The organism is Cypionkella aquatica, from assembly GCF_030161095.1.
Classification (GTDB): domain Bacteria; phylum Pseudomonadota; class Alphaproteobacteria; order Rhodobacterales; family Rhodobacteraceae; genus Cypionkella; species Cypionkella aquatica.
In genome coordinates this window covers 1-54902 of sequence record NZ_BSPP01000011.1, presented here as the reverse complement: position 1 = coordinate 54902, position 54902 = coordinate 1, and the positions used below count along the sequence as shown (strand labels likewise).

Genomic DNA, 54902 nt, shown 5'->3' with positions numbered 1-54902 from the left:
ACCCCCGGCAAGGGCGGATCCAGCCACCTGAACCTGCCGGTGTTCGATAGCGTCCACGAGGCCCGCGCGGTCACCGGTGCCAATGCGTCGGTGATCTATGTGCCACCGCCGTTCGCTGCAGATTCCATTCTGGAAGCCATCGACGCCGAGATGGAACTGATCGTCTGCATCACCGAAGGCATCCCGGTGCTGGACATGATGAAGGTCAAGCGCGCGCTGATCAATTCAAAGTCGCGCCTGATCGGGCCAAACTGCCCCGGCGTGATGACCCCCGGCGAATGTAAAATCGGCATCATGCCGGGCAGCATTTTCTCGCGCGGCTCTGTTGGCGTGGTCAGCCGTTCCGGCACGCTGACCTACGAGGCTGTGAAGCAAACCACCGACGTGGGCTTGGGCCAAACCTCGGCTGTCGGCATCGGCGGCGATCCGATCAAGGGCAGCGAGCATATTGATATCCTTGAGATGTTCCTGGCTGACCCCGACACCCATTCGATCATCATGATTGGGGAAATCGGCGGTTCCGCTGAAGAAGAAGCGGCACAATTCCTGGCCGATGAAAAGAAACGCGGCCGCTGGAAACCTACCGCAGGCTTCATCGCAGGCCGCACCGCCCCTCCGGGCCGCCGCATGGGTCATGCCGGCGCCATCGTGGCAGGCGGCAAAGGTGACGCGGAAAGCAAGATCGAGGCGATGAAAATGGCCGGAATCATCGTGGCCGACAGCCCGGCGACTTTGGGCGAAGCTGTGCTGAAAGCGATCAAAGGCTGATCATGGGACCGGCGCAGGCCATCGGGACTTGTTTGCGCAAGTCTTTCCAATACTCGGGGCGAGCCTCTCGCGCCGAGTATTGGTGCTTTCTGCCGGTCGGACTTATTCTCCCAATGGCAGCTTTGGCCATGCTGAACCAAGCCATGCCTGACTCTCCAACACTTTTGCGTGGTTTGGTGTTCTTTCTAACGCTGTCACCGCTAATGGCTGTTACAAGGCGTCGACTGACAGACACGGGTGAGGCATCATTTTGGTTTGAAACACCGCTGATGGCGTTGGTTTTTGCTCTTACCTCGGTTTGGGCGATTGTTGGTCTGACAAATTGGGCGCTCGATCCCCTGCGCGATGGCCCCGGCATGTTGGGCGTTCTGCTCATCTGGCTTACGGGTGTTTGTGTGCTTATCCCCGCCTTCCTTCACCAATTCTTCTTAGGTTTGATAACAGGCTCTGCTCTGTTTTCCCAAATGGCCGCGCCGTCCCGGCAGGTAAAATTCTCTCACCGCCCCAACCCCACGGAGGCATCCAAATGACCGAACAATCCCCCAATGCGCAATTCCACGCCTCCAGCTTTCTGCAGGGTGCTAATGCGGATTATGTTGACCAGCTTGCGGCCAACTATGCCGCCGATCCGGCCTCGGTCGATGCACAATGGGCGGATTTCTTCCGCTCTTTGAACGAGCCAGAGCTTGATGCCAAGCGGCAGGCCACTGGCCCGTCTTGGGGCCGCGCCGATTGGCCACCCACCCCTGCGGATGACATCACCGGGGCGATGACGGGCGAATGGCCAGTGGCTGCCGAACCCAAAGGCGCTGGCAAAAAGATCGTTGAGAAGGCCGCCGAAAAAGGCGTCTCGCTGAGCGATGCCCAAGTGCAGCGGGCGGTGCTGGACTCTATCCGCGCCATCATGATCATCCGCGCCTACCGCATCCGTGGCCATCTGGCCGCCGATCTGGACCCCTTGGGCATGACAGAGCGCGGCAACCACCCCGAGCTCGATCCCGCATCCTATGGCTTTGCCGAAGCCGATATGGATCGTCCGATCTTCATCGACAACGTGCTGGGTCTGGAAATGGCCTCGATGCGCCAGATCATCGACATCGTCAAACGCACCTATTGCGGCACGTTCGCGCTGCAATACATGCACATTTCTGATCCCGCCCAATCGGCTTGGCTGAAAGAGCGGATTGAGGGCTATGGCAAGGAAATCGCCTTCACCCGCGAGGGCCGCAAGGCAATCCTGAACAAACTGGTCGAGGCCGAGGGCTACGAAAAATTCCTGCATGTCAAATACATGGGCACCAAGCGTTTCGGTCTTGACGGTGCCGAGGCGCTGATCCCGGCGCTGGAAGCGATCATCAAACGCGGCGGCGCGATGGGCGTGCGCGAGGTTATTTTCGGCATGCCGCACCGTGGTCGTCTGAACGTGCTGGCCAATGTGCTGCAAAAACCCTACCGCGCGATTTTCAACGAATTTCAGGGCGGCAGCTACAAACCCGAGGATGTCGATGGCTCGGGCGATGTGAAATATCACCTTGGCGCGTCGTCGGACCGCACCTTTGACGGCAACACCGTCCACCTCTCACTCACCGCCAACCCCAGCCACCTAGAGGCCGTGAACCCCGTGGTGCTGGGCAAAGTGCGCGCCAAGCAGGATCAGTTTGGCGATACCGAGCGCAGCCAAGCCCTGCCCGTGTTGCTGCACGGCGATGCGGCTTTCGCGGGTCAAGGCGTGGTTGCCGAATGTTTCGGGCTGTCTGGCCTGAAGGGCCATCGCACCGGCGGCACCATCCATGTGGTGGTGAACAACCAGATCGGCTTTACCACAGCGCCCAGCTACTCGCGCTCCAGCCCCTATCCGACCGACATCGCCTTGATGGTCGAAGCGCCGATTTTCCATGTGAACGGCGACGATCCCGAAGCGGTGGTGCATGCTGCCAAAGTCGCCACCGAATTCCGCCAGACCTTCCACAAAGACGTGGTTCTGGACATCTTCTGCTACCGCCGCTTTGGTCACAACGAAGGCGACGAGCCGATGTTCACCAACCCGGCGATGTACACCACCATCCGCAAGCAAAAAACCACCTTGCAGCTTTACACCGATCGCTTGGTTGCCGACGGCCTGATCCCCGAAGGCGAGATCGAGGATATGAAGGCCACGTTCCAAGCCACGCTGAATGCTGAATTTGACGTGGGCAAAGACTACAAACCCAACAAGGCCGATTGGCTTGATGGGCGTTGGAAGTCGATGAAAACCAAAGACCTCGACAATTACCAGCGCGGCGACACGTTCATCAAACCTGAAACGCTGGCCGAAGTCGGCGCCGCCCTGACCCGTGTGCCCGACGGCTTTGACATCCACAAAACCGTGGCACGTCAGTTGGAAGCCAAGAAAAAGATGTTCGAGACCGGTGCCGGTTTCGACTGGGCCACGGCCGAGGCTTTGGCCTTTGGGTCGTTGCAAGTCGAAGGCTTCCCGGTGCGTCTGTCGGGGCAGGATTGCACCCGTGGCACCTTCAGCCAACGCCATTCGGCCTTTGTCGATCAGACGACAGAGGAACGTCACTACCCGCTCAACCACATCCGTCCGGGTCAGGCGCGGTATGAAGTCATCGACTCCATGTTGTCGGAATATGCGGTGCTGGGCTTTGAATACGGCTATTCGCTGTCCGAACCCAACGCTTTGACGATGTGGGAAGCGCAGTTTGGCGATTTCGCCAATGGCGCGCAGATCATGTTTGACCAGTTCATCAACTCGGGCGAGTCGAAATGGCTGCGGATGTCCGGCCTCGTGTGCCTGCTGCCGCATGGCTATGAAGGCCAAGGCCCGGAACACTCCTCGGCGCGTCTGGAACGCTTCTTGCAGATGTCGGCGCATGACAACTGGATCGTTGCCAACTGCACCACGCCGTCGAACTACTTCCACATCCTGCGCCGCCAGCTGCACCGCGATTACCGCAAGCCGCTGATCCTGATGACGCCGAAATCGCTGCTGCGCCACCCGATGGCCGTGTCAGATGCGGCTGATTTCACCGATGGCAGCTATTTCCATCGCGTGTTGTGGGATGATGCACAAAAGGGCCATTCGGAGACCAAACTGAACAGCGATGATCAGATCAAGCGCGTCGTGCTGTGTTCCGGCAAGGTCTATTACGACCTGCTGGCCGAACGCGATGCCCGTGGTCTGACCGACACCTATCTGTTGCGGGTCGAGCAGCTTTACCCGGTGCCGAAACAATCGCTGACCGCAGAATTGTCGCGCTTCAAGCAGGCCGAATGGATCTGGTGTCAGGAAGAACCCAAGAACATGGGCGCTTGGTTCCATATGGAACCAGAACTGGAAGCGCTTTTGACCGCGATTGGCGCAACCAACACCCGCGCGCGTTACGCAGGCCGCGCGGCCTCGGCATCGCCCGCGACGGGTCTGGCTTCTAAGCATAAATACGAACAGCAAACCTTGGTGAATGAAGCGCTCGGTGGCCCTGCCCCGACCCCAACCGCCCGCGCAGGAGAATGATATGACCGATGTAATGGTGCCCAGCTTGGGCGAAAGCGTCTCGGAAGCCACGGTTTCTACGTGGTTCAAGAAACCCGGCGATACCGTCAAGCAAGACGAGATGCTGTGTGAACTTGAAACCGATAAAGTCTCGGTCGAAGTCCCCTCGCCGGTGTCCGGCGTGCTGGCCGAAATCCTCGCCCCCGAAGGCACGACCGTGGCCGCCAACGCCCGTCTTGCCATCGTGACCGAAGGTGCGGCTGGCGCGGTTGCGGCCCCCAAAGCCGCTGCCCCGGCACCTGCACCTGCCGCAGCCCCGGCTCCGGTGGCTGCCAAAGACGTTGAAAACGCGCCCGCTGCCAAAAAAGCCATGGCAGAGGCCGGTTTGTCCGCCGATCAAGTCCAAGGCACGGGCCGCGATGGCCGCGTGATGAAGGAAGACGTGGCGCGCGCAAGCGCCGCCGCGCCGATTGCCGCAGCCCCCGCCCCCGCCGCCATCCCGCGCGCCCCGGTGCCTGCCGATGACGCCGCACGCGAAGAGCGCGTCAAGATGACCCGCCTGCGCGCCACCATCGCGCGCCGCTTGAAAGACGCGCAGAACACCGCTGCCATGCTGACCACCTACAACGAGGTGGACATGTCCGGCATCATGTCTTTGCGCAATGAATACAAAGACATCTTCGAGAAAAAGCACGGCGTCAAACTGGGCTTCATGTCGTTCTTCGTCAAAGCCTGCACCCATGCTTTGAAAGAAATCCCGGAAGTGAACGCCGAGATTGACGGTCAAGACGTGGTTTACAAAAACTACGTTCATATGGGCGTCGCCGTCGGCACGCCTTCGGGTCTTGTGGTGCCCGTGGTGCGCGATGCCGATCAGATGGGCTTTGCCGCGATTGAGAAGAAAATCTCGGAACTCGGTCTGCGCGCCCGCGATGGCAAGCTGTCGATGGCAGAAATGCAGGGCGGGTCTTTCACCATCTCGAACGGTGGCGTCTACGGCTCGCTGATGTCCTCGCCGATCCTGAACCCGCCACAATCGGGCATCTTGGGTATGCACAAAATCCAAGACCGCCCGGTGGTGGTCAACGGCCAAATCGTCATCCGCCCGATGATGTATCTGGCGTTGTCCTACGATCACCGCGTTGTGGATGGCAAAGGCGCTGTGACCTTCCTGGTGCGCGTCAAAGAAGCACTGGAAGATCCCCGCCGTTTGTTGATGGATTTGTAATCACCCAGCGCCGCCCCCATTTCGTGTGGGGGCGGTCTGCCAGATGACCGCGATATAAAACGCAGGAGCGGCACGATGCAGATGATCTACCAGATCGACACTTCCGACTATGCGACTTGGAAATCCGGTTTTGACGCCGATAGCGAAAATCGTGGGGCTGCGGGCCTAAGCGTTCTGCAAATCTGGCGCGATGCGGATTCCGCCAGCAAAATTGCCGTGCTGTTTGAGGTCAACGACCGCAAGCGCGCGCAGGATTGGGTGAAAACCGAAGCAGGCTTCGGGCGCAGCGGCACCGCGCAATTCCTGAAAACCGCTTGAAGAGGCCGCAATGACCCCTGAACTCACCACCCTCGCCCTCGTGGGTCTGCTGCAAGCGGTGCAATTCGTGCTGTTCGCCATCCCCGCCAATCTGCAGCTTGGCACGGGCTACACCTCCAGCCCGCGCGACCGGCCGCCATCGCGGCAATTGTCGGTGGTGGCAGCCCGGATGCAGCGCGCGCTGAACAACCATTTTGAAGGGCTGATCCTGTTCACCCTCGCCGTTGTCGTCGTCACTCTTGGCAACCAATCCAGCAGCGTGACCCAATACGCAGCCTACGCCTATCTCGCCGCCCGCGTGCTCTACATCCCCGCCTATGCGTTCGGCCTGCGCCCGTGGCGCTCGGCGATCTGGGCGGTCGGATTTTTCGCCACAGTGACCATGATCGTCGCCGCTTTGATCTAACGCCGCCCCCCGGAAATCGTATGGCCGCTATATGGGCCAAATCCATACGGTTTCCATACTGTTAAGCTCTTGTTAATCGACATCCAAAAACCCAAGGAAATCAAACCCATGGCAAGCTTTGACGCAATCATCATCGGTGCTGGCCCCGGCGGCTATGTTTGCGCCATCCGCGCCGCCCAACTCGGCCTGAACGTCGCCGTGGTTGAGGGGCGCGATACCCTTGGCGGCACCTGTTTGAACATCGGTTGCATCCCGTCGAAAGCCCTGCTGCACGCCACGCACTCTTTGCACGAAGTCCATGAAAACTTTGAGAAAATGGGTCTGATGGGCGGTGCGCCTACGGTTGATTGGGTCAAGATGCAGGCCTATAAAACAGATGTGGTGAACGGCAACACCAAGGGCATCGAGTTTCTGTTCAAGAAGAACAAAATCACTTGGCTGAAAGGCTGGGCGACAATCCCGGCCCCCGGCAAAGTGCAGATCGGTGACGAGGTGCACGAGGCGAAAAACATCGTGATTGCAACGGGTTCCGAGCCTTCAAGCCTCCCCGGCGTCACGGTCGACGAGACAATTGTGGTGACATCGACTGGCGCTTTGACCCTGCCTTCGATCCCGAAAACCATGGTGGTGATTGGTGCAGGCGTGATCGGGCTGGAAATGGGCTCGGTCTACGCCCGGCTTGGCACCGAGGTCACCGTGGTTGAATATCTGGACGCGATCACCCCCGGCATGGACGCCGAGGTGGCGAAGAGCTTCCAAAGAATCCTGACGAAACAAGGCCTTAAGTTTGTCTTGGGCGCGGCTGTGCAAGGGGTTGAAACCAAAGATGGTGCCGCCAAAGTCAGCTATAAGCTGCGCAAGAACGACACCGAAGCCAGCCTTGAGGCAGAGGTTGTTCTTGTCGCCACCGGCCGCAAACCCTTTGTGAAAGGTTTGGGGCTAGAGGCTTTGGGCGTGGAGATGCTGCCCCGTGGTCAAGTCAAAACCGATGCCCATTTTGCAACCAATATCAGTGGCTTGTATGCCATTGGCGATGCGATTGTGGGCCCGATGCTGGCGCACAAAGCCGAAGACGAAGGCATGGCCTTGGCAGAGATCATGGCGGGCAAAGCGGGCCATGTTAACTACTCGGTAATCCCCGGTGTGGTATACACCAGCCCAGAAGTGGCATCCGTGGGGGCAACCGAAGAACAGCTGAAAGAACAAGGCCGCGCTTACAAGGTCGGAAAATTCCCGTTCATGGGAAACGCGCGGGCGAAAGCGGTGTTTCAGGCAGAGGGTTTCGTCAAAATGCTCGCCGATGCCAACACTGATCGGATTTTGGGCTGCCATATCATCGGGCCGGGTGCGGGCGATCTGATCCACGAGGTTTGCGTTGCCATGGAGTTTGGCGCATCAGCACAGGATCTGGCACTCACCTGCCACGCACACCCCACCTATAGCGAGGCTGTGCGCGAAGCCGCCCTTGCTTGCGGTGACGGCGCGATTCACGCCTAAAGCAATATTCCGGGCCTTGCGGGCTGCCCCTGGCAGACGAAAGACCCGGACAAACCAAGGCCTAGGCCTTCTTCCAAAGCCAATCCAGCACCCCCGATGACTCGCCCTCGGGGGTGACGCCCACCACCAAAGCTGCCTCCATCGCACCATCCGGTTCGGTCATCCGCACCCGCGCATAAGCACCTTGGCCCGCATCTGCGGCAATGCCATCATCGACATTCTTTACGCTGCGCGCAGTTGGACGCGCATAGGCCGGATGTTCGGCATAGATCTCGTCATTGAGCGTCTCATCAAAGAAAATCTGGCTGGTCAGCACCGTTTTCACATCCAGAAACACCTTGTAATGCAGATGCGTCGTGCGCCCCGGATACCAGCCGGGAAAAATGGTTTCAAACTGCACTACCCCTGCGAAATCAGTCAGTTGCGTGCCGCGCAAAAAGGTCTGCCCCTCGGTATCAGCGCCGCCACCAAGGTTTTTCACCCCCGAATATACCCCCAACGCATCGCAATGCCAGACATCGACCCGCGCACCCGCAATCGGCGTGCAATCCGCCGTCACCACCTGCAAACGCAGTTGCATCGGCAGGCCGGATTTGCCTTCGGTTATATCGGCGCGCAGCAATGGGGGTTCGATATAGAACGGGCCTTCGGTCACTTCGGCCTGCAGCAGACACACATCGGTCGAGATCAGCCCGGATTGCGCCACCCGCGCTTGCAGCAGCGCGGGCACAGTGGCCGCGATTGGGGCGAGGCTCAGTGCCTTCAGCAAAGTGCGGCGATCAAGGGTCGAAAGCGGGCGCATGGTGTCTCCTGTATCTGCCAGCATCAAACGCCCCGCCCAGAGATTTCCGTCGCAAAGTCTCGCTATTTAACTTGCGAGATGCCGCAGCCCTTGCGTCACATCCGTGCGCACCGCCAGACGCAACCCCGGCTCGTCGCCTGCCCTCAAGGCGGCAAGGATCATCCGGTGGTGCTGCGGCATGTCGCGCCTGCGCAATTTCTGGTATAGGGCGCGCATGGTTGGCCCCAGCTGTAGCCAAACCGTCTCACATAAAGCCAGCATAGCGGGGGTCTGCGCGCGCAGATACAGGGTGCGGTGAAACTCCAGATTGGTGCGGACATAGCCGACCGCATCTTGATTCATCACCGCCTCTTGGTTCAGCGCATTTATAGCAGCCAACCGATCAATCAGCGCGAAATGCGCCCTCGGCAGCGCACGCGAGGCCATTTCAGGCTCTAACATCGCGCGGATCGCGGCGAGTTCCTCGATACGTTCGGGCGTCAGCTCTGGCGTTGAAACCCGCCCCGAGGATGACATGGTAAAAGCCCCCTCTGCGATCAGACGCCGCACCGCTTCACGGGCCGGGGTCATTGAGACCCCGAATTGCTCGGCAATCCCGCGTAAAGTCAGCGCCTGCCCCGGCGAAAGCTCGCCATGCAGCACCTGCAAGCGCAGGCTGCGATAGACCCGTTCATGCGCTGCGGCATTGGGATCGGCCAAACGGGGCGAGATGGGGTGCGGCGGCATCGACATGGCGCTACCCAAGCACCCGCACGCAGAGGGCGTCAATCCCCAGCGACCTCATTCGACGGTATCATCAAGATCAAACCTCATCGCCTGCAAACTGCCACCTTCGCGCTTCAGCCAAGACCGCTCGGCCTGCCATCCGGGGAACAGCCGCTGCACAACCGCCCAGAATCGATCTGAATGGTTCATCTCAAGCATATGCGCGACCTCGTGTGCGGCGACATAATCCAGCACGCGCGGCGGGGCCATGATCAGCCGCCACGAATACATCAGCGCCCCATCCGAGGTGCACGACCCCCAGCGCGACCGTGTGTCGCGCAATGTCACCTGAGACACTTTGCGCCCGATCAGCCCAGCATAATGATCCGAGGCCGCAACCAGCCGATTGCGCGCCTGCACCTTCAAAAACGCCGAGATCCGCGCCGCAGCCCGCTGAGGATCGCCCGGCACCACCATCAAATCCCCCTCAACCCGGACCGAACGCCCGGGCCCGGCCTGCAGCCGCAAAATCTTGCCCTCAAACGGTAAATCACAGCCAATACCCACGCGAGACGCAACTGGCATCCGCGCCAAAGCAGCCCTGATCCAGCCCTCTTGCGCGCGCGCAAAGGCCATCGCCTCGGCCTCGCGGGCGCGGGTTGGCAGCGAGAGGGTCACGGCACCGGTCGCCTGCGACACCCGCAAGGAAAACCGGCGCGCGCGGGCGTTACGGCGCAGGGAAATTTCGATTGGTGGTGGGCCGGGCAGTTGAAACATTGCACCTCTGACACGGCGTCTTGAGCTGTGCATCTGGACAGGGGCGGCCAGCATACCTATCTGCACAGCAGCCGCAACTGCCGCAAAAGCTGCCGGCGCGACAAAAGCCTTTGACACTCCGCCGACCTTGTGGCAAGCGGCTATATTCCGAATTGACAGCCCCTTGGGGCCAGACTGAATAAAGGGAACACCATGCCATTGGCTGAATGGGGCACCAAGCGCGTTTGCCCGACCACCGGCAAGCGCTTTTATGACCTGAACCGCACGCCGATCGTCAGCCCCTACACGGGCGAGATCGTTGATATCGAATCGGCACGCCGCAAAATGGCAGCAGCCGTAATCGCGCGCGTTCAGCCTGAAAAAGATGATGATGCGGTTCTGGTCGATGATCTGGAAGCCGACGATGATCTGCTGGTTGCGGGCGTCGCTGACGATGCCGAGCTGGACGATGAACTGCTGGAGGATGATGCCGACGACACCGTGTCGCTGGATGATCTGACCGACGTGGCTGGCGACGAAGAAGACGTCTAAAGCCTTGATTTGGCCGTCTGGACAAGTGGTTCAGACGGGCTGTTTACGATGGGCGCGAAGGTTGCATTTTTCCTCTTGCACCCCTTCGCCCTGTCGCCTAAACAGCGCCCACGAAGACGACGCGACACGCCCAATGTCGTGATAAGGATGGGGTCATAGCTCAGATGGGAGAGCGCTTGAATGGCATTCAAGAGGTCGGGAGTTCGATCCTCCCTGGCTCCACCACCACCTTAATTTTTATACAATAAAATCAGATACTTACGGGAAACGCAAAAAGCGTTCCCATCATAAATACCATCGTCGGGATTGAGAAGAAACGGGATTTGCACGCCCGAATCCGCTTCACGGGCGAACCGATCATCCCCCACAAACCCGCAAGATTGACACCAGACACAGCGCAAGCGCGCCCGTCATGCGCGGGCAGGATCACCCACGCGCGCCACACAGGCACCACATGCGGGGAAGCGCCAACGGCGCAAGGCTGGATCGGCGGGGCGCTACGCGCTTGGGGCGAGACAAGGGCAGGATTCGCCACAGGCTCAAACGCGGCCCGCAGAGGCCCTTCGTGCTGGCGGGATAGGGATGAATAGCGGCGAAGGGTGAGACGGCCCTCTGGCGGCGCTCCTATGGAGTCCTTTGCGTGGCGGGGCGTTGCCCCTTGGGTCTTGCGGGGTAACGGCTGCGCCGCACTGGAAAGATACTGCCTGCAACGGTGCCGCAACCAAGGTCTTTAGACCTACGCCTTACCCTTGCTTCTGGAAAAATTGGCTTCTCGCCCGCACCTTCAGGTGCAACCTCTAATAAACCTGTAAGGTTTTTAGAAGGTGTATGTTCTAAATTAAAGGGTAACGCCATGTTACTAGCAAAACCTTCCAAATCATTGTTTTCGCATATCTTTCCGTTTTGAGAAAACACGTTTTTTACGTCACCGCCACACAGTGCCATGAAGGCTTCGCGCGCCTTTTCACTTCCCGTATCCTGCCACAAGGCTTGCGCCCGGATCAGGGTAGACCGCCGCTCCTTACATACCGCGATCTTGAGTTTCCGCGCGGCTGTCGATTCTGCTTTCCGTGCCCGGCAGGGGTCTTGGTCTGTTGCCATCGCCCGGACGTTTAGCCCGTAGGCCCATGTGTCACCTATCGGCACCCGGTAGATGAAGCCCTCATGCAGAAGAACCCTAAGGACTCTGATCACCGTTGGCCGCGAAAGCCCGGTGCCGTTGTAGTGCTTTGCCGCACCGGGTCTGGTTTTTGGAGTGACGCCATGAGTGAAGTGCGTCAATGTGATTATCTCTCGCCACTTGCCCCAGCAAATAGACCGCGCGGCTACGGCCATCACGATCTTAAATTCAGAGGAAGTCAGGACCGCTGCCCATTCATGGTTTATCCATTGAATGTAGAGGTGTTCTGTAAAAAGATCTAATTTTCGTGTGTATTTCTTTTTCGAGGCTTTTTTATTGCCATCCGAATCAGTTTTCACTATAGTTGGGTTGTTCATTGGGTATGAACTCCTTATCGAAACATTACCCCGCTCGGTATTCAGCCACCGGGCGGGTTCTTCTTTTTTCGATCAGTTCTGGCGTGTCCGCTTGCGCACCGAAGGCTTGCTTGAATCGGCAAACATCTCGCGCAGCTTCAGGTATTCATCCTCGGCACGAAGTTCCACGTTGTCCAAATCAACCTCGTAAACACAAGGGCTTGGCCCATAGTGGGGCTTGGATTTCAGCAACCCCAGTGCTGTGAGTTGCTTCAACGAAGCTGACACGGTTAGGCGGGAAAGCCCCGTCAACTCTGCAACGTCATACGTCGATATAGCCACCTCTGCGGTGTTCTGGCGGTAGGATTCCCGCATAAGGAAGAGCAGCACTACCAGATTTGGCCGTGGCATATAGAGCGCAAGCCGCTGCAATAGCCCCGCCGCGCGATCAATGGGAACTTGATAGCCCGCTTGATCAGAAGGTTGTTCGCAGGTGGTATTTTGATTGGTCATTTTTCTTCAACTCCTTTAGGGACAAAGGAGTAATAGCATGAAAAACAATACCGGCATAATTGAATAAACTAGCGTTCGGTTTATGCGACACCGCCTATTTTAAGCTGGTTTTATCTTGCGTTTACGGATTCTTACAGGCTGTCCACCAAACGAACCCGGTTCGGGAAGCAATTTAGCCTCCACCATTGCCGCATTTAGAACCAAGGCCAAAGGCAATCCGTAGCCCTCTGACAACTTCACCAAAAGGCTCACAGGTGGATTCCGCAGCCGGTCTGCATCGGTTGGATTCTCCAGCGTCTTTACGACTGTGCGGCTCGGCCCGCCCCGGCGCGCAACCTCGGTCTTGGACAGACCAGAGATTTCCCTTGAGCGGGACAGAAGACGCGACAGCGGCCAATCCTGTAACCTGCTATCGTGCCGGTCTTCCATCAGCGCCGCGACTTCCGGGCCGATGCCAAAGGCGGACGCTGCCCCAAGCATCATCTCGCGCATTTCGCCTTGTCGCTGGATGCCTATGGGCACTTCCCCCGCCCGGCTGAACCCTCCCATGATCAAGGTGCCGCGTTGCGGATGACCGGGGTGTGGTCGTCCACGCCCATTTCCCAGCGCCGAACGATGATCTTGTAGGACGCCCCAAGGGCATCAGCCCCAGCGCCTTCCACCACCCCCAGCCATTGCCCATCATCGGCAAGGATCAGATCAGGCAACACCGTGAAGTGCCCAAGCAGCGTCACCACGCCTTCCCGATAGTCAGGGCCTGCCAACTCGCGCCAATGCAGCGTGCCGCGCGCGGACTCCATGAAGTCGAACGTGTGGGCCAAGGGCCGGTTGTGCGGCCCGCCCGTCGCCAGCTTGAACAACTGAAAAGGCCGATACAGGGGGCTGACCTTTGCGGCCCGGCGGAACGCCGCCTTGATCTGATCGCTATTCATAGGTCCGCCCATCCGCTTTACCCCAGCCCACCAGTTGCAAGGCGTTCTCCAGCGTCATGCCAGCGCCCACCAGCGTTCCAACGGCGCGCGCGCGGCCTGCCACGTCTGCACTCATCATGGAACCCGTGGACAGGGACGTGACACCGATCTTGGCAAGTTCGGGCACCCGCGCCGAAGTAAACCGTAGATGCACCCTTGCCCGTAGCGTCCCGCGCCGCCCGTGCCGACACCTGCGAGGAAAACATGGGGGCGAAGCCAGCCGATTTCAGGCGGTCGAACTCGGAAACCGCCGTGCCAGCCAGCAAGGAATCCATGAGCGTTTGCATCAGGATCGGTGCCCCGGCGATACGAACCTGCGACGGGTCCGACAGCTTGGCCGTCTCCATGATCTCCACCGCCCGCAACAGCAGCGCAGAGAAAGACGCCTTGGCGGTCAGTGCAGCGGTGCGGCCTGCGGTCAGCAGGGTATTCAGGCCCGCCGGTTGTTCATCCGCCCCAGTGCCTTGGAACACAGCCAAGTCGATACCTTGCCGAAGCACTTCCGACAGATCACGGCGCAGCATGGCCCCAAGGGCGGAGTTTTGCCGGATGGCTTGGCGCGTGATCAGGTAACGCCCGGTTGCCGTCTTGATGGTCGGGGTCTTGGTGGTGGTGGCAATGGCCGAAGCATCCGCGCCCGCACCTTCAGCCACCCACGACAGGGCACCGCCCGCCGTGATTTCGGGGAACACCGGCGAACCGGAAACCTGCATCGCACGCACGCCGAAGCGTTCCGCCGCAGAGGATTCAAAGAAGCGTTCCAGCGCGTTCATGGTCGGACGGGATGCAAGGTTGCCACCAAGGCCCGGTTGCGTGTCCGTTGCCACGTCCGCGCGCTGTTCCAAGGCTTCCCAAGGAAAGCGGGTGCCCTTCTGGCCTGCGCCGTGGCGGGTTTCGAGTTCGGCGCTCACTTCGGCCTCACGGCCCGTCAGCGGCTTGCTTTCGGTCAGAGATGCCAAGACAGCCGACAGATCAAACGAACGGCACTCGCGGTCAAAGTCGGTGCCTGCCTTGTCGGGTTCGGCAATCTGGGCACGTTCGGCACCTTCCACCAGCAGCGCGGCGCGAATTTCCACCTCTGCCGCTTCATAAGCATCGGCAAGGCTGCGCAGTTCGGCGCGGCCTTCATCGGAAAGCGTCTCGGTCTTCTGGATTGCGGCCATGCGTTCGCGGCGCTTGGACTGCGCAAGGGTTACGGTTTGGGATTTCAGCATAGTCAGTTCCTTTCGGGGGCTGGGGTTAATCCGATTGCGTCAAGGAACTTGTCGCGTCCGGGGACGTGTGAGCGGTTGTGGCCTTTGGGTGGTTTCTTCTCGCGCCCCGCCGCCCGTTCCCGGTTCGACTTGGCGGAATGGCAAGAGATGCAAAGGTATTGCAGGTTGCTGGGGTCAAAGACGCTAATACCCAGCATCCCGATTTCAGAACGCGGCACGATGTGGTCCACCTGCCCGCACAGCCCTAGGAACTGAAAGCAATGTTCGCAGCGCAGGCTTGCCCGATGCGCGACGAAGGGCCGGACGGTGTAGCGCCAGTGCTGGGAATTGATCGGGCGGGTATCGGTGCGCATCAAAGAATCTCCACTTCGTAGGTCGGGCGGACTTCATCCCGCGCCCGCAACAGCGCGGAACAGGCTAAGACAAGGGACTGCGCCACGTCGATACGGGCGTGCGGGTGCGATTTGGAAAGCTGGCAAGCGCCCGTGGTGGACACCTTCACGTCCGCCTCTGCCATGCTGCCTTCCAGCAAGAGGCTGCGCCGCATCTGGATTGCCCCGGCGATGAACAGACGGCGGGTGCTGCGAATGTCCGCATCGCCGTCCTTTGGCCCGGTGCCGCGATAGATCACCGGCCAAGCAAGCCGGGCGCGTGCCATCGCCGTTTCAAACTCGGCTTGGCGGTATCTGTCACAAGACACCGAACGCACCGGGTGCGGCCCGATCATGGCAATCAGCGCGGGCAGGAACTCTGCCAAGTCCGACACGCTGCCAGAGGTTTCAATCAACTCCCCAGCATCGGCACAGCGCGCCCACAGATCGCCCACCAGATCGCGCTTGCCGCGTTCCAACAGGTTCAAATCCGCGCCGGGGAAAGCCCCCAGCACCTTCACCACGCCGGACTGTTCATAGGAAACCGTCGCAGCGGTCATAGACGCCGAACCGCCAAGGTCTATCCCGATATGAACAGGTTCGCCGGGGATGGTCTGGGGGTCATCGCGGTAAGACTTGCGCAGCGTGTCATAGTCGATCAGCAATTCACGGCCCGGTGCGAGGGGCTTGTTCAACTGCCAAGCCTCAAACTCTGCCAGCGAACCGCTTTGCTGCGCCTTCTCATAGGCGTCTTCTAGGAAGCGCAGCGGCTTGATCGCACCAAGCCCGGACCCTAGGCCGGGGTTCGCCTTAGCCCAGATTTCAGGGTCGGACGCATCATCGCCCTTGTCGGCTGCATACAGCGTGACGTGGGTGCGCTTGTCGGGGCGGTCAATCAGTTCGTTGTAGGCCGGGCTGTCCCCACGGGTGCCGGTCAAGATCAGTTGCCCGTTGCGTGCTGACAGGGCGTCAAAGAATCCGGTGATCAGGTCCGCTTGGTTGGAGGTGATCAAGCCGCACTCGTCAATCACGGCAAGGTCAAGGTCCGCCCCGTGCCCCTGCGCCCGCGTGCCGGTGGAAAGCGTGAGTGTGGCATCCCCGATGAACAGAATCCCCGGCTTGGGGTCATGCCGCCTGCGCAGTTCCTTTTCGCGCCCGGCGGTTTCCAGAAGCGATTTGAGGGCAGCAGCAATGTAGCCCGCGTGCTTTTCGGATGGTGCCGCAACATCCCCGGTGAATCCGGGCAAATAGATCGGGCTATCTTCGCACATGCGGCCCAGCAACAGCGCGCCTAGAAGCGTGGACTTGCCCAGTTTGCGGGGGGTGCTGAAAATGCAGGTCCGCCAGAGGGGGCCATCCACCTCCACAGCAAGATACTGGCGCAAAAATGCCATTTGAAACGGATGCAGCGCAAACGGCTCACCGGCACCCATGCCAGAAGGGATTTTGAAGGTATGCCGCAGCCAATGCGCAAACCGCACCTCCACGGCGGGGCGGGTCCGATGCCGCACCGGGTGCGCTATGTCGTGTCCGCCGCCGTCCATTCCGCCACCTGTAGGGGGCGAGCGAGAGACTCCTTAGCCCACACCAGCCCCGTAAGTATCCTCTCCCATAGCTGCCCGGCAGGGTTCCCTTAGGGTCTATGGTCATGGGGGAAGGTATCAGGTGCAGGGTGAGGCAGGCAGGCGGTGCTGGCTTATGCTACATTACGCTTTGATCAGGGATAGGAAGATGTTCACTTCACCACTCGCAGGCGTTCACGCGGGGGCAGTGTTCGCACAAGCGCCGCCTTGAACGCCAGATACTCGACGGGGTAGCGCTCTTGGTAGTAGCGCGGCCATTCGGTCAGATCGTTCAGGAAGCACAGAGCAATATCCTTGGTGAAGCCCGTCTCAAGCATATACTGGAAGTAGTCCGCCCCAACCAGATCAGTAGCAGTCCAGACAACCTGTCCATTTCCATCGCGCTTGATTCTCGGCTTCTTAGCAGCGCGTTCTTCGGCGCAGGCCAATCCGTAGAGAAGGCCGATAAACAGGTCGCCCATCGGCTTTGTAACGGTAGTGGCTTTCTCGGTCATTGCATGATCCTTTTGCGTTCGCGGGGTTGCAGCTTCACTTCGGGCGCAGACAGAGCCGCCGCCTTGTCGATGACTCTTGCAAGGTCAGACTCTCGCCACCTTGTCAGGCCACCGATGCGCAAGGGCTTGGCTATCGTGCCGTCCTTCACCCGCCGCCAGAAGGTTGCACGGGAACAGCCCAACAGCGCAGCCGCCTCTGTATCGCGTATCAGTCTCAAGCTGTTGTCCATCAAGCCGCCCTCATTCAGTTGAAGCAACATGTGTATAGATGATTCAGCATGAGATTGATATGTGTTTCTTTTCAGCCACTTACCGAACCGGGGTGCGCTGGATTAGGCTGGGAACGCAATCAGTTATCGGAAGCAACTTCTTTCTTTGTGCCCTTTGCATAGGTAGACCATTGCACCATGAGTTCCCGCCGCCGGTCAAACAGATCAGATCGGGCATAGGCGCGTTCCACCGCATTGCCGACACTGTGCGCAAGTGCTGCCTCTGCAACCTCCCTATCTGCCCGTGCGCTTTCCCCGCACCAATCGCGGAACGTGCTGCGGAACCCGTGCGTGGTGAACCCCTCCACCTCCATGCGTTTGTATAGGGCGATGAACACCATATCTGACTGTTCCTTGGCGCGGCCATCCTTGCCCTTCTGGGAACTCGGAAAGATCAGTTCATCATCCAGCCCCCGCACCCGATCCAGCACGGCCAAGGCTTCGGGGGTCAGGGGGACGCGATGCACTTCCCGCGCCTTCATCCGTTCGGCGGGGATAGTCCAGACATTGCCCTGTATCTCTGACCACCGCGCGCCCCGCGCTTCACCAGACCGCACACAGGTGAGAATGATGAACTCAAGGCAGCGGGCCGACATGCCGTCGCGCTGATGCAGCACCTTGAGGAACGCGGGTAGATCAGGCCACGGCATAGCATCATAGTGCGCACCCGTGGCCTTCATAGTCGGAAGCGCCTTTTTCAGACCCAGCACAGGGTTTTCCCCGGCGAAGTGCCCTGCCCCCTTGGCCCAGTCGAAAACTGCCGCGATGCGCTGTTTGATCTTTTTCGCCGTGTCAGCCTTCACCGTCCAAATCGGTTGCAGCACCGACAACAGGTCCGCCGTGGTGACGCTCTGCAACTGCCGCGAACCGATATGGGGGAACACGTCATTCTCAAGCGACGAAAGCCACGTCTTGCCAAAGTGGGCATTTGTCCAAGTCGGCAACAGGTTCGTGTGAACCCGCCGGGCAGCGACTTCAAAGGTGAGGGTCTGCCGCTTGCGTTCACGGGCGGGGTCGCCACCTTCCCGCGCAACCTTGCGCAACTTGCGCGCCGCCTCTCTGGCCTCTGCCAACGTCACCAGATCAGCGGACCCACACCCCAAGTCTCGGCGCTTGCCATGAATGACTGTGCGCAGAATCCATGACTTTGCCCCGGTCGGACTGACATGCAGATACAGCCCGCCGCCGTCCGCATACATGCCCGCCTCTTTCGCCGCCTTAACTTTTCTGGCATCAAGGAAGTTCGTGCCAGACCGCTTTTTCGCCCGGTCTGTAGGGGGTTCGATACCCGACTCTCCACTTGCCATCATGCTTCCCAACATTTTCCCAAGGTCCAGCGAACCGGGTGCGTGAACAAACCGGCAAGGGCTATCCCATCACCGTTCCCATCATAGGGATTGCGCAACAGCTATACGAAATGAGACATGGTGAGGCAACATGAAACTGTAACCCATTGGGGATACAAGATAAAAATAGACAAAGTGAGACAAGGTGAGGCAGGTAAAATGTGGACCCTGGCTCCATCAATCTTCAAAGGTGATTAGATCGCGTTTAGCAGGCCGTCCTTTAGGGCGGCTTTCGCGTTTCTGAGAGGTTTGCAACAGTCTTGCACCATTGATGATCGGCACGTTTAGACGCGCAGACACCCCGCTGAGTTGCATAGTTTGCGCCAAAGCCCTGTCACATAAGCGATTTGTGCTGAACGGGAACAAAGTGGGCTGCACTTTGGGCGTTCCGTTCGATTATCCGATCCACCGCGAGCATATCCAGCCGTCTTTCAATAAGGGCCAGTGGGTTGAGAAGCGCAAGGCGGGGTGCGAGGCGTGGGATCGGCTTACCTGAAACAACACTGCGGTGGATGCCGTCACCGACGCGCGCGTTCAGGAACAGGCGGGCGAAGAAGTTGTTCTTCCCGAAAGGCGTTGACGCATAGACAATTCGACAGTTCAGCAAAGCTGCCTTGCACGGGCGAGCCGCAGCCGTGGCGGCGCGTCACCTTTTACGCGTGCGCCGCAACCGCTGATATCCCAACAACAGAGCCGATAGAGCCACTGCCACCAAGACGGTCGCAAGCAAACCAATGTGGCGGCCAAAGAACGGCAGTATGTCAACCGAATGGCCAAAGTGATAGGCAATCGTGGTCCAGAACCCCACCCACAGCGCCGCGCCGATCAGATTTGACAGCAGAAACACCAGCCAATGCATATTGGCAGTGCCCGCAACCAAGCCATTCATCTGGCGCAGCAAAACCACGAATCGCGCGGCAATCACCATCAGCGGACCATAGCGCGCGAAGATTGCCTCGACCCGCGCATAGCGGCTGTCGCTGATGCCAAACCGTGCACCGTAGCGCGTCACCACCGCCCGGCCATACCGACGGCCAATGAAGTAAGCAATGTTGTCGCCAAGCACAGCGCCACACAATGCCGCAATCACCACCGTCCAAATGCTGATCTTGCCTGCTCCGGCAAGGGTTGATGCCACAATCAATGCGCTTTCGCCGGGCAAAGGCAGGCCCAACGTTTCCAGTGTCAATGAGACGAACAGCGCCACAGCGCCAAAGTGGTGGATCAGGTTCATCACATGCCCGGCGATCCAATCCACCTCAATCTCCCCTATCCCAGCAAAAATACATATAGCCAGAGCATCTTGCAGAGAAATGCCGCCTGCGCATCTGAAAACATTCCGCCCCATCGCGGCAAAAAAATGCCCCGGCCGTTTCCAGCCGGGGCGGGTCCATGGCGCTTGGGTTCGCCTTAGACCGTAACGGATTGCCGCGTGGCGCCGCGGCGCGAGAACAGCCGGTCAATCAGTACGAAGAACACTGGCACGAACAGGATCGTCAGTGCCGTGCCTGTGATGGTGCCAAACAGCGTCGCATAGCCAATGGCCGTCCGCGCGCCCGCGCCCGCGCCCGAAGAGAGCACCAGCGGCACCACCCCCAAACCAAACGCCAGCGAGGTCATCAGGATCGGGCGGAAGCGCAGCCGGCTGGCCTCGATCACCGCCTGCACCGCAGTCTCGCCCATGCTTGCCATGCGTTCACGCGCGAATTCCACGATCATAATGCCGTTTTTACCGGTCAGACCCACCACCGTCAGCAGCCCAACCTGGAAGTAAACCCCGTTCGACTGCCCACCAATCAACGCCCCCAGCAGCGCGCCAAGCACACCGACAGGCATCGCAAGCAGCACCACAATCGGGATCGACCAGCTTTCATAAAGCGCCGCAAGGCACAAGAACACCGCCGCAAGCGCCAGACCATACAGCGCCATCGCCCCTGCACCGGCTTCTTTTTCCTCCAGCGACATGCCTGTCCATTCCAGATTGAACCCCGGTGGCAGTTTGGTCGCCAGCTGCTCCATCTCAGCAATCGCTGCACCCGAGGTAAAGCCCGGTGCGGCCGTGCCATCAATCCCCATCGACGGCAGCGCGTTGTAGCGCGTCACCTGTTGTGGTCCGTAAACCCATTCCTGCGTTGCAAAGGTCGAGAAATCAACGAAATCGCCGTTCACGTTCTGCACGCGCCACAAGGACAGATCCTCGGGGGTTGATCGCGCTGCCGGTTCCCCCTGCACGAACACCCGCTTGACGCGACCTTGATAGAGGAAGTCGTTGACATAGGCGCTTGACCAGATCGTATTCAGAAAAGTGCCCACATCCGCCGCCGTAACCCCGACCGCGCCCGCTTTGGCCCAGTCGATGTTCAGCCGAAACTGCGGCGCATCTTCCACACCGCTGGGTCGAACGCCCGTCAGCACTGGGCTTTGCGCCGCCATGCCAAGCAGCATGTTGCGGGCATCCAGCAGTTCTTGGTGAGTTTTGCCGCTGGTTGCTTGCAGATATGCGCTGAAGCCGTTTGAGGTGCCAAGCTCTGGCACAGCGGGGGGCGCAAACGGCACCACCATCGCCTCGTTGATGCCAAAGAACAGCGGACCAAACGCGCGCCCGGCAATCGCCGAGATCGACGAGTCAGCAGTGGTGCGTTCGCTCCAATCCTTCAGCTTGGTGAACAATAGTCCCATGTTCTGACCTTGCCCACCAAACGAGAAGCCACGCACCGAGAACACGGCATCAGTATTCGCAGCTTCACCGTTCATGTAGTAGTTCTCAACCTTGCGCAGCACCTTCTCGGTAGCACCAGCGGTTGCGCCCGACGGCAACTGGACAATGGTGATCAACGCGCCCTGATCCTCGTCGGGCAGGAAGGAAGTTGGTGTGCGTAGATACAGCGCGCCCATAGCCACAACGATGGCCGCATAAATCACCATCATCATCAGAGGCCACCCGGTGGCAAGACGCACAAGCCCGGTATAGCCATTGGTCAGGCGGCCAAAGTTTCGCTCAAACCAGTTTGAAAAGCTGCTGCCCAGTTTTGACAACACGCCTTGCCGCTTTTCGCCATGCGCATGCGGTTTCAGCATCGTCGCACACAGCGCTGGCGTGAAGATCAACGCCACCACCACCGAAAGCCCCATCGCCGAGACAATCGTGACGGCGAATTGCTTGTACATCTCGCCAGTAGCTCCGCCAAAGAACGCCATCGGCACGAACACGGCAGACACCACCATCGCAATGCCGACGAGCGCGCCTTGGATTTCATCCATCGACTTCTCGGTGGCCTCTTTTGGCCCCAAGCCCTCTTCCTGCATCACCCGCTCGACGTTTTCCACGACAACAATCGCGTCATCAACCAGAAGGCCAATCGCAAGCACCATCGCCAACATGGTCAGCGTGTTGATGGTGAAGCCCAGACTTGCCATGATGCCGAATGTGCCAAGCAGAACGACGGGAACCGCCAGGGTCGGGATCAGCGTGGCGCGGAAGTTGTGCAAGAACACCAAGATCACCAAAACCACCAAAACCATGGCTTCGATCAGTGTCTCAATCACCGCTTCGATGGACAGCAACACAAAGGGCGTGGTCTCATAGGGAACCACATAGGTCGTGTCGGCAGGGAAACTTTTCGACAGTTCTTCAATCTTGGCTTTCACCAGATCGGCAGTCTCGATCGCATTGGCACCCGAGGCCAGCTGGATCGCCATAGCCGCCGCAGGCTTGCCGTCATAAAAGCCCGAGATTTCGTAAGTTTCGGCGCCAAGTTCGGCCCGCGCGACGTCGCGCAGCAACACCAAACCGCCATCCGTATCGGCACGCAGCACGATACGCTCAAAATCCTCGGGGGTTTTCAGCAAGGACTGTGCGGTGATCGTGGCATTCAGCATCTGGCCTTCAGGGGCTGGCATCGAGCCAAAGCTGCCTGCTGAAATCTGCGCATTCTGCGCACCGATGGCCGCGATGATCGTGGCTGGCGACAGATCGTAATACTTCAGCTTCAGCGGGTCCAACCAGATCCGCATCGCATATTCCGAACCGAACACCTGCACTTTACCCACGCCCTCAACGCGAGACACCGGCTCGACAATGTTCGAGGCCAGATAATCCGCAAGGTCGATCGCGTTCTTGGTCCCTCCCTCCGAGACAAGGCCGACGATCATCAGAAAGCCTGTCGCAGATTTCTCAACCACAACGCCCTGGCGTGTCACCGTCTCCGGCAACCCCGCCTGCGCCTGCGCCAGCTTGTTCTGCACCTGCACCTGCGCGATGTCTGGATCGGTGCCGATCAGGAAAGTCAACGTGATCGAGATTTGTCCGGTCGAGGTGGTGGACGAATTGATGTAGCGCAGCCCGTCCAGACCGGTCATCTCTTTCTCGATGATCTGCACCACCGTATCGGCCGCCGTTTCAGCCGAGGCCCCCGGATAGCTTGCGCTGATCACGATCGAAGGTCCGGCAATCGCAGGATATTGCGAGATCGGCAGTCGCATCACTGAAAGCACGCCCACCGCCATCACGATGATCGCCAAAACCCATGCAAAGATGGGTCTATTGATAAAAAAGCGTGACATGGATCAGTTCCCCTCGGTCGCAGCTGCGGGCGCTGCCGCAGGCGCTGCACCAGCCGCAGGTGCCGCACTCGCCACTGGTTCTGGCGGCAAAATGGTCACATCCGCACCCGGTCCTGCCTTCTGAAAGCCAGCGGTTACGATCTGATCGCCGTCTTTGAGCCCAGAGGTCACCACCCAATCGCCGCCCGACGCACCCAGGATCGTCACCGGGCGCACCGCAATCTTGCCGCCCTCAGCAGTGCCTTCCACGACCCAAACATTGGCACTGCCGTTTTGATCGCGCATCACAGCGCTTTGAGAGACAAGAATTGCATTCTTTTCAGTGGTTTGTGGCAGCTCTACTTCGACATAAAGCCCCGGCAGCAAAATGAAATCCGGGTTGGCAAAGCTGATGCGCAGGGTGATCATCCCGGTGGTCGGCTCTACTTGCGGCTCTGCTGCCTTCAGCTTGCCTTTGTGACCAAACGGCGCACCGTTCGGCATGTACAGCGTCGCTTCGGCGCTTTTGATGAAATCGCGCATCTCGCCGGGGCTGGTCCACCGCAGCAGATCGCTGGCCGATTGCGTCACATCGACATAAATCGGGTCCAGCGTGCGGATCGTGGCCATCGCCCCGGCCTGCTGTGCCGCCACAAGCGATCCGGTATTGACCTGCGACAGACCGATTACACCCGTGACCGGCGCGCGAATGGTGGTGTGATCCAGATCAATTTCGGCGCTCAGCTCTTGCGCTTTCGCGGCTTGCAGGGCTGCCGCGGCGGCATCCCGCGCCGCAATCGCCTTGTCACGGTTGGCAGCCGAGCCCGCATTGGACGACAGCAGTTCTTCGGCGCGGTTTCCGTCCGACAGTGCGAGATTGTAATTGGCCTGCGCCTGCGCGACTGCGGCTTTCGCTGCGGCAACGGTGGCCGCGTAGATTGCATCGTCGATCTTGTAAAGCGGCGTGCCTGCTTCGATCCAAGCACCCTCTTCAAACAATTGCTCGCGGATCAGGCCAGATACCTGCGGACGCACCTCGGCCACGGTCGAGGCTTTGATCCGCCCCGGCAGCCGGGTGGTCAGGGTATATTCGCCAACTTTTGCCGCCATCACCGCCACTGCGGGCGGCGGCGGAGCCTGCTGTGCAAGCGATGCAACCGGCACCAGCCCCAGCGTAAGTGCCAATAAAGATGCACGCAAAGGTGCATGTCGGATATGATTTTGCATGAATTTAGCCCGTTCGCGGTTGAGGAGGTATCGATATTGGTCAGGTGGCCTGTGTGCAGGTGGCGGGCCTGCGGAAGATCGCCATTTGCTTATTTAAAAATCGGGTTCCCAGATCAGAAACCGAAAAACATTTTCCCGAGCGCAACCATTCACTCAGCAGACCGTTCATCGTGGCCATCAAAATCCCCGCCGTTTCTTCTGGCGAGAAATCCGGTGAAAGGCTGCCTTGCGCTTGGGCCTGATTGGTCAGCGCGGCAATGGTCATGAACATCTCGGCGTTGGTCTCGTTCATCCAGGCAATACTTTCCGGATCACAAGAATACGAGTTCATGATGATAAAGATACGCTGTTGGCGCTCGTCCTGTTCGAACCCTATCAGAACTTCTGCGGCAGTCTGCTGCAGAAATCCCAGCGGATCGTCATGGCCTTCTTCCGCCACCTTGCGGATCAACAGTTTCTGCGGCGGCTCGCAGCGGCTGTGCAGCGCGCGCAGCAGGTCGATCTTATCCTTGAAATGCCAATAAAGTGCCCCTCGGGTCACCCCGGCCTTGCGCGATATTTTCTCCAAAGCCGAGTTAGACACGCCCTGTTCACAGAACATTTGCTCTGCTGCGTCAAGGATGGCACAGCGGGTCTGCTCGGCATCCTCTTTACTTCTACGCACCCGAGTCTCCGTCTGTTTCAAACGCCTTTTACAAACATTCATGGATGTATGTAAAGTATCGGCGCGAAGTATTTGTCGCGACGATGAACCGCTTTTGCGCCACTACCGCTTGGCGCTTTTCCCTGCCAGCGCCTTCTGCCACAATGACATCGGGGCAAAGGAGACCCAAACCCTGTGAGTTCTGCCCGCCTTACCCCGCCTGTTGTGCCCGCCACATTCCGCGCACGATTCTCCGCCCTGCGCAACATCTGGCCGTTCCTGCTGCTGGTCTGGCAGGCCAGCCCAATGCTGCTCCTGATCTCAATGGCGCTGCGTCTGATCCGAGCGGTGCTGCCTGTCACCGCCCTTTGGATCGGCAAGTTGATCATCGACGAGGTGGTGCGGCTGTCTGCCCTGCCCGACCGCCCCGTTGATTTACCCGGCTGGTGGCAAAGTGACCTGTTGGGCCTGCTGATCGGATATGTTGTGGCCGAATTTGCGCTGGCAATCCTGTCTGATGTTCTGGGGCGCGTGGTTGGATTGGTGGACACGCTGTTATCGGATCGTTTGACGATGTCTTCCTCGATCCGGCTGATGGAGCACGCAGCGACGCTTGACCTTGAAGATTTCGAGAACGCCGACTTTCAGGACAAGCTGGAGCGCGCGCGTGTGCAAGCCAGCGGACGGATGTCGCTGATGGGGCTTTTGTTCACCCAGATGCAGAACCTTGTTACGGTCTCGACCTTCGCGGCGGGTCTTGTATTGTTCAATCCGTGGCTGATCCTATTGCTGGCCTTGGCCCTGATCCCAGCGTTTATTGGCGAAGCGCATTTCAACGCCCAAAGCTATTCGCTGGATTTCGGTCGCACGCCACAGCGCCGGGAACTTGACTATGTGCGCCAAACCGCCGCCAGCGTCGAATCCGCGAAAGAGGTCAAGATCTTTGGGCTGAACAGCTTCCTGACCAACCGCTACCGTGAACTTTCCGAAAGCTTTTACACCGCCAGCCGGGCGATCGCGCAGCGCCGTGCGATCTGGGGCGGGGTGCTGACAGCGCTTGGCACGCTGGGATATTATGCCGCCTATGGCTGGATCATTGCCAGCACCTTGGCAGGGGATCTCAGCCTTGGAGATCTGACATTTCTGTCGGGGTCTTTCCTGCGGTTGCGCAGCTTGCTTGAAGGTCTGCTGACCACTTTTTCCTCGACTGCAGCGCAGGCGCTGTATCTCGACGATCTGTTCAGCTTTTTTCAGGTAAAGCCGGAAATTCTGACCCAAGCCAACGCCCTGCCGTTTCCCAAACCGATCCGAACGGGCTTTGTGTTCGAGAATGTAGGCTTTCGCTATCCGGGCGCTGAACGCTGGGCAGTGCGCGGCATGAATTTCAGCCTGCATGCTGGCGAGACTTTGGCGCTTGTCGGCGAAAACGGTGCGGGCAAGACCACCTTGGTCAAACTGCTGGCACGGCTTTACGACCCGGATGAGGGCCGTATCACCTTGGATGGCCACGACCTGCGCAGCTATGATCTGGACGCCTTGCGTGGCGAGATGGGCGTGATCTTTCAGGACTTCATGCGCTACAATCTAAGTGCCGCCGACAATATCGCGGTGGGGCGCATTGAGGAACGCAACAACCGCCCCCGCATTATCGTCGCCGCCCAGCGCAGTATGGCCGATCAGGTGATCGAGCATCTGCCAGATCGCTATGATCAGATGATCGGCAAGCGCTTTCGCAATGGTGTCGAATTGTCAGGCGGTGAGTGGCAAAAGCTGGCGATAGCCCGCGCCTATATGCGCGGCGCAGAGGTGCTGATCCTAGACGAGCCGACAGCAGCGCTTGATGCGCGATCCGAGTTTGAAGTGTTTCAGCGTTTCAAGGAACTCAGCGCCGGGAAAACCGCCGTGCTGATTTCGCACCGGTTCAGCTCGGTGCGGATGGCTGACCGGATTCTGGTGCTGGCCGAGGGGCGGGTGGAATCCTCTGGCACCCATGATGAACTGCTGGCGCTGTCGGGCCGCTATGCCGAGCTGTTTGAACTGCAAGCCGCAGGCTATCGCTGACGCTAGGGATCAGCGGCAAACCACACAGGATTGCAGCTGATTCTGCACAAACCGCGCCGATGCAATCTTGATCAAAGCCCCAAAATCCGCGCTATTTGATCCAGAAACGGCAAAAAAGTATCATCGCATTGGCGAGGCTGTAGTAGCCTGCACGCATCCCCAGCGCTACCTTCAGCTATAGCCTCGGGAAAATAACCCATGGCGATGCGACGCAACCACCAAGGCCCAGAGTTTTGGATTTGCGCAGGGAGGAGACGCGGATGAAACCGGATCTAGAGGTCGTCCAGATTGGGCGCTCGGAATCTTTCAAGGCTTGGGCGCATGGCTATCCGTATCACACGGTGCGCTGGCATTTTCACCCGGAATACGAGATCCATCATGTGGTGGCGACCTCGGGCCATTACTTTGTCGGCGATTTCATTGGCAATTTTGAACCCGGCAATCTGGTGCTGACCGGGCCGAACCTGCCGCACAATTGGGTCAGCAATGTTGAACCCGGCGTGACCATTCCACTGCGCTGCCGTATCCTGCAATTCAGCGCCGAGTTTATCAGCGATGCGATGGCATTGCTGCCCGAACTGTCTGCCTGTGCCGATCTGCTAGAATCCAGCCGTCGCGGCGCGTTGTTCAGCCCCGCCACCGCAGAGCTGGCAGCCCCCCTGCTCGCCGAATTGGTGACAGCCCAAGGCATCCGCCGGATCGAGGTTTTCCTTGGCTTGCTGGGCGTGCTGTCGCGCGCCGAAGTCACCACTTTGACATCGACCAACTACCTGCCCGACCCTTCCGGCTTTATGTCCACTGGCATCAACGAGGCTTTGGCCTATATCAATGCCAACCTGACCGAGCCTTTCACCGAGGCAGATCTGGCAGAAATCGCGGGCCTCAGCGCCTCGGCTTTCTCGCGCAGCTTCAGGCGGCATACCGGGCAGGTCTTGGTGAAATACGTCAACCGCCTGCGGATCAATCTGGCCTGTCAGTTGCTGATGGGCAAGGACGAGATGAAGATCACCGATGTGTGCTTTTCGTCTGGTTTCAACAACATATCAAACTTTAACCGCCAGTTTCAGGCGCAAAAGGGCATGACGCCCTCGCGCTTCCGCGATCTGCTGGCGCAGAACCAACAAACGGCCCTCGCGGCCTAGACCATTCGGCCACAGATCAAACCCACGGGCAGGAGGAACCCCAAGGGAACGGTTTTTGGCGAAGACCCGGCTTGATCAGCAAAGCACAACGGCGGCAGATCCTACTGCCCTCGCATGATCTTTCTTTGCCTGATTTCAAACCGACCAACTCCGGCGGCTCTGACCAGTGCCGTCGCGATTTTTGATAAACGGTCAACATGGAGGACGACCAATGACACTTTCTGCATCGCGCGTAATGGGCGCTTTGGCGCTGTCTACCGCCTTGATTTCAGGCGCAGCTTTCGCGCAAACCGCGGGCACCGTGGCATTTCTGATGCCCGACCAAGCCTCGACCCGCTATGAACAGCACGACTTCCCCGGCTTTCAGGCCGAGATGACCAAGCTGTGCGCCGATTGCACCGTGATCTACCAAAACGCAACGGGCGACGCGAACCTGCAACAGCAGCAGTTCAACTCGGTGATCACCCAAGGCGCGAAAGTCATCGTGCTGGATCCGGTGGACAGCAGTGCAGCGGCCTCAATGGTCAGCCTTGCGCAAAGCCAAGGTATCAAAGTGATCGCATATGACCGTCCGATCCCGGACAAGCCCGCAGATTACTATGTGTCGTTTGATAACAAGGGCATCGGCAAGGCGATTGCAGAATCGTTGATGACGCATCTGAAAGATCTTGGCCTGCCCACCGACAAGGGCGGCGTGTTGCAGATCAACGGCTCGCCCACCGATGCGGCAGCCGGGCTGATCAAGGACGGCATTCATGAGGGTATTGCGGCTTCGGGCTACAAGACTTTGGCCGAGTTCGACACACCGGAATGGGCGCCGCCGAAAGCGCAGGAATGGGCAGCGGGACAAGTCACCCGTTTTGGCACAGATATCATCGGCGTCGTCGCGGCCAATGACGGCACGGGTGGCGGTGCAGTTGCGGCGTTCAAAGCAGCGGGCGTTGATCCGGTGCCGCCGGTGACCGGCAACGATGCGACCATCGCGGCGTTGCAGCTGATCATCGCGGGGGATCAATACAACACCATCTCGAAACCCTCTGAAATCGTCGCAGCGGCTGCGGCGCAAATCGCGGTGCAGTTCCTGAATGGCGAGACCCCGAAGGCCGAGATGAGCCTGTATGACACTCCGTCGCAACTGTTCGTCCCGGCGGTTGTCACCCGCGAAAACCTGAAGGCTGAAATCATCGACAAGGGCATCAACACCGCAGCCGAGCTGTGCGTTGATCGCTATGCCGCTGGTTGCGCGGAGCTTGGCATCAAGTAACGCGCCCTGCCGTCTGGGCCGCCCTCCCCGGCCCAGACGGTTTTTCTCGAACTTACAGGAGCCGCCATGTCGGACCGATCCCAAACCCGCAAAGCCCCCGGAGAGTTGTTGCTTTCCCTGCGTGGCATTTCCAAGAACTTCGGCGCGGTTTCAGCGCTGACGGATATTGATTTAGACATTCACGCGGGCGAGGTCGTGGCCTTGGTTGGCGATAACGGCGCGGGCAAATCAACCTTGGTCAAGGTGCTGGCCGGGGTGCATCAGGCGTCCTCTGGCAGCATTGAATTTCAGGGCAAGCCTGTGACAATGGCCAGCCCTGCGGCGGCGCTGCAACTGGGCATTGCCACTGTGTTCCAAGATTTGGCTTTGTGCGAAAATCTGGACGTGGTGGCGAACATCTTCTTAGGGCAGGAATTGAACCCGCTTCGCTTGGACGAAGTGGCGATGGAAGTGCGGGCCTGGACCCTGCTCAACGAACTCGCCGCGCGCATCCCTTCGGTGCGCGAACCGATTGCCTCATTGTCTGGCGGTCAGCGGCAGACCGTGGCGATTGCGCGGTCTTTGCTGTTGAACCCCAAGATCATCATGCTGGACGAACCCACCGCCGCCTTGGGCGTGGCGCAGACGGCCGAGGTGCTGAACCTTGTCGAACGGGTGCGCGACAAGGGTCTGGGCGTCATCATGATCAGCCACAATATGGAAGACGTGCGCGCTGTCGCTGACCGCATCGTGGTGCTGCGTCTGGGCCGCAACAATGGCGTGTTCACGCCGGATGCCAGCAATCAAGAACTTGTGGGCGCCATTACCGGGGCCACCGATAACGCCGTCTCGCGCCGGGCTGATCGCTTGCGTGAAGCCGCAGGAGAAGCGATATGAGCCAGCAATTAGATCGCGCCGACGCGCGCGTAAGCCATGCCACCGGGCTGTCCGGCACCATCAAAGCCTTTCTTGATCGCGTGAAATCCGGAGATCTGGGGTCGTTGCCCGTGGTCGTAGGTTTGGCGATCATCTGGACAGTCTTCACCGTGCTGAACCCGATCTTTCTGTCGCCAAACAACCTCGTGAACCTGCTGTTTGATTGCTCGACCACCGGAGTCATCGCCCTTGGCATCGTTTGCGTGCTGATGCTGGGCGAGATTGACCTGTCGGTCGGCTCGATGAGCGGCGTAGGCTCGGCCATGATCGGGGTGCTCTGGGTCAACCAAGGCGTGCCTTTGCCAGTCGCCATCGGCACCGCCGTGGCTTTGGGCGCACTGATTGGCGCCGTCTATGCCACATTGCGCAACCGCCTTGGCATGCCGAGTTTCGTGTCCACCCTGTCGGGCCTGCTCGCCCTGCTTGGCTTGCAGCTTTACATGCTGGGTGCGACAGGGTCGATCAACCTGCCCTATGGCTCGAAAATGGTCGAGTTCGGTCAGTTGATGATCCTGCCCGCTTGGATGTCTTACACTTTGGCATTGATCCCCGGTATTGTGATGCTGGTGGTGGGGCGTTCGACCAATGCGCGCCGCCGTGCCGCAAACCTATCGGCAGGTTCGTCCACGGGGTTGATCCTGAAGGCCGTTTTTACCACCATCGCTTTGCTGGCCATCGTGTTCTACCTGTCGCTTGGTCGCGGCGTGCCGTGGATGTTTGCGTTGTTCGTCGCGCTGGTTCTGGCGATGAATTACGCATTGACCCGCACCCAATGGGGCCGATCAATGAAAGCCGTGGGCGGCAATGCCGAAGCGGCACGGCGCGCGGGCATCAATGTGCGCGGCATTTATATCAGCGCGTTCATGCTATGCTCGGCTCTGGCCGCGTTGGGCGGGGTTTTGTCCGCCGCACGGCTTGCCTCATCCAGCCAACAAGCTGGCACCGGGGACGTCAACCTGAACGCCATCGCGGCGGCAGTGATCGGTGGCACCAGCCTGTTCGGGGGCCGTGGCACCGCGTTCTCGGCACTGCTGGGCATCATCGTCATCCAGTCGATTGCCAACGGGCTGACGCTTTTGAACCTGAACTCCAGCTTGCGCTACATGATCACCGGGGCGGTTCTGGCCATCGCCGTGATCGTTGACAGCCTTGCCCGCCAAAGCCGCGCTTCGCATGGTCGCGGCTAAATCTAGGGCCAAGCCTGTCGCGCAGCAGTCAAGGCGCAGAAAATTGGGCCGGGCATTTGTCCGGCCCGACATCCTCAAGGAATAGAATGATGTCCAGTGAATTGAACGGAAAAGTCGCAGCCGTTACCGGGGCCGCTTCGGGGATCGGGTTGGAATGTGCCAAATCGATGCTGATCGCCGGCGCAAAAGTGGTTCTGATCGACCGGGCCGAGGATAAGCTGGCCGCCCTGTGTGCCGAGCTTGGCCCCAACGCCATCCCTTTGGTGATTGATCTGACCAGCCCAGCCAGTGTGGCCAAGATGATGCCGCAAATCCTGAGCAAAGCCGGGCAGTTGGACATCTTCCACGCCAATGCCGGGTCTTATGTCGGCGGCGATGTGGTGACGGGCGATCCTGATGTCTGGGACCGCATGCTGAACCTGAATATCAACGCCTCGTTCCGTGCCATTCAAGCCGTGTTGCCGCATATGGTCGAACGTCAGACGGGCGATATCATCATGACCTCATCCATCGCGGGCATCGTCCCGGTGGTGTGGGAGCCGATCTACACCGCGTCAAAATTCGCGGTTCAAGCCTTTGTGCATACCGTGCGGCGGCAAATCGCCAAGCACGGCATCCGCATCGGCGCGGTTTGCCCCGGCCCGGTTGTTACCGCCTTGCTGGATGATTGGCCGAAGGCGAAAATGGATGAGGCCCTCGCCAACGGAAGCCTGATGATGCCGAAAGAAGTCGCCGATGCGGTCTTGTTCATGCTGACGCGACCGCGCAATGTGACGATCCGGGATCTGGTGATCCTGCCCAATTCGGTGGACCTGTAGCATGTATCTGATCGGCATTGACGTAGGCACGGGCAGCGCACGCGCCGGAGTATTCGACGGCGCGGGCGTGATGCTGGCCTCGGCCAAAGCCGATGTAACGATGTGGCGCGAGGCAGGCGCGATTGTCGAGCAATCTTCAGATCAGATCTGGCAGGCCGTCTGTCAATCAGTCCGCGCGGCAGTGCTGGCCGCGGGCGTTGATCCTGCCGATGTAGCTGGCATCGGTTTTGACGCCACTTGCTCGCTGGTGGTTCTGGGTGCAGGGGGCAAACCGCTGGCAGTTGGGCCATCGGAAGACCCTGCACGCAACATCATCGTCTGGATGGATCACCGCGCGGTGGACCAGGCCGAGCGGATCAACGCGACGGGCCACGACGTGCTGAAATACGTCGGCGGCGTGATCTCACCCGAGATGGAGACGCCCAAGCTGTTATGGCTGCGCGAAAACCGCCCTCAAGTGTTCGATCAAGCCGAGGCGTTCTTTGATCTGGCCGATTATCTGACATGGCGTGCCTCGGGCAGTCTTGCGCGCTCCACCTGCACCGTCACTTGCAAATGGACCTACCTCGCGCATGAGGCACGCTGGGATGCCAGCTATTTCCATCAAATCGGCCTTGGCATTCTGGCAGATCAAGGCTTCTCCCGCATCGGCACTGACATGGTCGAACCCGGCACGGCCTTGGCGAATGGCCTGACCGCCGCCGCAGCCGCCGACCTTGGCCTGCGCCCCGGCACGCCCGTAGCCGCAGGTCTGATCGACGCCCATGCAGGCGGCATCGGCACCGTCGGCGCGATGGGCGATGATGCGACCCAGAATATGGCCTATGTCTTTGGCACCTCATCCTGCACCATGACCACCACCGCGCAGCCGCAATTCGTGCCCGGCGTCTGGGGGCCGTATTTCTCGGCGATGCTGCCGAACATGTGGTTGAACGAGGGCGGCCAATCCGCCGCAGGAGCTGCCATCGACCATCTGCTGAAACTGCACCCCGCGCATCACGAGGCCAAAGCCGCCGCCGACGCCGCGGGCCTGCCGCTGCCAGTATGGCTGGCCAATCTTGCCGCAGATAAATCGCCCGACGTTTCTGATGCCATAGATCTTGCGGAAGGCCTGCATGTCGTGCCCGAATTCCTCGGCAACCGTGCGCCCTTCGCCGACCCCCACGCCCGCGCGCTCATCGCAGGCTTGGGGATGGAGACTGATCTTGCCAGCCTGCTTGCCCTCTACATCGCGGGCCTCAGTGGCATCGGCTATGGACTTCGCCAGATCATCGACACCCAAGCCGCCAACGGCGCGCCGATCCAACGCCTTGCGATCAGCGGCGGCGCCGGGCAGCACGATCTTGTCCGGCAAATTCTGGCCGATGCAACGGGCGTGCCGGTGATCACGACCGAAGCCGAAGAGCCTGTGCTGCTTGGCTCTGCAATCCTCGCGGCTGTTGCAGCGGCGCAATACCCCGACATCGCGCGGGCGATGGCCGCGATGTCCCGCCCAAGCCGCAGCTTCCTCCCCGCAACGGCATCCCATTCCGAAACCCATGCGGACAGATATGCGGCCTTCCAAGCCTTGCAACACGCCGCGCGGCAAATCCGCCAAAAGGCGCGCTGATTTAGATGTAAGGGGCGCAGGTTTTGGGGCCTAAGCTGGCAGCACCCGGCCAAAGCCTGCCCCAACCACCCCTTCTGCAACTCTGCCCAGCCCGCAATCGCCGACCATCCACAGCGCCCCGCAAAAGCGCCGGGTAGGTCGTGGCGTCGCACCACTCGTCAAATTGACGAAAATCGTGCCCAAATCGCGGATTTCTTTGCAGATAGGGTTGAACCCCCCCACGTTTCCGCTTCATTTAACGCATCGGTTCCCATACCAAACCAACATGCCATCGCCGCCCCAATCGCAGGGTGACCGGGGTATGATGTTTTGCGACTGCGGACCACGGCCTCATAAAGAGAGAGACGCACGCCCGGCATGTTACAGCAAAACCTGATCTTGTTTCTTATTTTTCTGCCTTTTGCTGGGGCAATTGCTGCCGCAACCCTCTCTGTTCATGCCCATAATGCTGCCGCTTGGCTGTCCGGCGCGGTGCTGATCGCAGGCCTGATGATCCTGGCCGTGCTCTACCCCGAGATCGAGCAAGGTCGCGTGCTGCGCAGCGTTGTGACATGGGTGCCATCGCTGCGCTTGAACCTGAACTTCCGCATCGACGGATTTGCTTGGCTTTTTGTGACGCTGGTACTGGGCATCGGCGTGCTTGTGGTGATTTACGCCCGCTATTACCTGTCGAAAAATGATCCGGTGCCACGGTTTTACTGCTTTTTGCTGGCCTTCACCGGCGCGATGGTCGGCATGCTGGTGTCAGGCAACATCATCATGCTGGTGGTGTTCTGGGAGCTGACGAGCGTGATCTCCTTCATGCTGATCGGCTATTGGAACCACAATCCGGCCGCCCGCGACGGCGCCCGCATGGCGCTGATTGTCACCGCAACGGGCGGCATCTGTCTGTTGGCTTCGATGCTGTTGCTGGGGCAAATCGTCGGCAGTTACGATCTGGACCGCGTGCTATCGTCGGGTGAGATGATCCGCGCACATCCGCTGTATCTGCCGGTCCTCGCCCTGTTCCTGATCGGAGCCTTTACCAAATCCGCGCAGTTTCCGTTCCATTTCTGGCTGCCAAACGCCATGGCCGCCCCCACTCCGGTCTCGGCCTTTCTTCATTCTGCCACGATGGTCAAGGCTGGCGTGTTCCTGCTTGTGCGCTTCTCGCCTGCGCTGGGTGGCACCGAAGCATGGTTTTTCGCCGTCACCGGCACTGGCATGGCCACCCTGATCATTGGGGCTGTGATCGCGCTGTTCCGCCATGATCTGAAGGGCTTGCTTGCCTATTCCACCATCAGCCATCTTGGCCTTATCACCGCCCTTGCGGGCATCGGCAGCACCGGGGCGATCGTCGCCGCAATCTTCCACATCGCCAATCACGCGGTATTCAAAGCCTCTTTGTTCATGGCCGCTGGGATCATCGACCACGAAAGCGGTACCCGCGACATGCGCCGGCTGAGTGGTTTGATCCGATTGATGCCCGTCACCGGAACCTTGGCCATCGTGGCTGCGGCAGCGATGGCGGGTGTGCCATTGCTGAATGGCTTCCTGTCGAAAGAGATGTTTTTTGCCGAAGCGGCAAGCTGGCACAATGGATCATGGCTTGATGATGCCCTGCCCTACCTCGCAACTTTCGCCAGCATCTTCGCGGTCGCCTATTCGCTGCGCTTCATCATGACGGTGTTCTTTGGCCCCGCCCCGACCGACCTGCCCAAAACCCCGCACGAGCCTACCCCGTGGATGCGCCGCCCGGTTGAGCTGTTGGTGCTGACCTGCCTTGTGGTGGGGATCCTGCCCGGAGTGACGCTTGGCCCGGTTTTGAACATGGCGGCACGCTCGGTGCTGGGGCCGGATACGCCCTATTTCAGCATCGCGGTCTGGCACGGCTTTAACACTCCGATGATCATGAGCCTGATCGCCATTGTGCTTGGCAGCGGGCTTTATTTCCTGCTGGCCAAACAGATCGCCGCCGGACCAGAGGGCCCGCCCTTCCTGCACCGCATCCGGGCCCAGCGCATCTTTGAACGGCTTCTGTTGGCCTTCAGCTGGAAATGGCCGCGCGATCTGCACCGCCTGTTCGGGACTGAACGGTTGCAACCGCAGCTGCGTCTGATCGTAGTGCTGTCTTTCGCCGCCGTATCGCTGACGCTGTGGCGCGGGCTGACCCTGCTTCAAAAACCCGACCTGCCCAGTTTTGATCTGGCTTTTGCGATCATGTGGGCGATCGGATGCGCCTGTGCGATTGGGGCGGCATGGCAGGCGAAATATCACCGTTTTGCCTCTCTCGCGCTTTTGGGCGGCGCGGGCGTTGTCACCTGCCTGACCTTTGCATGGTTTTCCGCCCCCGATCTCGCCGTGACGCAACTGCTGGTCGAGGTGGTGACAACCGTGCTGCTGCTGTTGGGTCTGCGCTGGCTGCCCAAACGCCGCGAGGAAATCGCCGCCGATAAACTTAGCCCCGCCCGCACCCGGCGCATTGCTGATCTGGTGATCGCAAGCATCTCTGGCTTTGGCATCGCCAGCATTGCCTATGTGGTGATGACCCGCCCGCTGATCCCGAACATCGGCGATTGGTTCTTGCGCAATGCCTATTACGAAGGCGGCGGCACCAACGTTGTGAATGTCATTCTGGTGGATTTCCGCGCCTTTGACACCTTTGGCGAGATCAGCGTTCTGGCCGTCGTGGCGATAACCGTCTATGCCCTGCTGCGCCGCTTCCGCCCCGGCGCCGAAAGCGCAGGCATGCCCGCCGAGCAGCTTGGCGAAGCGGCAGAGGCGTTGAAGGATTATCTCGTCGTGCCTTCGGTGATCATGCAATGGATGTTTCCCGCGATGATCGTCATGTCGGCCTATCTGTTCTTCCGCGGCCATGACCTGCCCGGAGGCGGCTTTTCCGCTGGCGTCACTTTGGCAATCGCGCTGCTGCTGCAATATCTCGCGGCGAATGTGCGCTGGGTCGAAAGCCATATCGTCATCCTGCCCATCCGCTGGATGGGGCTGGGCCTGTTGATTTCCGGCGGCACTGGCATCGGCGCATGGCTGTTCGGCTATCCGTTCCTGACCGCACATGCGCAATATCTCAACCTGCCGCTGATCGGCAAAGTGCCCGCCGCCACCGCGCTTTTGTTCGATATCGGCGTCTATGCGCTGGTGGTCGGCGCGACCGTGCTGATGCTGATTGCGATTGCCCACCAGTCCTTGCGCTCGGCCCGTCTGCGCGCCCAAGACGAAGCCCTACCCGAGACGGAGGCCGAGTGATGGAGATTGTTTTGTCCACAGCCATCGGCATCCTTGCAGCCTCCGGCATCTGGCTTTTGCTGCGCCCGCGCACATTTCAGGTGATCGTTGGGCTGTGCCTGCTGTCCTATGCTGTCAATCTGTTCATTTTCTCGATGGGGCGGCTGACCGTTGGCGCACCGCCGATCATGGCGAAGGGCGGTTTCGTCAATCCAACCGCTTATGCCGATCCTTTGCCGCAGGCTTTGGTGCTGACCGCCATCGTGATCAGCTTTGCCACCACAGCCCTGTTTCTGGTGGTGATGATCGCCTCGCGCGGGATGACCGGCACCGACCACGTTGACGGGCAGGAGCGCGAGCAATGAACCCCGCCTCCGATCTTTTTGCGCCCGATCTTTTCGCGCCCGAACATCTGATGATCGCGCCCATCCTGATCCCGTTCATCGCCGGGGCCTTGATGCTGCTTTACGATGAACGCCAGCGCCGCGCCAAGCTGGGCATCAGCATCGGCTCGGCCCTCGCACTGCTGCTGGTTTCCATTGAGCTGTTGAACCGCGCCAAGGGCAGCCATCTGCCGGGCGATACCGGCATCGGCTTTTATCTGCTGGGCGATTGGGCGGTGCCGTTCGGCATCGTGCTGGTGCTGGACAGGCTGTCGGCCATGATGCTGATGCTGACGGCATTGCTGGCGGTGCCTGCGCTGATCTATTCGGCGGCGGGCTGGCACAAGCAGGGCCAGCACTTTCAGTCTCTGTTCCAGTTCCTGCTGATGGGGTTGAACGGCGCGTTTTTGACCGGCGATCTGTTCAATCTCTTCGTGTTCTTTGAAGTGCTGCTGGCCGCGTCTTATGGCCTGTTGCTGCATGGCAGCGGCCAGTTGCGGGTGCGCGCCGGGTTGCATTACATCGCCGTGAACCTGACCGCATCTTTGCTGTTTCTGCTGGGGGTCAGCCTGATCTATGGCGTCACAGGCACGCTGAACATGGCGCAGCTTTCCTTGGTGATCCCCAACCTGCCCGCCGCAGACCGCCCCCTGCTGCACGCAGCAGCCGCCCTGATGGGCATTGCCTTTCTGATCAAATCCGGGATGTGGCCGCTGTCGTTCTGGCTCTCCACCGCCTACATGGCGGGTGCCGCCCCCGTCGCCGCCATGTTCGCCATCATGACCAAAGTGGGCGTCTATGTGGTGATGCGGCTCTCCCTGCTGTTGTTTGGCGCAGGGGCCGGAGCGTCGGCGGGCTTCGGTGCCGAGGTGCTGATCGCAGGCGGTATGGCCACGGTGACCTTCGGTTTTCTGGGTGTTCTGGCCTCGCAAGGCGTGGGTCGGATGGCAGCGCATCTGGTGCTGATATCCTCTGGCACCGCTTTGGCCGTCACCGGATTTGCCCTGATGGGTGCTGGCAGCGCGCTGCTGGCAGGCGCGCTTTATTATCTGGTCAGCTCTACCCTTGCCACCAGCGCGTTATTTTTGTTGATCGAACCGATGAGCCGCGAAGAAGGCGGCATTGCCGCCATGCTGGCGTTGACCGCCGATGCTTACGGTCTGGATGATGTCGAGGATGACGGCGCACCCGAGGTCGGCTTTGCCATCCCCGGCACTTTGACCATTCTTGGCCTGTGCTTTGGCGCCTGCCTTTTGGTGCTGGCGGGTCTGCCGCCTCTCTCCGGCTTTCTTGGCAAGTTTGCCATGCTCTCCGCTGGCTTGGATCAATCCAGCGTGGCCGCCCCGCTGATCTGGGGCTTCATGGCGTTGTTGTTGCTGTCGGGCCTTGCCACCCTGATCGGCATGATCCGCATTGGCATCCGCACCTTCTGGGTGACTGATGGTGCCGCGCCAAAGGTTCTGGCGCTAGAGATTGCTCCGGTGATTGTGCTGATCGGCATGATTTTGTTGCTGACCATCAAAGCCCAGCACTCGATCCGCTATATGGAGGACACCGCCCGCGCCCTGCTGACCCCTGCGATCTACACCGAGGGCGTGATGTCCGCCCCCCGCGTCGTCGATCAGCCGAAAGACGACACACCATGAGCCGATTTTTCCCGCATCCGCTCTTGTCCTTGGCACTGACCGCCATGTGGCTGCTGCTGACCCGGTTTTCGCTGGGAAATCTGCTGCTTGGTGCGGCCATTGCCCTGATCGCAGGCTGGGCCATGGGGGCGTTGCATCCACGACGGGTGCGCTTGCGGCGCTGGGATCTGCTGGCAAAACTGCTTTGCATCGTGACTTGGGACATATTGAAATCCAACGCCACTGTCGCTTGGGCAATCCTGACCAATGGCCGTGGCGGCAAGCGCCGCTCTGGTTTTGTCTGCATCCCGCTGGAGTTGCGCAGCATCAATGGCTTGGCGCTGCTTGCCATCATCCTGACCGCCACGCCCGGCACCGCATGGCTAGAGCATGATCAGGACAGCGGGCTTTTGCTGCTGCATGTGTTCGATCTGCGCGATGGCGATGATTGGTCGGGACTGATCCGCAACCGCTACGAAGCCCCCCTTCTGGAGATTTTCGGATGAGCGCCGCCATCTTGTTCGCAGCCCTCAGCTTTGCGCAGATCAGTCTCGCACTGGCGGCGGGCTGCGCGTGCTATCGTATCATCCGTGGCCCGCGCGCCCAAGACCGGGTGATTGGCGTTGATACGCTGTACGTCACGGCGATGCTGCTGTTCCTTGTCACCGGCATGCGCACCAACAGCAGCTTTTTCTTCGAGGCCGCGATGGTGATCGGCGTGCTCGGCTTTGTTGCGACCGTGGCTATGGCGAAATTCCTGCTGCGTGGCGAGGTGATCGAATGAGCCATCTTGAAACCGTCCCGCTCTGGCTTGCGATCCCGGTGGGGCTGCTGTTGGTTCTGGGCAGCGGGCTGACCCTGCTCGGCACCATCGGCCTTGTGCAACTTAAAAGCTTTTACGACCGCCTGCATGCGCCGACCTTGGGCACGGGCTGGGGCATGGCGGCAATCGTGCTGGCCTCGATCTTGCTGTTCTCGTGGCTGGAAGGTCGCCCCTCGCTGCACGAGGCCGTGATCGCGGTGTTCGTGATGATCACCACGCCTGTCACCATGATGATGCTGGGCCGCGCCGCACTCCACCGCGACCGCAAGGAAAACGCGCCAGAACTGCCAGAGATTGCCCGCAGAACCTTGGGCGAAGACACACCCTGACCGCGCCGCAGGTGCAGGGCGTTGATCAGCCCGCAAGGTGCAGCAATGCTGAAGGCGCGGCTGACGGGCGCGCCCAAGCACCGCCACCCGCCAGAGCCGCCCACAACAGGCTGACAGGCCCGCGCTTAACCCTTGGCCTCAAGCGCCGCCAAACGCGCCGCAAGCGCCATATTCTCTTCGCGAGCCTTCTGCGCCATCAGCCGCACCGCGTCGAATTCCTCGCGGGTTACGAAATCACGATCCGCCATCCAGCGATCAACGAAGCCCTTCATCGCGGTCTCCGCCTCAGACTTGGCACCCTGCGCCACGCCCATCGCATTGGTCATCAACTTGGACATATCGTCGAAGAATTTGTTTCCGGCCGTCATCAGGGGCCTCCTTTCGCTAGCCTTCTATATGAGCCGCCCCGCCCCCACGCACAAGGCACGTCACACAAGAAGGCGATCTGACGCATTGCCGCGTTGACATAGCCGCCCGGCTTGCCGACAACGCGCAAGCAACTGCAGGAAACCGCATGTCCTATATTCCGTTCCCGTCATGGCTCTCGCCGGATATTTTCTCGATCCCCTTGGGGCCGATGAGCCTGACTTTGCGCTGGTATGCCTTGGCCTATATCGCGGGCCTGCTGCTGGGCTGGAAGCTGATCGTTCACATGATCAACACGCCGCGGCTGTGGTCCGGCCCGGCCCCGATGACCGCCGAGCAGGTCGAGCGTCTGCTGACATGGGTGATCTTTGGCGTCATCGCAGGCGGGCGCTTGGGCTATGTGATCTTCTACCAGCCCGGCCATTTTCTGCAAAACCCCAGCGAAATCCTGCGGGTCTGGGAAGGCGGCATGTCCTTCCACGGTGGCTTCCTTGGCGTGATGGTTGCGGGCATCTGGTTTTGCAAGCGCGAGAAAATCCCGATGCTGCCCGCCGCCGATCTGATGGCTGCCGTGGTGCCGATTGGCCTTTTGCTGGGCCGCCTTGCCAATTTTGTGAATGCTGAACTCTGGGGCAGGCCCACCGATCTGCCGTGGGGCGTGGCTTTTCCCGGCGAGGCCGCGCAAACCTGCCCCGGTCTGCTGACGATCTGCGCCCGTCATCCCAGCCAGCTTTACGAAGCAGCGCTGGAAGGTCTGATCCTGCTGATCCTCCTTAGCCTGTTGGTCTGGCGCTATGATTGGCTGAAAACCCCGGGGAAAATCGCGGGTCTGTTTTTCGCGGGCTATGGAGTGTCGCGCTTTTTGGTCGAATTCGTCCGCCAACCCGACGCGCAATTCGTCTCGGAGGGCAACCCGCTGGGCCTTGCCTTTCACGTTGCAGGTTACGGGCTGACCATGGGCCAGATCCTGACCCTGCCGATGATCGCGGCAGGCATCTGGTTCATCGCCCGCGCCAAACCCGTGGCCCTCCCGCCCCCGGCGACCACTGCCGCATGACCCCGCTCGCCGCCCTGCTGATCCAACGCATAAGGGCCAGCGGCCCGATCACGCTGGCCGAATATATGGCTGACTGCCTGCTGCACCCGCAGCACGGCTACTATGCCACCCGCGATCCGTTCGGCGCATCGGGTGATTTCACCACCGCGCCCGAGATCAGCCAAATGTTTGGCGAGTTGTTGGGCCTTTGCCTTGCGCAAAGCTGGCTTGACCAAGGCGCACCCGCCCGCTTCACTTTGGCCGAGCTTGGCCCCGGTCGCGGCACCCTGATGGCCGACGTTTTGCGCGCGACCCAACGTGTGCCCGGCTTTCATGCCGCAGCCGAAGTGCTGCTGGTCGAGGCCTCGGCCACCCTACGCGCCCGCCAGCGCAGCACTTTGGGCGAACATCCGGTGCGGTGGACCGACCAGTTGCCCTCGGGCGACACCCCGCTTTACTTCATCGCGAACGAATTCTTCGACGCCCTGCCAATTCGCCAATTCACCCGGACGCCAGAAGGCTGGTCGGAAACCCTGATCGGCCTTGCGAACCACCAGCTCTGCATGGGCAAATCAGCGCCTGCGCCGATTGCCTTGCTGGATCATCGCCTTGCCGATACCGCCCCCGGCGATGTGATTGAGATCTGCCCCGCAGCCCCCGCCATCGCGCAAACCATCGCCGCCCAGATCGAAAGCCACGGTGGCGCGGCGTTGATCCTTGACTATGGCGATTGGATCTCACGCGGGGATACGTTTCAGGCCCTGCAAGCTCACCGCTTCACCGATCCGCTCGCCGATCCCGGCAATGCAGACCTGACCGCCCATGTCGATTTCGCGGCCCTTGCCAGCGCTGCCAAATCCTACGCCTACACCACCCAAGCGCAGTTTCTCACTGCACTTGGCATCGAGCACCGCGCCGCCCAACTGGCCGCAAAGCTGCAGGGCGAGGCCCTTGCCCAGCATAATGCCGCCACGCGCCGCTTGACCGCGCCCGAGGAAATGGGAAAGCTGTTCAAAGCCCTTGCGCTGTTTCCATCCTATGCCGCCAAGCCCCCCGGATTTTCCTGATGCTCGAAATCATCACCTCTGACGCCCTGAGCCCCCGCCACGGGTTTTTCACCCGCAAAGGCGGTGCGTCCTCTGGCATCTTTGCCGGGCTGAACTGCGGCACCGGATCGACCGATCAGGCCGAAGCGGTGGCGATCAACCGTACCCGCGTCGCCGAGGCGCTGGATTTGGCGCCCGATCATCTGGTCTCTGTGCATCAGGTCCATTCACCAGACGCCTTGGCCGTGACAGCGCCGCTGAAATTGCGGCCACAAGCCGATGCGATGGTCACCGCCACCCCCGGCCTTGGCCTTGCGATCCTGACCGCCGATTGCCAACCCGTGCTGTTCGCCGATGCCAAAGCAGGCGTGATCGGGGCCGCGCATGCGGGGTGGCGCGGCGCAAAAGAGGGCGTGCTGGAAGCCACCATTGACGCGATGGAAGCCCTTGGTGCCACCCGCGCCAATATCGCTGCTGTGATCGGCCCCTGCATCAGCCAATCCGCCTACGAGGTCGGACCAGAGTTTTTTGAAAGCTTTACCGACGATACCCCCGAAACGCGCCGCTTCTTCGCCCAAGGCAAAGCGGACCGCATGTTGTTCGACCTGCCCGGCTATGGGCTATGGCGGTTGCGCGCCGCGGGTGTCGGCCATGCCGAATGGACCCGGCATTGCACGTTTTCCGATGCGTCGCGGTTCTTTTCATACCGCCGCACCACCCATGCAGGCGAGGCCGACTATGGTCGTCTGCTGTCGGTGATCCGGCTGTAAGCCTCTGCGAAAGCTAGCCACTGGTTGCCGCAATTCACCACAAACTTTCCTTAATCCCCCCTGCTTCCAGTCCAATCCTTGCCGCAAATTCCGGTCAGATTGTCTCCAACGCATGAACAAACCTGCAAAGGATGCCTCTGATGAAAAAACAACCGCGCTGGATGAAATCCGCAATCGCCGCCAGCACCGAGCCGCAAGTGGCGCTGCCTTGGGCCCGCGGCCAACGCCGCCGCCCCGAAGCGGTGAAGGCAGAGGTCAAACCGCGCGCACTCGCCGCCCGCTAATACACCGACCCAAGAACATCGACCCAAAACCATTGGCCCACAAAGGCCCGATTCGCAGACACGCCGAGGGAACAACCCCCGGCGTTTTTTCATTTTCCAACATACAACCACAAGATTTCACCGCATCCCGCAACAATAGCGGCAATAGCATGAAGATCGACGCGCAACTGCGCGCCAATTAAGAATAAACTTTGACACGCAGTCGCGTTTCCGCCATCTTTGCTTCACAGATGTCCCTCTGTGAAAACAGGCGGTGGCGGGCGTGGTAAGACCTCTTGCAAAAGCAGGCTCCCCCCTCAGCGCACCAGTTCGGCCACAGCCGGATTGAGGATGATGCTCAGTTAAGGCGGCCCCGGTGTTCTCTGACACCATCAAGGGGCCGCCTAAACATTTGTGCAGACCCGTGGCACTGTGCAGAGCCGTGGCACTGTGCAGAGCCGTGGCACTGTGCAGAGCCGTGGCACCAAGCCGAATTCTGAAAGCAGAATTCGTGCACGTTTTCTGGCTTCAGAAAACGCCCCCCACTTGCCAGCCTCAGGCGTGTTTCGCCAGCCGCGCTTCCAGCACGTCAAACGGCAGACCCGGCTCGTCTTTGGCGCAGCGGATCACCAGCGAGGTTTTCACATTCGCCACATTCTCGGCCTTCAACAATTGCTCGGTCAGAAACGACTGAAAGCTGGACAGATCGGGCGCGACGCATTTCAGGATGAAATCAATCTCGCCGTTCAGCATATGGCACTCGCGCACCAGGGGCCACGCCCGACACCGGCCTTCAAAGGTTGACAGATCCGCCTCGGCCTGACTTTGCAGCCGCACCATCGCGAACACCTGCACCTCAAACCCCATCTCGCGCGCGTCAATATCGGCGTGATAGCCCTTGATATAGCCCGCCTCTTCCAACGTGCGCACCCGGCGCAGGCACGGCGGCGCGGAAATCCCCACCCGGCTGGCCAGTTCCACATTGGTCATCCGACCATCCGCCTGCAACTCTGCCAAAATGTGGCGGTCGATCGGATCGAGTTTGCTACCGGCCATGCGGGCCTCCTTTTTTGTCAGTATCTAGGCCGATGGCCTGCTTTGCGCAACATTCTTTCACAACCGCGCAAGATGTTTTCGCCAAACCCCGGCAGCCCGCACAATTCCGCCACCAGCACCACCGCCCCATCGCTGCGCCGCACAAGCCCGCCATGCGTTTGCCAGCCCTTCCCCCGCGCGTCGCCAGCGCATATATCAAGCCCCACACTCACCGGGGATGCACCATGACCACCACGCGCCACAGCAAAGTTCTGATCATAGGCTCCGGCCCGGCAGGCTACACCGCCGCCGTTTATGCCGCCCGTGCGATGCTGGAACCGATCCTTGTGCAGGGTCTGCAACCCGGCGGCCAGTTGACCATCACCACCGAGGTTGAAAACTGGCCCGGCGAAAAGCACATCCAAGGCCCGGATCTGATGATCAACATGCAGGCCCATGCCGAGGCGATGGGGGCCGAGGTGATCAGCGATTACATCACCAGCCTTGATCTGCAAAACCGCCCCTTCACCGCAAAAGCTGACAGCGGCACCACCTATACCGCCGATGCGGTCATCCTTGCCACGGGCGCGCAGGCGAAATGGCTCGGTCTGCCCTCGGAAGAGAAATACAAAGGCTTTGGTGTGTCGGCCTGTGCCACCTGCGACGGTTTCTTTTATCGCGGCAAAGAGGTCGTGGTGATTGGCGGCGGCAACACCGCCGTGGAAGAAGCGCTGTTCCTGACCAATTTTGCCACCAAAGTCACGCTGATCCATCGCCGCGATACGCTGCGCGCCGAAAAGATCATGCAAGACCGGCTGTTCAAACACCCCAAGATCGAAATGCTGTGGGACAGCGAAGTCACCGAAGTGCTGGGCAGCGACGCTCCGGCTTCGGTCACCGGCGTCCGCACCCGCAATCTGAAAACTGGGGAAGTCAAAGACGTGCCCTGCCATGGCTTTTTCGTCGCCATCGGCCACTCGCCCGCCTCAGAGCTGGTGAAAGACCAATTGCCGTTGTTTGAGGGCGGCTATGTCAAGGTTGAGGCAGGTTCGACCCGCACCGCCATCCCCGGCGTGTTTGCCGCAGGCGATCTGACCGACCACATTTACCGCCAAGCCGTCACCTCGGCGGGCATGGGCTGTATGGCGGCACTGGACGCGGAACGCTGGCTGCAAGAGCAAGCCGAGAACCAAGGTCTGGCAGAATAGCGCCGCCACGTTTATCCAACAAAAGGCCGCGCTATTTGCGCGGCCTTTTGCTTTTTCACGCATATCCTGCGGGGTTTTATTGGCCGGGTTTCAACGGCCCTGCGGCTTCAAGATCTGTCCCCGCTGGGACACACTTGTGTCTATTGGCCGGTTTTGCGCTTAAATCCACAACATATAGTGGTTGTGGCAGGTTTTCCATGCCATCAACCCGCGCAACGGATCAAAACGACGCATCACAGCAGATGCATCAATGCGCGTTGACCGGCGCCATATCGTGCTGCCGCGCCAATGAGAACGCCAGATCGCGGTCGGCGACTAAAGCCAGCTGCTCGCCATCCTCGCCATGCACCGCATAGACGGTTTTCATGCCGTTGATCTGTGCGCGAACCTTTTCCGGGAGGGTTTCTACCGCGATGGGACGCACGTAAACGATCCGGTCCGCAGCCTCATCAAGGCCATCAAATTTCACATCCATGACATTCTCTCCTTATTTACGGCCAATACGAATGGTCTGCACAATCGTGTCTGGCACCATCCGGCGCAGGTCGATATGCAACAGCCCGTGATCCAGATCGGCACCTGCAACCTCTACCCCATCCGCCAACACGAATGAGCGCTGGAACGCCCGCGCTGCGATGCCGCGATGCAGGAAAACCCGCTCGCCCAGATCATCACTTTGCCGACCGCGCACCACGAGCTGGCGATCTTCCACCGTAATCGCCAAATCTTCATCACGAAATCCGGCCACCGCGAGGGTGATGCGGTAGGTGTTCTCCGAGGTCGCCTCGATGTTAAAAGGCGGATAGCCCTCGGACGCGGTTTTCGCGGTGCGTTCTACCAAACGCTCCAGCTGTTCAAATCCCAAAAGAAAGGGATGCGCGCCAAAAGTAAGTTTCGTCATGACCGATGCCCTTTGCAACAAGCGACACTGAAGTGTCAGGCCCAGACAGCGGCACCCGACAAGATCAATATGGGGGCAGTCGGCATGGCCCGCAAGTAGGGCCAGTTTCAAGAAAACTTAAAGCCTGATGCAGAAATTTCGCACCGGAATCATCCGAATCACTGTATCCTTTGCGAAAGCCAAAAAGACTGGATACGGTCCTGCCATGAATGCCTCCTCCGAGATGAACTTTGAAGACATGCTCCGCGTAAAGCTGGAAGTGCTGCGGCGCGAGCATCGTGATCTGGATGAGGCTGTGCATGCACTGGAAACCAGCGGTCGCCCGGATATTCTGACGCTGCGGCGGCTGAAAAAGCAGAAATTGCAGATGAAAGACCAGATCGTGCGGATCGAAGATTTGCTGATCCCCAATCTGCTGGCCTGAACGCTGCCTGATTGGTGCGTGAAAAGCGCATCCTGTGCTTGAAGCGAAGGCTTTTCCTTGCCTCCCCCGCCTGCTTCGGTAAGAAGTCCGCATTGCGATGAAGTCCGCAGCAAATGCCGGAGGTGCCAATGACCGTTGATGTCGGGATCATCATGGGAAGCCAGTCAGACTGGCCGACGATGAAAGAAGCGGCCCTTGTGCTGGATCAACTTGGGATCAGCTATGAGACCAAGATCGTCTCGGCGCATCGCACCCCCGACCGACTTTGGGCCTATGGCAAAGCAGCGGCGGGCCGGGTGCAGGTGATCATCGCGGGCGCAGGTGGGGCGGCGCATTTGCCCGGCATGATGGCCAGCAAAACCCGCGTGCCAGTGATCGGGGTGCCGGTGCAAACCAAGGCTTTGTCGGGCGTCGACAGCCTGTATTCCATCGTGCAGATGCCAAAGGGCTATCCGGTTGCCACTATGGCGATCGGGGCTGCCGGGGCTGCCAATGCTGGCCTGCTGGCCGCAGGTATCCTTGCGCTGCAGGACGCAGCACTTGCCGCACGGCTGGATGCATGGCGCGATGCGCTCTCAGCCTCGATCCCAGAGGAGCCGAAAGATGAATAGCCTTCCCCTCGGGTCTTCAATCGGCATCCTTGGCGGCGGCCAGTTGGGCCGGATGCTGTCGGTTGCAGCGGCACGTCTGGGCTACAAGACCCATATTTTTGAGCCAAGCGCGCACCCGCCCGCGGCAGAGGTGGCCCATGCCGTCACCACCGCCGGTTATGATGACATCGCGGCTCTGCAAGCCTTTGCGGCTTCGGTCGATGTGATCACCTATGAATTCGAGAATATCCCCACCGCCGCGCTGGATGCTTTGGAGGCGCTGCGCCCCATTCGCCCCAACCGTCGCGCTTTGGCGATCTCGCAGGATCGTATCCTTGAGAAAGACTTCCTCACCAGCCTCGGTCTGACCTGCGCGCCCTATGCGGCGGTGCAAAGCCTGCCCGACCTAGAGGCCGCAATTGCGACAATCGGCACGCCTGCGATCCTGAAAACCACGCGGCTCGGCTATGACGGCAAGGGGCAGGCGCGGATCAAGACGGCGGAGGATGCGGCAGAGGCCCATGCCAGCATGAAGGGGGCGGCTTCGGTGTTGGAGGGCTTTATCAGCTTCAGCCACGAGGTTTCGGTGATCGCGGCGCGGGGGCTTGATGGGTCAGTCGCGTGCTATGATCCGGGCGAGAACGTGCATAAAGACGGCATCCTGCACACCACCACCCTGCCCGCGAAATTGTCGCCTTCGCTGCGGTCCGACGCGATTTTGCTCGCCGCCCGCATCCTGAACGCGCTGGATTATGTTGGCGTGATGGGGGTGGAGTTGTTCGTGACGCCGCAGGGTCTGATCGTCAATGAAATCGCGCCTCGGGTGCATAATTCGGGGCATTGGACCCAGAATGGCTGCGCTGTCGATCAGTTTGAGCAGCATATCCGCGCGGTGGCGGGGCTGCCGTTGGGTGATGGCGCGCGACATTCTGATGTGGTGATGGAAAACCTGATCGGCGATGATATCGCGCGTTTGCCGCAGATTTTGCGCGAGAATGACTGCGCGGTGCATCTGTATGGCAAGGCCGAGGCGCGGGCTGGGCGCAAGATGGGCCATGTCAACCGGGTGATCCGCAAAGGCTGATGTCCACGCGTGGACAGGCTTGGCACTTGTGCAAAATCAACGGGTTAGGCTGGGGTGCTTAACGATTTGTTAAGGTTTGGCCTGTGGCGAGGGCGCAAGCCTCCGGCGGGGATATTTTTGCAGAGAGGATGACCGGGGCCCAGCGCATTGAGAGGTCGGGCTGGCCCAGTCAAACGGGTTTTACGAGCAGACCACGGCGATCACCATGAATTTGCAGGTCGGCTTTTTCTTCACCGGGGCTGCGGCAACGGGGGCTGCGGCTTTCTTGGTCGTGGTGGCCTTTTTGGTGGTCGTGGCCGCTTTCTTGGTGCTGGCTTTCGGTTGCGATTTGGTCGGGGCTTTCACCGCCACTGCGGCCTTTTCGCAGGTGTTTTCCGGCTCGGCCAACAAGGCGCGATAGACCGCCTCGGTCGGCTCCATCTCGCCCGGTTCGACCTTTTTGGCATCATAGTAGGCTGCCATCGCGCGGCGCGATCCATTGCCCCAATCGCCATCAACCCGCATGCCATAGCAGCCGATGCGGTCAAGCTCTGTCTGCACGCCAAGCGCCAGATTTTCGGGCAGGGCTGCGTTCAAGCTGCGGGTGTCACTGTCCAGAGAAGCCAGTTGCGTATCCGCAACCGTTTGACCGATCACGGTAATTCCCGGCGGTGGCACAAGCGCTGTGTTCTGATCTGCCACCACCTCAAACTCTGGCAGGGCCTCTTCCACGGCAGGCTCTGCACCCGGCACGAAATAGAACTGCTCGCGCAGCGACGATTGCTCCCACGGGGTCTGCTTGCCGCTGGTCGCAGTCTCGACATCATTGCGGACTTTGATCATCAGATCAGAGATGTTCTGCCCCGGCTTGGTAATATGCGCGAGCAGAGCGGCGGTGAACGGGCTGTTCAGCGCGCCATCGGTCTTGTCCCACGCCACCTGACCGGGAGCGGTCGCAAAGGCCACAAACGTGCCAGCACCGCCGTCAAACTGCGCCAACCCACCATCGCTTGCGACCGATCGCACCGCCTCTGGCAAGGGATTGTCGCGGCAGGCGTCGATGAACAGCAACAGCTGATTGGTCTTCCCTTTCAAAGCCTTGGCAATATCATCCAAGCGCCATGTTTCGGAATCGAGCGCCTTGGCATCGGCCAATCGCGCATTCACAGGCACCAGATGGTTGACGCCATCTTTCTGAAACGCATGGCCCGCGTAATAGAACAAAACCGTGTCGGCCTGATCCACCTGACTGGTAAAGGTGCCCAAAACCGCCTGAAACACCGCTGGCCCCACATCGGTCAGCAACGTCACTTCAAAGCCCAGATCGCGCAGCGCGTTGGACACCGCTTGCGCATCATCCACTGGCGTGTTCAGGCCCGGAAGCTGCGTGTATGCCTGATTGCCGACCACCAAAGCCAGCTTGCGGCCCGCAGCATCTGCCACCGCAGGCAACATCGCCAGCGAAAGCACGCCAAACAGGCACAACCGCAGAAATTGCGCAACGCGATCAAACATCAGCCTGAACCTATCCGTGAAATATCTGCAGAGTTTAGCAGAAAACCCGGTTTCGGCAAAGCGTTCTGTTGCCAGCCCGGCGACAGCTTAGGCTTCGGGCGAATCCGTATCGACGCCGCCCGCCTGTTTTTGCGCGCGGGCCTGCGTGGCCAAAGCCTCATACCGCTTGCGAAAGCCTTCCAGCGCGCGCTCGTCCAGCTCTTCCAGATCAAGCAGGGCGTTATGCGCCCCCGCCGTGGCGCGGATCAATTCATCCAGTTTCAGCTGGATCGCCTGCGTGTCGCGGTTTTGGGTGTTCTGGATCAGAAACACCATAAGAAACGTCACAATCGTGGTGCCAGTGTTGATCACCAACTGCCAAGTGTCTGAAAAGTTGAACAAAGGGCCAGTGACGATCCAGACCACCACCACCCCCACCGCCAGCATGAAGGTGCTGGGACGGCCGCAATAGCGCGCCACCACCTTGGCCAATTCCGTATATCCCAAAGCGGCCATGGCGTTACTCCTTGCCCAAAGCGATGCCCACCGCATCGGTATAGCTTAAGTCATGGTCAAAGCGCCCGGTGTCGAGGAAAATCCCGGTCTGCGCGATCACAACCGGGTTCAGCATCATGAATGTATGCGTCACCGGCAAGGTGATCTGGTCGGCCATCCCCGCCAGATAGGTGCTTTCGACCGAGACTTTGCCATCGTCCGGCCCCGGAATCACCACCGAGGTGATCGGGTTCAGCGACTGATCTCCGGCGATGATGCCAACCTGATAATCCGGCGCGGGCAAGGCGTGCGGCACTGCCGCCGCATCGGTGCCCAGTTGCAATCCCGCCGGGCCGTTCATCCACTCGAACGCCGCGATCTCGCCAAAGGCATCGACCAGTTCCGATCCGTGGTTGGGCGGCGCCAGCATCACCACCCGGCCCATCACGCCGGGTTTATGATTGGCCAGCCAATAGCGCGCCAAAATCCCGCCCATCGAATGGGTGACGAAATCAACCTTTGCGCCTTTGGGGCATTGTGCCACCCGCCACCCCACCCCTGCCGCCAATTCTGCAATCGGCGCTTGGGTCGAGGGATAGCTTTCGTTGATCACCCTGTGGCCCTTGGCTTCGAGTGCTGCCTGCATCGCAATCAACGAGGTTTCGGTGCGCGCCAGCCCGTGCAACAGCACAACGCAATCGGCCTGTGCGGGAAAACTCTGCGCAATCGCGGTCAAACAGAAGAAAACTAACGTGCATTTCATCGCCGCATTAAAGCGCATCTGTTGTGCAGGGCAAGCAAGGTTTCTGACTTGTGGCTGCACAGTGTGGTGTTAGACATCGGGCGTCCGAGCGCTGTTTCGGACATTCTCAGGGCGGGGCGCAATTCCCCACCGGCGGTATAGCCCGCGAGCGCCACTGGCCTTTGGTCAGTGGGACAGCAGATCCGGTGTAACTCCGGGGCCGACGGTATAGTCCGGATGCAAGAGAATCTGCGCAGCCTGTCCGCGTCGCGGCATGGGTTTTGGCGCAGCATATCCCCCTGATTGATGTTGGTCTTGAAGGAGGACAGACATGGATCAGACGACCAATGCACCGCTGAAAGGTGCCGTGTTCATGGTGCTGGCGGGCATCGCCTTTGCAAGCGCCAATGCGATCACCTGGACCGTGACTTATAAGATGGGCTTCAAGCCGCAGTCGGATGCATTCTGGCAATATGCGATTGCGACGGTGTTTTCGCTGCCCTTGATCTGGCGTCAGGGCGCTGCCAGCCTGAAGACCCGTCATCCGCTGCTGCACGGTTTGCGCATCCTGCTGTCGGTGCTGGGGGTGCAGGCCTTCACCCAGGCCTTCGCCGCAGGCATGGCACCTTGGCATGTCGTGGCATTGGTGATGACCTCGCCGTTCTTCGTGCTGATCGGGGCTGCGGTGTTTTTGCGCGAGCATGTCGGCGCGAACCGCTGGCTTGCGGCGGTGATCGGCTTTTCGGGCGCAATGATCCTGCTGCGCCCTTGGGAAGGCGGGCTGAGTGCTGCCAGCCTCTACCCGATCGCCGCCGCGATCTGCTGGGGTGGCGCCTCGCTGATCACCAAACGCCTCACCCGATCCGAGCCGCAAGCCGCCATCACCTTGTGGCTGCTGCTGCTGCTGACCCCGATCAACGGGCTGTTCTCGCTGCAGGCAGGGTTTGAAATGCCCACCGGGGCGGTGCTTGGCCTGCTGATCCTCGGCGGTGCGATCATGTTTGCAGCCCAGCATTTCCTGACGCTTGCCTATGCCGCAGCCGATGCAGGCTTTGTTCAACCCTTTGATGATCTGAAACTATTCTCCAACATCGCGGTCAGCTGGCTGGTGCTGGGCTTCGCCCCCGAGGGGGCCTATTGGCTGGGTGTGGCGCTGATCCTTGCAGGCTCGCTGTATCTGCTGTGGTCAGAGCGGCAGCTGCAAACTTCCCCTGCGGCAGGATAAGCCCTTGACCTTGCCCGACATGGCCTTCAGCTTAAGGGCCATGTCAAAACGCCCGACCCGCCTCGCCACCCGTGCGCTGATCTTGCATGAAGATCGGTTGCTGCTGGTCAACGCCTATCCCGGTGGGCGCTCTGATCTGTGGTGCGCGCCGGGTGGCGGTGTGGAATCCGGCACATCCCTGCCCACCAACCTTGCCCGCGAAGTGCATGAAGAAACCGGGCTTTCCGTCCATGTCGGCCCCCCCGCCCTGATCAACGAGTTCCACGATCCGGTGTCGGGCTTTCATCAGGTGGATATCTTCTTTCGCTGCACCATCACGGCGGGGGCGATCAACGCAAGCTGGCGCGACCCCGAAGGCGTCGTCACCCAACGCCGGTTTTTCAGCCGTGCCGATCTGGAATCCGGCCGCATCCGTTTCAAGCCCGACAGCCTTCTGGCCACCGCCTGGGGCACCGGCATTCTGTATGATCCGCTGGAAGTCATCGTGCGATGACCCAGCCGTGATGCCCCACCCGCGATGAGCAGGGCCTTCGTCAAAGAAGGCGATGGCGCGCTCGACCCTTTGCCCGATCTGCCGCAATCGCCGCATCCAAACCACGTCACCCCACGCGGCCTTGCCGCCCTGCAAAGCCGCCTGCATGCGCTGCAAACCACACTTGCAGCGCTTAAATCCCGCACAGACCGCCTCGACAAACTGCCCGAAGCGGCAGCCGAGCGTGACATCCGCTACATCGAAGCCCGCCTGCGCACAGCCATCCTTCGCAATCCCGCAACCCTGCCGCTGACCGAAGCAGCCTTCGGCCTCTGCATCACCGTTGCCGATGAAGATGGCACCGAAACCCGCTACGAGATCACGGGCGAAGACGAAGCCGATGCGCGGCTGAACCGCATAACGCCACAATCCCCACTGGCCCGCGCCCTGCTGGGGGCGCAAATCGGTGACGAAGTGATCTGGCGCAAACCCTCGGGCGCAAGCCCGCTGACGATTGTCAAGATTGCCCATGCTGATCCGTAACCTTGATCCCGACCAAGACCGCGCCGCCCTGATCGCCCTGCAAACCGAGGCGCAAGATTACTGGCATCTGGCCGAAGGGGGCTGCAATCCCGTCGAAAAGGCCGCCGCGTTCTTCACCGATTGCCCGCCAAACTGCGACCCCGCCGACAGCCACCATCTTGGCCTGTTTCAGAACTACGCTGGCCAGCCTGTTCTGTCCGGCATCGCCGAACTCTCCTTCGGTTTTCCCACGCGCCAAGACGCCTATCTTGGCCTGATGCTGCTCGCCCCCCGCCTGCGCGGTCAAGGCGCGGGCGCGCTGTTGCTGACTGAGGTCGAACAGCGCGCCCGCGCCGCCGGATCGCCAAACCTGTATCTTGCGGTGCTCGACACCAACCCGCGTGGCCGCAGCTTTTGGCAGCGCGAAGGCTTCACGCCCACCGGCCTGTCTCGCCGCGACGCCGACAGCAGCATCCTGCTGCACAGGCTTTGCAAATCTTTGATTAAGCCGGCCGGATAATTGCCGAAGCCTCCGGTTGCGCGGAACGTCGCGGTCAGCACCTGAGCCTTTCAAGCCAAGCAAATCCCTTTGCATTGCTCTTTTTCAAATACTCAAAAAAAATCCCTGCATCGCACTTGACCTGCCACTGGTCTTTCATCCAGCCACGACCGGAGCCCGGTGGTCATTTACGCCTACT

General features: G+C 60.1%; 56 protein-coding genes, 1 tRNA gene, 1 pseudogene and 1 riboswitch (1 of these 59 running past the window's edge). Of the genes and pseudogenes, 34 read left to right on the top strand and 24 right to left on the bottom strand.

Going from position 1 to position 54902, the window contains the following annotated elements:
• The 7 genes and pseudogenes from sucD to lpdA all read left to right on the top strand — a co-directional run.
• Window positions 1–768: the 3' portion of a succinate--CoA ligase subunit alpha gene (gene sucD, locus QQJ98_RS15600; RefSeq protein WP_284326285.1), read on the top strand. Its footprint begins 117 nt before the window's first position; only the last 768 of its 885 coding nucleotides appear in the window; the start codon falls outside the window, past its left edge; the stop codon is at window positions 766–768.
• 2 nt (window positions 769–770) lie between these two features.
• A complete protein-coding gene (locus QQJ98_RS15595; RefSeq protein ID WP_284326284.1) occupies window positions 771–1298 on the top strand; it encodes a DUF805 domain-containing protein in 528 nt (175 codons plus the stop codon).
• Window positions 1295–4282 (top strand): 2-oxoglutarate dehydrogenase E1 component, encoded by a 2988-nt coding sequence (locus QQJ98_RS15590; protein ID WP_284326283.1) that lies wholly within the window; start codon window positions 1295–1297, stop codon window positions 4280–4282. The genes QQJ98_RS15595 and QQJ98_RS15590 overlap by 4 nt, the downstream gene beginning before the upstream one ends.
• Window positions 4269–5489 (top strand): annotated as a pseudogene (gene odhB / locus QQJ98_RS15585) (2-oxoglutarate dehydrogenase complex dihydrolipoyllysine-residue succinyltransferase); the annotation flags it as partial. The gene QQJ98_RS15590 and the pseudogene odhB, both read left to right, overlap by 14 nt.
• A 75-nt stretch (window positions 5490–5564) precedes the next feature.
• Entirely contained in the window at window positions 5565–5807 is a 243-nt protein-coding gene (locus QQJ98_RS15580) for a hypothetical protein (protein WP_284326281.1), read from the top strand.
• A 10-nt stretch (window positions 5808–5817) separates the two neighbouring features.
• The gene (locus tag QQJ98_RS15575; protein WP_284326280.1) at window positions 5818–6213 is read left to right on the top strand and encodes an MAPEG family protein; all 396 of its coding nucleotides are present in this window, start codon (window positions 5818–5820) and stop codon (window positions 6211–6213) included.
• Window positions 6214–6321: 108 nt separating this feature from the next.
• Window positions 6322–7710, top strand: coding sequence for a dihydrolipoyl dehydrogenase (gene lpdA, locus QQJ98_RS15570; protein ID WP_284326279.1), 1389 nt, complete (start codon window positions 6322–6324; stop codon window positions 7708–7710).
• Window positions 7711–7771: 61 nt separating this feature from the next.
• Here the strand turns inward: lpdA and QQJ98_RS15565 are convergent, their stop codons facing one another.
• From QQJ98_RS15565 to QQJ98_RS15555, 3 genes are all read right to left on the bottom strand, one after another.
• Window positions 7772–8512: an intradiol ring-cleavage dioxygenase gene (locus tag QQJ98_RS15565; protein WP_284326278.1), complete on the bottom strand. Its 741-nt coding sequence runs from the start codon at window positions 8510–8512 to the stop codon at window positions 7772–7774.
• Between the two features lie 66 nt (window positions 8513–8578).
• Window positions 8579–9244 carry a GntR family transcriptional regulator gene (locus QQJ98_RS15560; RefSeq protein ID WP_284326277.1) on the bottom strand — a complete coding sequence of 222 codons (666 nt, stop codon included), beginning with the start codon at window positions 9242–9244 and terminating at the stop codon, window positions 8579–8581.
• 48 nt (window positions 9245–9292) lie between these two features.
• Window positions 9293–9994, bottom strand: coding sequence for a M48 family metallopeptidase (locus QQJ98_RS15555; RefSeq protein ID WP_284326276.1), 702 nt, complete (start codon window positions 9992–9994; stop codon window positions 9293–9295).
• Window positions 9995–10186: 192 nt separating this feature from the next.
• Between QQJ98_RS15555 and QQJ98_RS15550 the strand changes: the two genes are divergently transcribed.
• Window positions 10187–10525, top strand: a complete 339-nt coding sequence (locus tag QQJ98_RS15550; protein WP_284326275.1) for a TIGR02300 family protein — start codon at window positions 10187–10189, stop codon at window positions 10523–10525.
• Between the two features lie 149 nt (window positions 10526–10674).
• Window positions 10675–10750 (top strand) — tRNA-Ala (locus tag QQJ98_RS15545).
• Window positions 10751–11149: 399 nt separating this feature from the next.
• Here the strand turns inward: QQJ98_RS15545 and QQJ98_RS15540 are convergent.
• From QQJ98_RS15540 to QQJ98_RS15475, 14 genes are all read right to left on the bottom strand, one after another.
• On the bottom strand, window positions 11150–12022 hold the full coding sequence (locus tag QQJ98_RS15540) for a helix-turn-helix domain-containing protein (protein ID WP_284326274.1): 873 nt from the start codon (window positions 12020–12022) through the stop codon (window positions 11150–11152).
• A gap of 72 nt (window positions 12023–12094) precedes the next feature.
• Complete coding sequence (locus QQJ98_RS15535; RefSeq protein ID WP_284326273.1) at window positions 12095–12514, bottom strand: hypothetical protein; 420 nt, start codon at window positions 12512–12514, stop codon at window positions 12095–12097.
• A gap of 99 nt (window positions 12515–12613) precedes the next feature.
• A complete protein-coding gene (locus QQJ98_RS15530; RefSeq protein WP_284326272.1) occupies window positions 12614–13006 on the bottom strand; it encodes a hypothetical protein in 393 nt (130 codons plus the stop codon).
• 59 nt (window positions 13007–13065) lie between these two features.
• On the bottom strand, window positions 13066–13446 hold the full coding sequence (locus tag QQJ98_RS15525; RefSeq protein WP_284326271.1) for a hypothetical protein: 381 nt from the start codon (window positions 13444–13446) through the stop codon (window positions 13066–13068).
• A gap of 17 nt (window positions 13447–13463) precedes the next feature.
• Window positions 13464–14699, bottom strand: a complete 1236-nt coding sequence (locus tag QQJ98_RS15520) for a phage major capsid family protein (RefSeq protein ID WP_284326270.1) — start codon at window positions 14697–14699, stop codon at window positions 13464–13466.
• Between the two features lie 2 nt (window positions 14700–14701).
• Window positions 14702–15052 carry an HNH endonuclease gene (locus QQJ98_RS15515; protein ID WP_284326269.1) on the bottom strand — a complete coding sequence of 117 codons (351 nt, stop codon included), beginning with the start codon at window positions 15050–15052 and terminating at the stop codon, window positions 14702–14704.
• Window positions 15052–16614, bottom strand: coding sequence for a terminase TerL endonuclease subunit (locus tag QQJ98_RS15510; RefSeq protein ID WP_284326268.1), 1563 nt, complete (start codon window positions 16612–16614; stop codon window positions 15052–15054). Before QQJ98_RS15510 ends, QQJ98_RS15515 begins: the two co-directional genes overlap by 1 nt.
• Window positions 16615–16805: 191 nt before the next feature.
• Window positions 16806–17147 (bottom strand): hypothetical protein, encoded by a 342-nt coding sequence (locus tag QQJ98_RS15505; RefSeq protein WP_284326267.1) that lies wholly within the window; start codon window positions 17145–17147, stop codon window positions 16806–16808.
• Window positions 17144–17377: a helix-turn-helix transcriptional regulator gene (locus QQJ98_RS15500; RefSeq protein ID WP_284326593.1), complete on the bottom strand. Its 234-nt coding sequence runs from the start codon at window positions 17375–17377 to the stop codon at window positions 17144–17146. Before QQJ98_RS15500 ends, QQJ98_RS15505 begins: the two co-directional genes overlap by 4 nt.
• Before the next feature lie 119 nt (window positions 17378–17496).
• Window positions 17497–18723 carry a tyrosine-type recombinase/integrase gene (locus QQJ98_RS15495; protein WP_284326266.1) on the bottom strand — a complete coding sequence of 409 codons (1227 nt, stop codon included), beginning with the start codon at window positions 18721–18723 and terminating at the stop codon, window positions 17497–17499.
• A gap of 685 nt (window positions 18724–19408) precedes the next feature.
• Window positions 19409–20020, bottom strand: coding sequence for a DedA family protein (locus QQJ98_RS15490; RefSeq protein WP_284326265.1), 612 nt, complete (start codon window positions 20018–20020; stop codon window positions 19409–19411).
• A 152-nt stretch (window positions 20021–20172) separates the two neighbouring features.
• Entirely contained in the window at window positions 20173–23325 is a 3153-nt protein-coding gene (locus QQJ98_RS15485; RefSeq protein ID WP_284326264.1) for an efflux RND transporter permease subunit, read from the bottom strand.
• 3 nt (window positions 23326–23328) lie between these two features.
• Window positions 23329–24531: an efflux RND transporter periplasmic adaptor subunit gene (locus QQJ98_RS15480; RefSeq protein ID WP_284326263.1), complete on the bottom strand. Its 1203-nt coding sequence runs from the start codon at window positions 24529–24531 to the stop codon at window positions 23329–23331.
• Window positions 24532–24571: 40 nt separating this feature from the next.
• Complete coding sequence (locus QQJ98_RS15475; RefSeq protein WP_284326262.1) at window positions 24572–25216, bottom strand: TetR family transcriptional regulator; 645 nt, start codon at window positions 25214–25216, stop codon at window positions 24572–24574.
• A gap of 153 nt (window positions 25217–25369) precedes the next feature.
• Here QQJ98_RS15475 and QQJ98_RS15470 point away from each other — a divergent pair, with 153 nt between their 5' ends.
• The 13 genes from QQJ98_RS15470 to mnhG all read left to right on the top strand — a co-directional run bounded on the left by QQJ98_RS15470 (window position 25370) and on the right by mnhG (window position 40552).
• Window positions 25370–27235 carry an ABC transporter ATP-binding protein gene (locus QQJ98_RS15470; protein ID WP_284326261.1) on the top strand — a complete coding sequence of 622 codons (1866 nt, stop codon included), beginning with the start codon at window positions 25370–25372 and terminating at the stop codon, window positions 27233–27235.
• 260 nt (window positions 27236–27495) lie between these two features.
• Entirely contained in the window at window positions 27496–28377 is an 882-nt protein-coding gene (locus tag QQJ98_RS15465; RefSeq protein WP_284326260.1) for an AraC family transcriptional regulator, read from the top strand.
• 211 nt (window positions 28378–28588) lie between these two features.
• Window positions 28589–29641, top strand: a complete 1053-nt coding sequence (locus QQJ98_RS15460; protein WP_284326259.1) for an ABC transporter substrate-binding protein — start codon at window positions 28589–28591, stop codon at window positions 29639–29641.
• Between the two features lie 66 nt (window positions 29642–29707).
• A complete protein-coding gene (locus tag QQJ98_RS15455) occupies window positions 29708–30517 on the top strand; it encodes an ATP-binding cassette domain-containing protein (protein WP_284326258.1) in 810 nt (269 codons plus the stop codon).
• Window positions 30514–31743: a sugar ABC transporter permease gene (locus QQJ98_RS15450; protein WP_284326257.1), complete on the top strand. Its 1230-nt coding sequence runs from the start codon at window positions 30514–30516 to the stop codon at window positions 31741–31743. Before QQJ98_RS15455 ends, QQJ98_RS15450 begins: the two co-directional genes overlap by 4 nt.
• Window positions 31744–31832: 89 nt before the next feature.
• Window positions 31833–32561, top strand: coding sequence for an SDR family oxidoreductase (locus QQJ98_RS15445; protein ID WP_284326256.1), 729 nt, complete (start codon window positions 31833–31835; stop codon window positions 32559–32561).
• A gap of 1 nt (window position 32562) precedes the next feature.
• On the top strand, window positions 32563–34170 hold the full coding sequence (locus tag QQJ98_RS15440) for an FGGY-family carbohydrate kinase (RefSeq protein ID WP_284326255.1): 1608 nt from the start codon (window positions 32563–32565) through the stop codon (window positions 34168–34170).
• Window positions 34171–34527: 357 nt separating this feature from the next.
• The gene (locus QQJ98_RS15435; protein WP_284326254.1) at window positions 34528–37413 is read left to right on the top strand and encodes a monovalent cation/H+ antiporter subunit A; all 2886 of its coding nucleotides are present in this window, start codon (window positions 34528–34530) and stop codon (window positions 37411–37413) included.
• Window positions 37413–37757 carry a Na+/H+ antiporter subunit C gene (locus tag QQJ98_RS15430; protein WP_284326253.1) on the top strand — a complete coding sequence of 115 codons (345 nt, stop codon included), beginning with the start codon at window positions 37413–37415 and terminating at the stop codon, window positions 37755–37757. The genes QQJ98_RS15435 and QQJ98_RS15430 overlap by 1 nt, the downstream gene beginning before the upstream one ends.
• Window positions 37754–39421 (top strand): monovalent cation/H+ antiporter subunit D, encoded by a 1668-nt coding sequence (locus tag QQJ98_RS15425; RefSeq protein WP_284326252.1) that lies wholly within the window; start codon window positions 37754–37756, stop codon window positions 39419–39421. The genes QQJ98_RS15430 and QQJ98_RS15425 overlap by 4 nt, the downstream gene beginning before the upstream one ends.
• A complete protein-coding gene (locus QQJ98_RS15420; protein ID WP_284326251.1) occupies window positions 39418–39906 on the top strand; it encodes a Na+/H+ antiporter subunit E in 489 nt (162 codons plus the stop codon). Before QQJ98_RS15425 ends, QQJ98_RS15420 begins: the two co-directional genes overlap by 4 nt.
• A complete protein-coding gene (locus QQJ98_RS15415) occupies window positions 39903–40184 on the top strand; it encodes a K+/H+ antiporter subunit F (RefSeq protein WP_284326250.1) in 282 nt (93 codons plus the stop codon). Before QQJ98_RS15420 ends, QQJ98_RS15415 begins: the two co-directional genes overlap by 4 nt.
• The gene (gene mnhG, locus QQJ98_RS15410) at window positions 40181–40552 is read left to right on the top strand and encodes a monovalent cation/H(+) antiporter subunit G (RefSeq protein WP_284326249.1); all 372 of its coding nucleotides are present in this window, start codon (window positions 40181–40183) and stop codon (window positions 40550–40552) included. Before QQJ98_RS15415 ends, mnhG begins: the two co-directional genes overlap by 4 nt.
• Before the next feature lie 125 nt (window positions 40553–40677).
• Here mnhG and QQJ98_RS15405 read toward each other — a convergent pair whose 3' ends face one another.
• Window positions 40678–40920, bottom strand: coding sequence for an accessory factor UbiK family protein (locus tag QQJ98_RS15405; protein ID WP_284326248.1), 243 nt, complete (start codon window positions 40918–40920; stop codon window positions 40678–40680).
• A gap of 146 nt (window positions 40921–41066) precedes the next feature.
• Here QQJ98_RS15405 and lgt point away from each other — a divergent pair, with 146 nt between their 5' ends.
• The 4 genes from lgt (at window position 41067) to QQJ98_RS15385 (ending at window position 44054) form a co-directional block, all read left to right on the top strand.
• Entirely contained in the window at window positions 41067–41975 is a 909-nt protein-coding gene (gene lgt / locus QQJ98_RS15400; protein WP_284326247.1) for a prolipoprotein diacylglyceryl transferase, read from the top strand.
• Window positions 41972–43021, top strand: a complete 1050-nt coding sequence (locus tag QQJ98_RS15395; protein WP_284326246.1) for a class I SAM-dependent methyltransferase — start codon at window positions 41972–41974, stop codon at window positions 43019–43021. The genes lgt and QQJ98_RS15395 overlap by 4 nt, the downstream gene beginning before the upstream one ends.
• Window positions 43021–43770, top strand: coding sequence for a peptidoglycan editing factor PgeF (gene pgeF, locus QQJ98_RS15390; protein WP_284326245.1), 750 nt, complete (start codon window positions 43021–43023; stop codon window positions 43768–43770). The genes QQJ98_RS15395 and pgeF overlap by 1 nt, the downstream gene beginning before the upstream one ends.
• 140 nt (window positions 43771–43910) lie before the next feature.
• Complete coding sequence (locus QQJ98_RS15385) at window positions 43911–44054, top strand: hypothetical protein (RefSeq protein ID WP_284326244.1); 144 nt, start codon at window positions 43911–43913, stop codon at window positions 44052–44054.
• A 534-nt stretch (window positions 44055–44588) separates the two neighbouring features.
• On the opposite strand, the gene QQJ98_RS15380 is transcribed toward QQJ98_RS15385, so the two are convergent.
• Window positions 44589–45089, bottom strand: coding sequence for an Lrp/AsnC family transcriptional regulator (locus tag QQJ98_RS15380; RefSeq protein WP_284326243.1), 501 nt, complete (start codon window positions 45087–45089; stop codon window positions 44589–44591).
• A 224-nt stretch (window positions 45090–45313) separates the two neighbouring features.
• Between QQJ98_RS15380 and trxB the strand changes: the two genes are divergently transcribed.
• Complete coding sequence (trxB, locus tag QQJ98_RS15375; protein WP_284326242.1) at window positions 45314–46276, top strand: thioredoxin-disulfide reductase; 963 nt, start codon at window positions 45314–45316, stop codon at window positions 46274–46276.
• 247 nt (window positions 46277–46523) lie between these two features.
• On the opposite strand, the gene QQJ98_RS15370 is transcribed toward trxB, so the two are convergent.
• Both QQJ98_RS15370 and QQJ98_RS15365 read right to left on the bottom strand, forming a co-directional pair.
• Window positions 46524–46751 (bottom strand): DUF1150 family protein, encoded by a 228-nt coding sequence (locus QQJ98_RS15370; RefSeq protein ID WP_284326241.1) that lies wholly within the window; start codon window positions 46749–46751, stop codon window positions 46524–46526.
• Between the two features lie 12 nt (window positions 46752–46763).
• Window positions 46764–47177, bottom strand: a complete 414-nt coding sequence (locus QQJ98_RS15365) for an Hsp20 family protein (protein ID WP_284326240.1) — start codon at window positions 47175–47177, stop codon at window positions 46764–46766.
• Window positions 47178–47382: 205 nt separating this feature from the next.
• Here QQJ98_RS15365 and QQJ98_RS15360 point away from each other — a divergent pair, with 205 nt between their 5' ends.
• The 3 genes from QQJ98_RS15360 (at window position 47383) to QQJ98_RS15350 (ending at window position 49275) form a co-directional block, all read left to right on the top strand.
• Window positions 47383–47601 carry a YdcH family protein gene (locus QQJ98_RS15360; protein WP_284326239.1) on the top strand — a complete coding sequence of 73 codons (219 nt, stop codon included), beginning with the start codon at window positions 47383–47385 and terminating at the stop codon, window positions 47599–47601.
• 128 nt (window positions 47602–47729) lie between these two features.
• The gene (purE, locus tag QQJ98_RS15355; RefSeq protein ID WP_284326238.1) at window positions 47730–48212 is read left to right on the top strand and encodes a 5-(carboxyamino)imidazole ribonucleotide mutase; all 483 of its coding nucleotides are present in this window, start codon (window positions 47730–47732) and stop codon (window positions 48210–48212) included.
• Complete coding sequence (locus QQJ98_RS15350) at window positions 48205–49275, top strand: 5-(carboxyamino)imidazole ribonucleotide synthase (RefSeq protein ID WP_284326237.1); 1071 nt, start codon at window positions 48205–48207, stop codon at window positions 49273–49275. The genes purE and QQJ98_RS15350 overlap by 8 nt, the downstream gene beginning before the upstream one ends.
• A 180-nt stretch (window positions 49276–49455) precedes the next feature.
• Here the strand turns inward: QQJ98_RS15350 and QQJ98_RS15345 are convergent, their stop codons facing one another.
• The 3 genes from QQJ98_RS15345 to QQJ98_RS15335 all read right to left on the bottom strand — a co-directional run bounded on the left by QQJ98_RS15345 (window position 49456) and on the right by QQJ98_RS15335 (window position 52006).
• Window positions 49456–50769, bottom strand: coding sequence for a caspase family protein (locus tag QQJ98_RS15345; protein WP_284326236.1), 1314 nt, complete (start codon window positions 50767–50769; stop codon window positions 49456–49458).
• Window positions 50770–50856: 87 nt separating this feature from the next.
• The gene (locus QQJ98_RS15340; protein WP_284326235.1) at window positions 50857–51264 is read right to left on the bottom strand and encodes a low affinity iron permease family protein; all 408 of its coding nucleotides are present in this window, start codon (window positions 51262–51264) and stop codon (window positions 50857–50859) included.
• 4 nt (window positions 51265–51268) lie between these two features.
• Complete coding sequence (locus QQJ98_RS15335; protein WP_284326234.1) at window positions 51269–52006, bottom strand: esterase/lipase family protein; 738 nt, start codon at window positions 52004–52006, stop codon at window positions 51269–51271.
• A gap of 98 nt (window positions 52007–52104) precedes the next feature.
• A riboswitch (FMN riboswitch) is annotated at window positions 52105–52238 on the top strand.
• 78 nt (window positions 52239–52316) lie between these two features.
• On the opposite strand from QQJ98_RS15335, the gene QQJ98_RS15330 reads away from it, so the two are divergent.
• Genes QQJ98_RS15330 through QQJ98_RS15315 form a run of 4 tightly spaced genes read left to right on the top strand, consistent with a single transcriptional unit; the run spans window position 52317 to window position 54724 of the window.
• Window positions 52317–53210 (top strand): DMT family transporter, encoded by an 894-nt coding sequence (locus tag QQJ98_RS15330; protein ID WP_284326233.1) that lies wholly within the window; start codon window positions 52317–52319, stop codon window positions 53208–53210.
• Between the two features lie 40 nt (window positions 53211–53250).
• On the top strand, window positions 53251–53703 hold the full coding sequence (locus QQJ98_RS15325) for an NUDIX domain-containing protein (RefSeq protein ID WP_284326232.1): 453 nt from the start codon (window positions 53251–53253) through the stop codon (window positions 53701–53703).
• 24 nt (window positions 53704–53727) lie between these two features.
• Window positions 53728–54225, top strand: a complete 498-nt coding sequence (locus QQJ98_RS15320; RefSeq protein ID WP_284326231.1) for a GreA/GreB family elongation factor — start codon at window positions 53728–53730, stop codon at window positions 54223–54225.
• Window positions 54212–54724: a GNAT family N-acetyltransferase gene (locus QQJ98_RS15315; protein WP_284326230.1), complete on the top strand. Its 513-nt coding sequence runs from the start codon at window positions 54212–54214 to the stop codon at window positions 54722–54724. The genes QQJ98_RS15320 and QQJ98_RS15315 overlap by 14 nt, the downstream gene beginning before the upstream one ends.
• Window positions 54725–54902: the final 178 nt, after the last annotated feature.

What these genes read in the sequence shown, in the direction of transcription:
- QQJ98_RS15580 (WP_284326281.1), top strand. Translation starts at nt 5,565, where the DNA reads ATGCAGATGATCTACCAGATCGACACTTCCGACTATGCGACTTGGAAA.
- lgt (WP_284326247.1), top strand. Translation starts at nt 41,067, where the DNA reads ATGTCCTATATTCCGTTCCCGTCATGGCTCTCGCCGGATATTTTCTCG.
- QQJ98_RS15350 (WP_284326237.1), top strand. Translation starts at nt 48,205, where the DNA reads ATGAATAGCCTTCCCCTCGGGTCTTCAATCGGCATCCTTGGCGGCGGC.
- QQJ98_RS15330 (WP_284326233.1), top strand. Translation starts at nt 52,317, where the DNA reads ATGGATCAGACGACCAATGCACCGCTGAAAGGTGCCGTGTTCATGGTG.
- QQJ98_RS15370 (WP_284326241.1), bottom strand. Translation starts at nt 46,751, where the DNA reads ATGGATGTGAAATTTGATGGCCTTGATGAGGCTGCGGACCGGATCGTT.
- QQJ98_RS15445 (WP_284326256.1), top strand. Translation starts at nt 31,833, where the DNA reads ATGTCCAGTGAATTGAACGGAAAAGTCGCAGCCGTTACCGGGGCCGCT.
- QQJ98_RS15380 (WP_284326243.1), bottom strand. Translation starts at nt 45,089, where the DNA reads ATGGCCGGTAGCAAACTCGATCCGATCGACCGCCACATTTTGGCAGAG.
- QQJ98_RS15520 (WP_284326270.1), bottom strand. Translation starts at nt 14,699, where the DNA reads ATGCTGAAATCCCAAACCGTAACCCTTGCGCAGTCCAAGCGCCGCGAA.
- QQJ98_RS15425 (WP_284326252.1), top strand. Translation starts at nt 37,754, where the DNA reads ATGAACCCCGCCTCCGATCTTTTTGCGCCCGATCTTTTCGCGCCCGAA.
- QQJ98_RS15515 (WP_284326269.1), bottom strand. Translation starts at nt 15,052, where the DNA reads ATGCGCACCGATACCCGCCCGATCAATTCCCAGCACTGGCGCTACACC.
- QQJ98_RS15575 (WP_284326280.1), top strand. Translation starts at nt 5,818, where the DNA reads ATGACCCCTGAACTCACCACCCTCGCCCTCGTGGGTCTGCTGCAAGCG.
- pgeF (WP_284326245.1), top strand. Translation starts at nt 43,021, where the DNA reads ATGCTCGAAATCATCACCTCTGACGCCCTGAGCCCCCGCCACGGGTTT.
- trxB (WP_284326242.1), top strand. Translation starts at nt 45,314, where the DNA reads ATGACCACCACGCGCCACAGCAAAGTTCTGATCATAGGCTCCGGCCCG.
- QQJ98_RS15415 (WP_284326250.1), top strand. Translation starts at nt 39,903, where the DNA reads ATGAGCGCCGCCATCTTGTTCGCAGCCCTCAGCTTTGCGCAGATCAGT.
- QQJ98_RS15430 (WP_284326253.1), top strand. Translation starts at nt 37,413, where the DNA reads ATGGAGATTGTTTTGTCCACAGCCATCGGCATCCTTGCAGCCTCCGGC.
- QQJ98_RS15420 (WP_284326251.1), top strand. Translation starts at nt 39,418, where the DNA reads ATGAGCCGATTTTTCCCGCATCCGCTCTTGTCCTTGGCACTGACCGCC.
- QQJ98_RS15395 (WP_284326246.1), top strand. Translation starts at nt 41,972, where the DNA reads ATGACCCCGCTCGCCGCCCTGCTGATCCAACGCATAAGGGCCAGCGGC.
- QQJ98_RS15365 (WP_284326240.1), bottom strand. Translation starts at nt 47,177, where the DNA reads ATGACGAAACTTACTTTTGGCGCGCATCCCTTTCTTTTGGGATTTGAA.
- QQJ98_RS15485 (WP_284326264.1), bottom strand. Translation starts at nt 23,325, where the DNA reads ATGTCACGCTTTTTTATCAATAGACCCATCTTTGCATGGGTTTTGGCG.
- QQJ98_RS15465 (WP_284326260.1), top strand. Translation starts at nt 27,496, where the DNA reads ATGAAACCGGATCTAGAGGTCGTCCAGATTGGGCGCTCGGAATCTTTC.
- lpdA (WP_284326279.1), top strand. Translation starts at nt 6,322, where the DNA reads ATGGCAAGCTTTGACGCAATCATCATCGGTGCTGGCCCCGGCGGCTAT.
- QQJ98_RS15325 (WP_284326232.1), top strand. Translation starts at nt 53,251, where the DNA reads ATGTCAAAACGCCCGACCCGCCTCGCCACCCGTGCGCTGATCTTGCAT.
- QQJ98_RS15385 (WP_284326244.1), top strand. Translation starts at nt 43,911, where the DNA reads ATGAAAAAACAACCGCGCTGGATGAAATCCGCAATCGCCGCCAGCACC.
- QQJ98_RS15595 (WP_284326284.1), top strand. Translation starts at nt 771, where the DNA reads ATGGGACCGGCGCAGGCCATCGGGACTTGTTTGCGCAAGTCTTTCCAA.
- QQJ98_RS15505 (WP_284326267.1), bottom strand. Translation starts at nt 17,147, where the DNA reads ATGACCGAGAAAGCCACTACCGTTACAAAGCCGATGGGCGACCTGTTT.
- QQJ98_RS15360 (WP_284326239.1), top strand. Translation starts at nt 47,383, where the DNA reads ATGAATGCCTCCTCCGAGATGAACTTTGAAGACATGCTCCGCGTAAAG.
- QQJ98_RS15550 (WP_284326275.1), top strand. Translation starts at nt 10,187, where the DNA reads ATGCCATTGGCTGAATGGGGCACCAAGCGCGTTTGCCCGACCACCGGC.
- QQJ98_RS15335 (WP_284326234.1), bottom strand. Translation starts at nt 52,006, where the DNA reads ATGAAATGCACGTTAGTTTTCTTCTGTTTGACCGCGATTGCGCAGAGT.
- QQJ98_RS15315 (WP_284326230.1), top strand. Translation starts at nt 54,212, where the DNA reads ATGCTGATCCGTAACCTTGATCCCGACCAAGACCGCGCCGCCCTGATC.
- QQJ98_RS15435 (WP_284326254.1), top strand. Translation starts at nt 34,528, where the DNA reads ATGTTACAGCAAAACCTGATCTTGTTTCTTATTTTTCTGCCTTTTGCT.
- QQJ98_RS15460 (WP_284326259.1), top strand. Translation starts at nt 28,589, where the DNA reads ATGACACTTTCTGCATCGCGCGTAATGGGCGCTTTGGCGCTGTCTACC.
- QQJ98_RS15525 (WP_284326271.1), bottom strand. Translation starts at nt 13,446, where the DNA reads ATGAATAGCGATCAGATCAAGGCGGCGTTCCGCCGGGCCGCAAAGGTC.
- QQJ98_RS15480 (WP_284326263.1), bottom strand. Translation starts at nt 24,531, where the DNA reads ATGCAAAATCATATCCGACATGCACCTTTGCGTGCATCTTTATTGGCA.
- QQJ98_RS15500 (WP_284326593.1), bottom strand. Translation starts at nt 17,377, where the DNA reads ATGGACAACAGCTTGAGACTGATACGCGATACAGAGGCGGCTGCGCTG.
- QQJ98_RS15495 (WP_284326266.1), bottom strand. Translation starts at nt 18,723, where the DNA reads ATGGCAAGTGGAGAGTCGGGTATCGAACCCCCTACAGACCGGGCGAAA.
- purE (WP_284326238.1), top strand. Translation starts at nt 47,730, where the DNA reads ATGACCGTTGATGTCGGGATCATCATGGGAAGCCAGTCAGACTGGCCG.
- QQJ98_RS15340 (WP_284326235.1), bottom strand. Translation starts at nt 51,264, where the DNA reads ATGGCCGCTTTGGGATATACGGAATTGGCCAAGGTGGTGGCGCGCTAT.
- QQJ98_RS15540 (WP_284326274.1), bottom strand. Translation starts at nt 12,022, where the DNA reads ATGAACAACCCAACTATAGTGAAAACTGATTCGGATGGCAATAAAAAA.
- QQJ98_RS15510 (WP_284326268.1), bottom strand. Translation starts at nt 16,614, where the DNA reads ATGGACGGCGGCGGACACGACATAGCGCACCCGGTGCGGCATCGGACC.
- QQJ98_RS15405 (WP_284326248.1), bottom strand. Translation starts at nt 40,920, where the DNA reads ATGACGGCCGGAAACAAATTCTTCGACGATATGTCCAAGTTGATGACC.
- QQJ98_RS15440 (WP_284326255.1), top strand. Translation starts at nt 32,563, where the DNA reads ATGTATCTGATCGGCATTGACGTAGGCACGGGCAGCGCACGCGCCGGA.
- QQJ98_RS15535 (WP_284326273.1), bottom strand. Translation starts at nt 12,514, where the DNA reads ATGACCAATCAAAATACCACCTGCGAACAACCTTCTGATCAAGCGGGC.
- QQJ98_RS15455 (WP_284326258.1), top strand. Translation starts at nt 29,708, where the DNA reads ATGTCGGACCGATCCCAAACCCGCAAAGCCCCCGGAGAGTTGTTGCTT.
- QQJ98_RS15320 (WP_284326231.1), top strand. Translation starts at nt 53,728, where the DNA reads ATGAGCAGGGCCTTCGTCAAAGAAGGCGATGGCGCGCTCGACCCTTTG.
- QQJ98_RS15530 (WP_284326272.1), bottom strand. Translation starts at nt 13,006, where the DNA reads ATGCGCGAGATGATGCTTGGGGCAGCGTCCGCCTTTGGCATCGGCCCG.
- mnhG (WP_284326249.1), top strand. Translation starts at nt 40,181, where the DNA reads ATGAGCCATCTTGAAACCGTCCCGCTCTGGCTTGCGATCCCGGTGGGG.
- QQJ98_RS15560 (WP_284326277.1), bottom strand. Translation starts at nt 9,244, where the DNA reads ATGTCGATGCCGCCGCACCCCATCTCGCCCCGTTTGGCCGATCCCAAT.
- QQJ98_RS15565 (WP_284326278.1), bottom strand. Translation starts at nt 8,512, where the DNA reads ATGCGCCCGCTTTCGACCCTTGATCGCCGCACTTTGCTGAAGGCACTG.
- QQJ98_RS15345 (WP_284326236.1), bottom strand. Translation starts at nt 50,769, where the DNA reads ATGTTTGATCGCGTTGCGCAATTTCTGCGGTTGTGCCTGTTTGGCGTG.
- QQJ98_RS15555 (WP_284326276.1), bottom strand. Translation starts at nt 9,994, where the DNA reads ATGTTTCAACTGCCCGGCCCACCACCAATCGAAATTTCCCTGCGCCGT.
- QQJ98_RS15590 (WP_284326283.1), top strand. Translation starts at nt 1,295, where the DNA reads ATGACCGAACAATCCCCCAATGCGCAATTCCACGCCTCCAGCTTTCTG.
- QQJ98_RS15450 (WP_284326257.1), top strand. Translation starts at nt 30,514, where the DNA reads ATGAGCCAGCAATTAGATCGCGCCGACGCGCGCGTAAGCCATGCCACC.